The 57,671-nt window shown below is 49.3% G+C and carries 41 protein-coding genes (2 of these 41 cut by a window edge); 10 read left to right on the forward strand and 31 right to left on the reverse strand.

Features of this window, described 5'->3' with window-relative positions; translation table 11 throughout:
- Nucleotides 1–644 carry the final stretch of a leucine--tRNA ligase gene (gene leuS / locus ICL55_RS08225; RefSeq protein WP_188095931.1) on the forward strand. Its footprint begins 2,122 nt before the window's first position, so the window shows 644 of its 2,766 coding nt (coding positions 2,123–2,766); its start codon lies off the left edge, out of view; it ends in the stop codon at nucleotides 642–644.
- A gap of 136 nt (nucleotides 645–780) precedes the next feature.
- Here leuS and ICL55_RS08230 read toward each other — a convergent pair whose 3' ends face one another.
- The 4 genes from ICL55_RS08230 to ICL55_RS08245 are packed head-to-tail and all read right to left on the reverse strand — an operon-like array spanning nucleotide 781 to nucleotide 3,511.
- Nucleotides 781–1,032 (reverse strand): hypothetical protein, encoded by a 252-nt coding sequence (locus ICL55_RS08230; RefSeq protein ID WP_188095933.1) that lies wholly within the window; start codon nucleotides 1,030–1,032, stop codon nucleotides 781–783.
- A 21-nt stretch (nucleotides 1,033–1,053) separates the two neighbouring features.
- Nucleotides 1,054–1,320: a hypothetical protein gene (locus ICL55_RS08235; RefSeq protein WP_188095936.1), complete on the reverse strand. Its 267-nt coding sequence runs from the start codon at nucleotides 1,318–1,320 to the stop codon at nucleotides 1,054–1,056.
- Between the two features lie 9 nt (nucleotides 1,321–1,329).
- Nucleotides 1,330–2,736, reverse strand: a complete 1,407-nt coding sequence (locus tag ICL55_RS08240) for a radical SAM protein (RefSeq protein ID WP_188095938.1) — start codon at nucleotides 2,734–2,736, stop codon at nucleotides 1,330–1,332.
- Nucleotides 2,729–3,511, reverse strand: a complete 783-nt coding sequence (locus ICL55_RS08245; protein WP_188095940.1) for a prolipoprotein diacylglyceryl transferase family protein — start codon at nucleotides 3,509–3,511, stop codon at nucleotides 2,729–2,731. Before ICL55_RS08245 ends, ICL55_RS08240 begins: the two co-directional genes overlap by 8 nt.
- A gap of 44 nt (nucleotides 3,512–3,555) precedes the next feature.
- Between ICL55_RS08245 and ICL55_RS08250 the strand changes: the two genes are divergently transcribed.
- Nucleotides 3,556–4,245 carry a peptidoglycan DD-metalloendopeptidase family protein gene (locus tag ICL55_RS08250; protein WP_188095942.1) on the forward strand — a complete coding sequence of 230 codons (690 nt, stop codon included), beginning with the start codon at nucleotides 3,556–3,558 and terminating at the stop codon, nucleotides 4,243–4,245.
- 57 nt (nucleotides 4,246–4,302) lie between these two features.
- Here ICL55_RS08250 and ICL55_RS08255 read toward each other — a convergent pair whose 3' ends face one another.
- From ICL55_RS08255 to ICL55_RS08265, 3 genes are read right to left on the reverse strand one after another with little or no spacing between them, the layout of a single operon-like run.
- Entirely contained in the window at nucleotides 4,303–5,703 is a 1,401-nt protein-coding gene (locus ICL55_RS08255) for a RagB/SusD family nutrient uptake outer membrane protein (RefSeq protein WP_188095943.1), read from the reverse strand.
- 26 nt (nucleotides 5,704–5,729) lie between these two features.
- Nucleotides 5,730–9,299, reverse strand: coding sequence for a SusC/RagA family TonB-linked outer membrane protein (locus tag ICL55_RS08260; protein WP_188095945.1), 3,570 nt, complete (start codon nucleotides 9,297–9,299; stop codon nucleotides 5,730–5,732).
- A 28-nt stretch (nucleotides 9,300–9,327) separates the two neighbouring features.
- On the reverse strand, nucleotides 9,328–10,347 hold the full coding sequence (locus tag ICL55_RS08265; RefSeq protein ID WP_188095947.1) for a FecR family protein: 1,020 nt from the start codon (nucleotides 10,345–10,347) through the stop codon (nucleotides 9,328–9,330).
- Nucleotides 10,348–10,610: 263 nt separating this feature from the next.
- Here ICL55_RS08265 and ICL55_RS08270 point away from each other — a divergent pair, with 263 nt between their 5' ends.
- Both ICL55_RS08270 and ICL55_RS08275 read left to right on the forward strand, forming a co-directional pair.
- Complete coding sequence (locus ICL55_RS08270) at nucleotides 10,611–11,222, forward strand: RNA polymerase sigma factor (RefSeq protein ID WP_188095950.1); 612 nt, start codon at nucleotides 10,611–10,613, stop codon at nucleotides 11,220–11,222.
- Between the two features lie 54 nt (nucleotides 11,223–11,276).
- A complete protein-coding gene (locus ICL55_RS08275; RefSeq protein ID WP_188095952.1) occupies nucleotides 11,277–12,140 on the forward strand; it encodes an endonuclease/exonuclease/phosphatase family protein in 864 nt (287 codons plus the stop codon).
- A gap of 160 nt (nucleotides 12,141–12,300) precedes the next feature.
- On the opposite strand, the gene ICL55_RS08280 is transcribed toward ICL55_RS08275, so the two are convergent.
- The 3 genes from ICL55_RS08280 to ICL55_RS08290 all read right to left on the reverse strand — a co-directional run bounded on the left by ICL55_RS08280 (nucleotide 12,301) and on the right by ICL55_RS08290 (nucleotide 15,081).
- Nucleotides 12,301–13,056: a hypothetical protein gene (locus tag ICL55_RS08280; RefSeq protein ID WP_188095954.1), complete on the reverse strand. Its 756-nt coding sequence runs from the start codon at nucleotides 13,054–13,056 to the stop codon at nucleotides 12,301–12,303.
- Between the two features lie 212 nt (nucleotides 13,057–13,268).
- Nucleotides 13,269–14,573, reverse strand: coding sequence for a M28 family peptidase (locus ICL55_RS08285; protein ID WP_188095956.1), 1,305 nt, complete (start codon nucleotides 14,571–14,573; stop codon nucleotides 13,269–13,271).
- Nucleotides 14,574–14,733: 160 nt separating this feature from the next.
- Complete coding sequence (locus tag ICL55_RS08290) at nucleotides 14,734–15,081, reverse strand: G protein-coupled receptor family protein (protein ID WP_188095958.1); 348 nt, start codon at nucleotides 15,079–15,081, stop codon at nucleotides 14,734–14,736.
- Nucleotides 15,082–15,174: 93 nt separating this feature from the next.
- On the opposite strand from ICL55_RS08290, the gene ruvB reads away from it, so the two are divergent.
- Nucleotides 15,175–16,212, forward strand: a complete 1,038-nt coding sequence (ruvB, locus tag ICL55_RS08295) for a Holliday junction branch migration DNA helicase RuvB (RefSeq protein WP_281392479.1) — start codon at nucleotides 15,175–15,177, stop codon at nucleotides 16,210–16,212.
- Nucleotides 16,213–16,288: 76 nt separating this feature from the next.
- Here ruvB and ICL55_RS08300 read toward each other — a convergent pair whose 3' ends face one another.
- The 3 genes from ICL55_RS08300 to ICL55_RS08310 form a co-directional block, all read right to left on the reverse strand.
- Nucleotides 16,289–16,990, reverse strand: coding sequence for a response regulator transcription factor (locus ICL55_RS08300; protein ID WP_188095961.1), 702 nt, complete (start codon nucleotides 16,988–16,990; stop codon nucleotides 16,289–16,291).
- A 122-nt stretch (nucleotides 16,991–17,112) separates the two neighbouring features.
- Nucleotides 17,113–17,904, reverse strand: coding sequence for a DUF3108 domain-containing protein (locus ICL55_RS08305; RefSeq protein WP_188095963.1), 792 nt, complete (start codon nucleotides 17,902–17,904; stop codon nucleotides 17,113–17,115).
- A 9-nt stretch (nucleotides 17,905–17,913) separates the two neighbouring features.
- Nucleotides 17,914–18,903: a lysylphosphatidylglycerol synthase domain-containing protein gene (locus tag ICL55_RS08310; protein WP_281392529.1), complete on the reverse strand. Its 990-nt coding sequence runs from the start codon at nucleotides 18,901–18,903 to the stop codon at nucleotides 17,914–17,916.
- Between the two features lie 31 nt (nucleotides 18,904–18,934).
- Between ICL55_RS08310 and ruvC the strand changes: the two genes are divergently transcribed.
- Both ruvC and ICL55_RS08320 read left to right on the forward strand, forming a co-directional pair.
- Nucleotides 18,935–19,495 (forward strand): crossover junction endodeoxyribonuclease RuvC, encoded by a 561-nt coding sequence (gene ruvC, locus ICL55_RS08315; protein WP_188095968.1) that lies wholly within the window; start codon nucleotides 18,935–18,937, stop codon nucleotides 19,493–19,495.
- 176 nt (nucleotides 19,496–19,671) lie between these two features.
- On the forward strand, nucleotides 19,672–20,370 hold the full coding sequence (locus tag ICL55_RS08320) for a response regulator transcription factor (protein ID WP_078670371.1): 699 nt from the start codon (nucleotides 19,672–19,674) through the stop codon (nucleotides 20,368–20,370).
- 3 nt (nucleotides 20,371–20,373) lie between these two features.
- Here ICL55_RS08320 and ICL55_RS08325 read toward each other — a convergent pair whose 3' ends face one another.
- The 4 genes from ICL55_RS08325 to rsmA form a co-directional block, all read right to left on the reverse strand.
- Nucleotides 20,374–20,763, reverse strand: coding sequence for an HIT family protein (locus ICL55_RS08325; protein WP_168871323.1), 390 nt, complete (start codon nucleotides 20,761–20,763; stop codon nucleotides 20,374–20,376).
- Nucleotides 20,764–20,984: 221 nt separating this feature from the next.
- A complete protein-coding gene (gene greA, locus ICL55_RS08330; protein WP_246496200.1) occupies nucleotides 20,985–21,506 on the reverse strand; it encodes a transcription elongation factor GreA in 522 nt (173 codons plus the stop codon).
- A 134-nt stretch (nucleotides 21,507–21,640) separates the two neighbouring features.
- Nucleotides 21,641–22,570 (reverse strand): NAD(P)-dependent oxidoreductase, encoded by a 930-nt coding sequence (locus tag ICL55_RS08335; protein WP_188095970.1) that lies wholly within the window; start codon nucleotides 22,568–22,570, stop codon nucleotides 21,641–21,643.
- Nucleotides 22,567–23,319, reverse strand: a complete 753-nt coding sequence (rsmA, locus tag ICL55_RS08340; RefSeq protein ID WP_188095972.1) for a 16S rRNA (adenine(1518)-N(6)/adenine(1519)-N(6))-dimethyltransferase RsmA — start codon at nucleotides 23,317–23,319, stop codon at nucleotides 22,567–22,569. The genes ICL55_RS08335 and rsmA overlap by 4 nt, the downstream gene beginning before the upstream one ends.
- Before the next feature lie 226 nt (nucleotides 23,320–23,545).
- Here rsmA and pdxA point away from each other — a divergent pair, with 226 nt between their 5' ends.
- Nucleotides 23,546–24,631 (forward strand): 4-hydroxythreonine-4-phosphate dehydrogenase PdxA, encoded by a 1,086-nt coding sequence (gene pdxA, locus ICL55_RS08345; protein WP_246496201.1) that lies wholly within the window; start codon nucleotides 23,546–23,548, stop codon nucleotides 24,629–24,631.
- Between the two features lie 8 nt (nucleotides 24,632–24,639).
- On the opposite strand, the gene ICL55_RS08350 is transcribed toward pdxA, so the two are convergent.
- The 13 genes from ICL55_RS08350 to ICL55_RS08410 all read right to left on the reverse strand — a co-directional run bounded on the left by ICL55_RS08350 (nucleotide 24,640) and on the right by ICL55_RS08410 (nucleotide 54,297).
- Nucleotides 24,640–24,939 (reverse strand): winged helix-turn-helix domain-containing protein, encoded by a 300-nt coding sequence (locus ICL55_RS08350; protein ID WP_188095974.1) that lies wholly within the window; start codon nucleotides 24,937–24,939, stop codon nucleotides 24,640–24,642.
- A 185-nt stretch (nucleotides 24,940–25,124) separates the two neighbouring features.
- On the reverse strand, nucleotides 25,125–25,772 hold the full coding sequence (locus ICL55_RS08355; RefSeq protein ID WP_188095979.1) for a hypothetical protein: 648 nt from the start codon (nucleotides 25,770–25,772) through the stop codon (nucleotides 25,125–25,127).
- Nucleotides 25,773–25,783: 11 nt separating this feature from the next.
- Nucleotides 25,784–27,940 carry a TonB-dependent receptor gene (locus ICL55_RS08360; RefSeq protein WP_188095981.1) on the reverse strand — a complete coding sequence of 719 codons (2,157 nt, stop codon included), beginning with the start codon at nucleotides 27,938–27,940 and terminating at the stop codon, nucleotides 25,784–25,786.
- A 226-nt stretch (nucleotides 27,941–28,166) separates the two neighbouring features.
- Nucleotides 28,167–29,840 carry a tetratricopeptide repeat protein gene (locus ICL55_RS08365; RefSeq protein ID WP_188095983.1) on the reverse strand — a complete coding sequence of 558 codons (1,674 nt, stop codon included), beginning with the start codon at nucleotides 29,838–29,840 and terminating at the stop codon, nucleotides 28,167–28,169.
- 12 nt (nucleotides 29,841–29,852) lie between these two features.
- Nucleotides 29,853–30,854: a PorP/SprF family type IX secretion system membrane protein gene (locus ICL55_RS08370; RefSeq protein ID WP_188095985.1), complete on the reverse strand. Its 1,002-nt coding sequence runs from the start codon at nucleotides 30,852–30,854 to the stop codon at nucleotides 29,853–29,855.
- A gap of 26 nt (nucleotides 30,855–30,880) precedes the next feature.
- A complete protein-coding gene (locus tag ICL55_RS08375) occupies nucleotides 30,881–45,019 on the reverse strand; it encodes a T9SS type B sorting domain-containing protein (RefSeq protein ID WP_188095987.1) in 14,139 nt (4,712 codons plus the stop codon).
- A gap of 377 nt (nucleotides 45,020–45,396) precedes the next feature.
- Nucleotides 45,397–46,974: a F0F1 ATP synthase subunit alpha gene (gene atpA, locus ICL55_RS08380; RefSeq protein WP_188095989.1), complete on the reverse strand. Its 1,578-nt coding sequence runs from the start codon at nucleotides 46,972–46,974 to the stop codon at nucleotides 45,397–45,399.
- Between the two features lie 82 nt (nucleotides 46,975–47,056).
- Nucleotides 47,057–47,617 carry an ATP synthase F1 subunit delta gene (atpH, locus tag ICL55_RS08385; RefSeq protein ID WP_188095991.1) on the reverse strand — a complete coding sequence of 187 codons (561 nt, stop codon included), beginning with the start codon at nucleotides 47,615–47,617 and terminating at the stop codon, nucleotides 47,057–47,059.
- A gap of 61 nt (nucleotides 47,618–47,678) precedes the next feature.
- A complete protein-coding gene (atpF, locus tag ICL55_RS08390) occupies nucleotides 47,679–48,173 on the reverse strand; it encodes a F0F1 ATP synthase subunit B (protein ID WP_188095994.1) in 495 nt (164 codons plus the stop codon).
- Between the two features lie 152 nt (nucleotides 48,174–48,325).
- Complete coding sequence (atpE, locus tag ICL55_RS08395) at nucleotides 48,326–48,583, reverse strand: ATP synthase F0 subunit C (RefSeq protein ID WP_078670146.1); 258 nt, start codon at nucleotides 48,581–48,583, stop codon at nucleotides 48,326–48,328.
- 103 nt (nucleotides 48,584–48,686) lie between these two features.
- Entirely contained in the window at nucleotides 48,687–49,892 is a 1,206-nt protein-coding gene (atpB, locus tag ICL55_RS08400; RefSeq protein WP_188095996.1) for a F0F1 ATP synthase subunit A, read from the reverse strand.
- Nucleotides 49,893–50,136: 244 nt separating this feature from the next.
- Nucleotides 50,137–51,897, reverse strand: coding sequence for an ABC transporter ATP-binding protein (locus tag ICL55_RS08405; protein WP_188095998.1), 1,761 nt, complete (start codon nucleotides 51,895–51,897; stop codon nucleotides 50,137–50,139).
- A 198-nt stretch (nucleotides 51,898–52,095) separates the two neighbouring features.
- Nucleotides 52,096–54,297 carry a hypothetical protein gene (locus ICL55_RS08410; protein ID WP_188096000.1) on the reverse strand — a complete coding sequence of 734 codons (2,202 nt, stop codon included), beginning with the start codon at nucleotides 54,295–54,297 and terminating at the stop codon, nucleotides 52,096–52,098.
- A 266-nt stretch (nucleotides 54,298–54,563) separates the two neighbouring features.
- Between ICL55_RS08410 and ICL55_RS08415 the strand changes: the two genes are divergently transcribed.
- Nucleotides 54,564–55,247, forward strand: a complete 684-nt coding sequence (locus ICL55_RS08415; RefSeq protein ID WP_078670142.1) for a response regulator transcription factor — start codon at nucleotides 54,564–54,566, stop codon at nucleotides 55,245–55,247.
- Nucleotides 55,248–55,416: 169 nt separating this feature from the next.
- Nucleotides 55,417–56,475, forward strand: coding sequence for a sensor histidine kinase (locus tag ICL55_RS08420; RefSeq protein WP_188096002.1), 1,059 nt, complete (start codon nucleotides 55,417–55,419; stop codon nucleotides 56,473–56,475).
- Nucleotides 56,476–56,482: 7 nt separating this feature from the next.
- Here the strand turns inward: ICL55_RS08420 and ICL55_RS08425 are convergent, their stop codons facing one another.
- Nucleotides 56,483–57,671, reverse strand: the 3' portion of a protein-coding gene (locus ICL55_RS08425) for a porin (RefSeq protein ID WP_246496202.1). It continues 140 nt past the right edge of the window; 1,189 of the gene's 1,329 nt are visible here — the last part of the coding sequence; the start codon falls outside the window, past its right edge; its stop codon occupies nucleotides 56,483–56,485.

Consider the following 57,671-nt stretch of genomic DNA (forward strand, 5'->3'; position numbering starts at 1 on the left):
ATCTGGTAAATAAATTCGGCGCCGATACCTTCCGCATGTACGAGATGTTCCTCGGACCTGTAGAACAGTCCAAACCATGGGACACCAAAGGCATTGAAGGGGTACACCGTTTCCTGAAGAAGCTGTGGCGCCTGTTCGTTGATGAAAACAAAGGCCTCATCGTTACCAACGATGCCGCTACACCGGAAGAACTGAAAATATTGCACAAAACCATCAACAAAATTGATGGTGATACCAACAGTTTCTCTTATAATACCGCTGTCAGCCAGTTTATGATTTGCGTGAACGAACTGGCCACGATGAAATGCAACAAACGCGCGGTACTGGAGCCAGTGCTGATATTGCTCACTCCTTATGCACCACACTTCGCGGAAGAACTGTGGCATATGTTAGGCAATACCACCAGCATTTTGGACGCTGCCTATCCGGTGTATGACGAAAGCTATACCAAAGAAAGCACGTTCAACTACCCGATTGCGGTAAACGGTAAAACCCGTACTGAAATGGGCCTCCCGCTGGACGCAGACAACAGCACCCTCGAAAAAGAAGTGCTGGCCAGCGAAGTGGTACAGAAATGGCTCGATGGTAAACAACCGAAAAAAGTCATCATCGTAAAAGGCAGAATGATCAATGTGGTCATATAATATTTAGGGATTTTCTGATGTACGATTTTTTGATTTTCGTAGATAGATAAAAGCGAAGACCAAAGCGAGTTTTACCACGCGCTTTGGTCTTCGCTCTTTTATTTGCAAAATCAAAAAATCCTACATCCAAAAATCCTCAGATCAATATCCATCCGGTGATAAACGCCACCAGCATAATGATAAACCCTGATAATAACAATGCCAGCCCTTCTTCCCGGTCTTCCGATATGAGCAGCATCACGCCTACAATACCATAAGCCAATACCAGCAAACCCAGCAGTATGCCTGCCGGTTCCAGGTTATCTCCTCTGCCAATACCTAACGCAGTGAGAAAAATCAGCAGTGGTATTATTGTAAGGTAACCGGTTTTCCACCAGAAGTTGCGCATAAGCATCGTTTTTAAACATCGCTAATGAAGCCCTGCCATGATAAGTCCGCAGGTAGACAAACCCACCACCATAATAATACCGGCAGCCAATACCATGGCTTTACCTGCTTCTGCGCCAGCCTTGGAGAATATCGCCAGAATACAGCCTACGACCAGATACGAAGGTACCACCAATAACAGCAGCAAGCCTGCGCCCACAATCCCCTCATCACCCGTAATAGCCATCACTAAAGCAATTGATAGCGGTATACCCAACAACCACAACAGCTTTTGAACAAAAGGTTTCATATATAACGTTTATGACTGAACGGATGCTCTTTCTTCCTGTAATGTTTTCAAATATGCTTCTTTATCATCTCTATAAAACAGGTTCATGGTCTCAAACGGAATGATCCTGCCATCTTTATGTACAATATGCACACAGGATTTTTTGATAGCGCGTACATCAAAGTCATACGCATCAATAAACCGCATGATCACAATCCGGAAAAGATTGTTGTAATCCAGTCCGGGCGCCTGTACCTGTGGCAGGCAACACAATAAAGACTGCATATCACAGGCCGCCGCATCAGTGGAAATACCGGTACTGAAAATTTTCAGTACGTGCTGATGCAGTTTTTCATCCTGTTCATATACGATGGTGTTTTTACTATTGTTCAGCAGCACGGCCGGATCTACAAAACGGGTGAGCGGGAATACTTTCCCGTCTATTTTCAGCGCGTAGGCCATGGCCAGTGCATCCGGATTACAAGGCACCGGAATAATATCATGCGCATTGAAGATGGGTGACTGCTCCAGTATACGCTGACGTACTTCCGTCAGCGTTATACGGTCGGTAGCCGGATCAAAATCATCCGTACGACCCGCCACCTGTACCGGTTGAAAGGTAACCCCTCTCACACACGGTTGCTGCAGGGCATATTCAATGATACTACCCATTTCATCTTCATTGACACCACGTTGTAACGTTACCACCAGCGTAGTGCTGAGATTTACCTCATTCAGGTTTTCCAGCGCCTGTTTCCTGATATCGGTCAGATCTTTTCCCCGCATACGTTCCAGCGCTTCCGGCCGGAAAGAATCGAACTGCAGGTATACTTCGAAATCAGGCATATAGGTAGCCAGGCGGGCAGTAAATTCTTTATCTTTCGCAATCCGTACACCGTTGGTATTGATCATCAGATGGCGGATAGGCTTACGTTTGGCGATATCAAGTATTTCGAAGAACTGCGGATGAATTGTCGGTTCGCCGCCACTGAGCTGGATCACGTCGGGCTGCCCTTCGTTGGCCACCACAATGTCCAGCATCTGTTCTATCTCTTCCAGCGTGCGGTGCCGTCCGTAATGAGGCGAAGACATGGCATAACAGGTAGGACAGGTGAGGTTGCAACGATCGGTCACCTCTATCACGGAAAGGCAGGAATGCTGCTCATGGTCCTGGCAAAGCCCGCAGTCATACGGACAGCCATAATGTGTACGGGTATTGGTTTTGAGCGGTGCTTCCGATGGTTTGTTATAGTTGCGGGTGTTTTTATAATAGTCGATGTCTGTAGCGATGAGCACTTTTTCTCTTCCGTGTGTGGGACAGTTTTTCACCATAAACACCTTGTTATCTTCAAATATAACTTTCGCGTCTACACGTCGCAGACAGGTGCTACAGATACTTACCGTAAAGTCGTAGTACGTATAATTTTTCTCAGGCATATTGTTTCTCAATTAATCGTGATGGGAAAATAATAACGGGCGCGTAATAAATCAGTGCGGCCAGACAGGCCAGTTGTATGGAGCCAAGGCCAAAAGCGAACCGATAGCCTGGCTTGATAAAATCGAGTAAAAACCGAAACAATAAATATCCGATCATGAATAGTTGAAAGCGGGCGCCGCTAACCAGCGTGTAACGCCGGCTGATCATACGCAGGAGCTGCCATAGCAGCAACAGGAACACAATTTCATACAAAGCCACCGGGTGCCGTAGCAGGCCATCTCCCAAATTCATCCCCCAGGGCAAGGTAGTAGGCACACCGTAGGTTTCTTCATACACTCCCATGCTGAAACAGCCAATACGGCCGATGATCATGGCCAATATCAGCGGATAGGTAAACAGGTCGCCGGTCGACTGTCGTTCTCCTACCAGCTTTTTAATGGTTTCCACCCCTATCAATCCGCCTACCAGTCCACCTACAATGGTTTTATTCTGGTAGATATATAGCAACGCGTTATCTGCATGCAACAGCGCGGGCGGGTTCTCCAGTGCCCCCAGCAGACGGCTGCCCAGCAAAGCGCCGAAGGTAGCGCCAATAACAGCCCAGATGCGGTTGTTACTATCTACCCGATCGCCCTGGCGGCGCCGCAGGAAAAGGAAATACCGGAAACCGATGAACATACCCAGCGTTTCCGTTATCACATGCAACGGAAGATGAAGAGAAGCAACAGACACATAGACAGGATACACCACGGGGTAACTGATTATTTTATACACAAATTAATATTTATATTTAGATGTACAGTTTAAGCTGACAAAATATGTTACAGGAGGTATTAAAACAACATCTATCCACCTTCCAACCGGTGATCACGCTGCTTCATCCCGACGAACAGCTGCTGGTCATGGATTTTACGGCCAACAATACTACCCTCACCAAACCTGTCCTGAACAATATAGACCGGTTCTGCCGCTACATTACCCAAACCCTGGCCTCCGGCGGTTGCCGGCTGGGCATCGGTGGTTATAACGAACATCGCACCATCTATGCTGTCAGCCCTCATTTTGATGCCGGAGAAGAGCCACGCAGGCTGCATCTGGGCATCGATATATGGGGCCCTTCCGGCACGCCGGTGTCTGCACCGCTCAACGGCCACGTGCATAGTTTCCGTTTCAATGACCACTTCGGGGACTATGGCGCGACCATCATCCTGCAACATCAACTGGACGGTTATACGTTTCACACGCTATACGGGCACCTTAGTATCTCCAACCTGCAAGGCCTCTACGAAAAGATGCCCATCGCCGCCGGGCAACAGTTTGCCTGGTTCGGTACCCCTTCCGAAAATGGTGGCTGGCCTCCCCATCTGCATTTTCAGATCGTGACAGATATGATGCATTACCGTGGTGACTATCCCGGCGTATGCCGCTACAGTGAGCGCGACAAATACCTGCAAAATTGCCCGGACCCCGATCTTATCCTACAGCTAAACCGTAATACGCACGGATAAAAAAAGGCCGCCGGTAAATACCGGCGACCTGCTTTCGATGGTTGGTTTTAGTTTTTCCTATTTCGAGTTTTGCTGTAAAGACTTGTTGTAAGCCAGCGCTTTCACAGAAAAAGGCATGATCCACATGAGCGACTCCGGCTTGATGGAATAGGTATTCGTCCCCTCCATTTTAGTGATGGTAGCCTTATACTGTGGGTCATTATTGAAGCGGCGATAAGTAAGGTAAGGCAAACCCGTGCCCCGGTATTCACATAACAGGTCACGACGTATCAGGCGGATAGCTTCATCAGCCGTAGCAGCGGTTACATCGCTATAAACAGTCGGCAATATACGTTTGCGGCGAACGGTATTCAGTGCAGTCATCGCTTCGGCCACCTTACCGCCACGTGCCAGGCATTCTGCTTTCACATAATACATCTCCGGCGTCCGGATACCTCCTGCGTTCACATTATCCGTTCTTCTGTAAGCCCAGAGCGTTTCCCCATTAGCACCGGTGCTGCGGGGGGCCAGGTTCACCAACCGACGTACATCACCGTTGTCAAACTGTGCAGAATCTGCATAACGCACAGAAGAAGCATAAAAGCCCTGATTCTGCACAATGCTGCTACCGTAATGGAAAATGTAATTCTCCGGACTGGTAAATTCAAACTTCGGTACGGTAACAGAGGTCACCGGCTTATCAAATATCGCTTTGTTCTCATTGTAATATCCGATATAGTCAAACAGCGCACTGTTTTCAGCAAGGGCCTGATCAGCAAAAGCCGCTGCTTCGCTGTAGTGTTGCATGAACAGATGTACCCGGGAAAGAAAAGCATAACCAGCGCCTTTGCTGGCGTAGTAGCCATTCTCCGCTACTTTAGGCAGGTCCGGCAAGGCAGCATTCACATCTTTCAGGATAAAATCATAAATCTGCTGCACCGACAACTGTTTCGGCTGATCTTCCGTATCACCGCTGATATTAAACGGTACACCCGGATCAGTGGCGGCGGTAGCCGCATCATACATTTTAGCGTAGGAAGTAATCAGGTAGAAATACAACATACTGCGGCCGATACGTGCCTGCGCTACCAGCTGGGCCTTTTCCGCGGTGCTGCCGGTAGTGGCATTGGGCACATTGTTCACCAAAGTATTATAGATAAAAATACCACTGTACGCGCCGTTATATGCGGCATCGTCCACCACCAGCTCCGCACGGCTCTTATCTTCCTGCCAGTTGAAATTGATGGTAGTGAGATTGATCGCCACCTGTTGTTGCAATGGCGTATAAAATTCGTTGGCTACTACTGCCTGATTGGTATAGTCGAAAGTATGAGCAGCTTTGCTTTCCATCAAAGGTTTGTAATCTGCCAGTGTCTGCGGGATTTTCTCTCCCTTAGGCACTATTTCGAGGTATTTTTTACAGCCGGCAGCGCCTATCATCAGGCTTCCTCCCAAAACAAACGGCATGATCTTTTTCATATACATATCTTTTGTGCTGATGATCATTAAAGTGTGATGTTAAACCCTGCGTTATAACCAGGCATGACAGGCAGGTAACGGCCGCCCGTACGCAGGCTCCAGGCTTCGGGGTCTATGCCCTGGCCATTAAACCCAATATAGAAAAGGTTATCTGCCTGAAAACGTACACGAACATCCGCCACCTTCACCTTTTTAATCCACTGTTTGGGCAGGGAATAAGTCAGTGCCAGGTTACGTGCTTTGATGTACGAAGCACTCACCACGTTCTGGTCCCCAAAACGGTAATAAGCGCTGCGGAAATTGGCTTTCCGCGGATCGTATTCCCACGAAATACGTGGTACATTGGTGTACAATTCGTCTCCGGGTTGTTTCCATACTTTGTCGGCCACACCACTGATGACATCTGCACTGTTAGGCAAACCGCCAATAACAGTCGCCTCGCCACGCATCATATTACCCAGGTGGTAAACGAACATAAAGGACAACTGGAAGTTGCGCCAGTTGATATTATTAATCAATGCGCCGCTGAAAACAGGCACCAGCGAACCGCTGTACCGGGCAATATCAGGGTTGGTCACCGCTGCATTAACAGCCACACCATCCAGACCGTATATCATCGGTTCGCCATAATTATTCAGTCCTGCGTAAGGGTAGCTGTACAGGCTTTTATAGGGCTTTCCCAGTAAAAAATTGGAGCCCGCGTCCCCGTCGGAGATAAGCGCGGAAGCTGTACCGGGCTTGAGGTCTACGCGGGTGACTTTATTCTTGTTGAAAGCACCGTTGATCGTTACGTCCCAGCCAAAGTTGCGCTGACGGATGATCTGTCCTTTCAGCATGAGCTCAATGCCCTTGTTCTCCATAGCGCCGTTGTTCAGCGTAGCGGACGTAAAACCCAATGCAGGGTCGATCGTCACGGAGGTCAGCAGGTCGTCGCTTTTCTTTTGATACACATCGATGGCGCCGCTGAGGCGGTCCTTCAGGATGGCAAAGTCAACACCGAAGTTGGTAGTGGTAGTCCGCTCCCAGCGCAAATTGGGATTCGGCGGTGATTTGATAGAGCCTGTCTGGTTGTTGGTCTGTGTATTAAGCCCATAAGTTACCGTCATGAAAGGCCCCGCTTCTTTGGACACGTTACCATTGATACCATAAGATGCCCGCAGTTTCAGGAGATTGAGCCAGGAGATATCCTCCATGAATTTCTCTTTGCTCATGATCCAGCTGCCGCCGGCAGACCACAACGGACGGTACTGATAAGCAGGATTGGTACCGAAAAGATTAGAGAGATCGTACCGGATACTGCCACTCACCATGTATTTATCATTATAAGTATAGCTGGCATTTCCATAGAAGGAGAAATAACGGTTGATCACCTCCCCTTTTGTCAACAGGTCTTTATAGCTATACAACCTTCCCTGATGTCTGTTCAGGCCTGTCATACCCGTCATCAGTTCGGTAACATTGTTGATTGGCACATATTGTAAGGTGAGCGGATCATAGCCCCACATCGCCATAAAATCGCGGTTATTTTTTACCTCCCGGGTTTCTGAACCGGCGATGGCCACTATTTCATGTTTATCGAACGACTTGTTGAAGTTGATCTGATTGCGCAACGTATAGGCGCGCAGGTAATTATTGAAGGTACGGAAACCATTGCCCTGCGGGAACTTATTTGCCACATTACCTTTCGTGTCGAGGTAGGTGAAGCTATTCATTTTATCCCGCATGTAGTAGGATTCAGCGTTCAGGAACTGCTCAGATTTTCCGTTGTTCTTTTCATACTGGAACATGCCTTCATAAGTCAGCCAGGGGCGAATCTTAGCATTCAGCTTGCCGTAGGCCCGTGTTTTAATGTCGAGCTGACGTACCTGATTATAATTTTGTTCGTCCTGTAATACTTTGTCGGCAGAATAGAGATTGTACTTCTTGTAATCCGCTATTTCAGTCTCCTGCAGCCTGTTACGCAGCGGCAAGGGATTACCGTTCGCATCTACGATGGGCTCAAACGGCATTTGATCGTTGATCATTCCTGTGAGGCCTATTGCATCAGCGCCGGGACCTTTGGAATCGCCATAGTTGAGGTATACGCCAGCTTCGGCAGTCAGCCATTTGTTGACCGACAGTACATTGCGGAAATTCAGGCCCAGTGATTTATTGTTATCGTTCCGTTGATAGCCTTGTTCATTCCGGAAGGTGGCAGAAAAGTTGAAAGTGTTGCCGGCAGTACCTTTGGAAAGAGACAGGTTGTATTGCTGATTGGCAGCAGGGCGCAGCAGTTGTAGCAGCTGCTTATTGTAAAGGTTCATGCCACGCAGCTGGTTCATGCCGGCATCCGCTTGCTCGCGGGTAATTTTTCCTTCTGCCAGTTGCAGCATGATATCTACCGCCGGTGTCATGGCGCCTGCATAGTTACGCAGGCGGTTAGCTTCCTGTAGTGGGTTTGCCTTATAGGCAGGATCGTTATCAAAATAATTATAAGTGAGGTCTATCAACTCGCTGGCATCCGCTCTCCGCAAATAGGAAAGATCGTATTTCGGTTTTACGGCAAAATCGCCGGATAAGTTGATACGGGTGGTACCTGCTTTGGCTTTTTTAGTGGTGACCACGATAACGCCGTTGGCAGCGCGGGCGCCGTAGATAGAGGCGGCCGCCGCATCTTTCAGTACCGTAATGTTTTCAATGTCTTCCGGGTTGATGTTAGGAACAGACTCCCGCAACACGCCGGTACTGATATCATAGTAGGTATTTTCCACCGGGAATCCGTCAATTACGTATAGCGGTGCGCTATTGGCCATAAAGGTGCTGGTACCGCGGATGCTGATGCTACCGTTATAACTCACTACACCGGGCAATGTGCCTTCCAGTACCTGCGACAGGCTGGAGATACGGCGTTTTTCGAGATCAGCGGCTTTCACGGTGGAAAAGGCGCCGGTAGCTCTTTCTTTGGAAAGCGTCTGGTAGCCGGTCACCACTACTTCGTCCAGTGTTTTGCTTTGGAGATAGACGTTCATCGAAACCGCCAAACCGAGGGGCACTCTTTTACGTTCCATACCTGCGTAGGTAAAGATCAATGCTTTGGCGCTCATCGGCACAGCGATGATATAATAGCCGCTATTGTCCGTCACCGCCCACTTTTTGCCGCCTTCCAGCTGGATCGTTACACCGGGAAGGGGCGTATCTGACATATCTTTGACCAGGCCGCTGATGGTGCGTATTTCTTCATCAGGCGCAACAGGGCCGTAGACAAGGTTCTCCGCCTTTTTTGTTTTTTGCTGCCGGGACACAATGGTGTAATGGTTTTTATCTACATATAAAAACAATAACTCCGCCGGATACAGAATTCTTTTCAGCACCTCTTCCACCGGACGGGCTCTCAGCGCTTCTACCACTACATTGGTGGTTCTGTTTTTCAGCAGGTCGCCTTCATACATGAAGGTGGTGCCATAGATGGCTGTCACCCGCTCCAACGCATATTTTACCGGTATCGCCGCCGACGTCCGGACAACACGCTCGTCCTGTGCAAAAGCACAGACGCTGGTGAGTAACAGTACACATAGGTACAGGAAGCCACAAAGGCTTTGTCTGGTACAAATCCTCATTGATCTTGGTTTTTTAAAATTGATCTGTTTAATATCCGCGCTGACCGTTATCTTTCAGGTACAGCGTATCATTGTTCTTTTCAATTTTTACATTCAGTATTGCAGACAATTCAAACAATACATTATTTACATTATTCAGGGATAATGTCCCTTCCAGGGTACGGTTGGCAATGGATGTATCCTGCAGTATGATGGTGAAACCATAGGTGTCCTGCAGCGTGTGAATGATATCCCTGACGGTAGTCTGTTTCAGTAACATTTTGTATTCACGCCATGCCAGTGCGGTTTTGGCATCGGCGGTATTCTTCGCCAGCAGCTGTTCCCGGCGGTGATAGGTAGCTTTTTCATTTGGTTGTAATAACAATATTTGCCCGTTGTCCGGCGACGATACTTTTACTTTCCCCTGCCGGAGATATACTTCTGTGATTTCCCTTCGTTGTTTTACGTTAAAGACAGTACCCAGTACTTCCACGTCCACTTTGCCGGCATGCACTGTAAAATGCTGTGCAGCGGGCATCTCCGTGTGCTTTACCTCAAAGAGGGCTTCCCCTTCCAGCCATACTTCGCGTTTGCCATCTTTCCAGTTATGATAGGTGAGCGCCGAATGTGAATTGAGGATCACGACAGAGGCATCCGGCAGCTTCACGCGGACCTGTTGTCCATAGCCGCTTTCCACCCGATGCATGCCGGACGGCCGCATAAAGTACCAGGCAGTGAGGAGCATCAGCGGTAGCAGTACCGCCGCTGCCAGCCAGCGTTTCCGGCGAAAGCGTGTAATAGGCACCACCGGTGTTTCAGCAGCGAGATGTGCTTGTATCTGCGACCACACCTGCGCTTTGGCCGTATCTGCCGGCTTTATCCGTTTAAGGCACAGGATAGCCGTGAGCGTTTCCCGGGCCTCCTCCAACGCCGCGGCGTTAGGAGGCGCACTGTCCCGATAGGCCTCCCAGAAGGCTATCGCTTCCGGTGTGCCATGCTTCACCCATTCCAGAAAGAAGGCATCTTCCAGAAAGTCCGCTTTGGTAAATAAATGGTAGTTCTGCTCCAAATCAGTTCTTCGTTAGCACCACAGTAATCATCACAGGAGAGTCAGTAACAACTGTCCCGTGCTCATACAGAACACAAGGACGGCGCAAAACACCCCACTTTTTTTCAATTTTTTTATAATTTTTTAATTAAAACTTATAGAAGTACTGATTTCATTGATATTATATCGATATATAATTTCAATATTTATTTATGATCATATGAAAGCGTAACAACCTGGTACGGCTATACATTTTTTTGTACTTTTAGCCGATCAACCAGGAGATGGACCTTTTAACAGTATCTGACACTACACTCTGGACAGCCATACAACAAGGCGACGAACAGGCATTTGCACATTTATATGACCGTTATTTTGAACGGTTATATGAATATGGTATGCGCCTGCATCCCAACGAGGATATAGTGAAGGATGTGATACAGGAGCTGTTTATTAAACTATGGACGAACAAAGATAATCTCAGTACCACCGTAGATGCCCGTCCCTACTTGTTTGTAGCGCTGCGGGGCACCCTGTACAACCGGCTTCGTCCCCGGCGCAATGCAGTAATGGTAGCTTTCAATCAGCAGGAGCATGACTTCCATGCGCACTTCTCCACCGAGCACGCCTATATTAAAAAAGAGCAATTGCAGGCACAACAGCAGCAGCTGCTGCAAGCGCTCAATCAGCTCAATGCACGCCAGAAGGAAATATTATATCTCCGTTATTTCGAGGAACTGGATTATGAACAGATTGCTGCTATCATGGGCATCTCTGTAAAGGGCGCGTATAAGCTGGCAGCCCGTGCACTCCGGAATATGCGGGAATTGCTGGGCATCTCCACCGCTATCCTGCTGGCACAACTTGCCACACTGAAAACTGCCATCCATCCATAGGCACTTGACATAAAGCAATGCGATTGATATTTTTACCGGCTAAACAGATATGATATGAGAAACATATGGCTGACAGGCGTATTATGCCTGCTCATGGGCGCAGCGATGGCACAGGCGCCGCTGCAGGTAATGACCTTTAACATCCGGATGAACACCAGCAGCGACAGCCTCAATGCATGGCCTTATCGCAAAGAAAAAGTAGCATCGGAAGTGTTATTCCATCAGGTAAATACGTTGGGAGTACAGGAGGCGCTGTTCGACCAGATGGAGGACCTGCGCCGGTTGCTGCCCGGTTACAAATCCATCGGCGGTGGCCGCGATGACGGAAAGAACAAAGGGGAATTCTCCGCTATCTTTTACGATACCAGCAGACTGCAGTTGCTGAAAACCGCTACGTTCTGGTTGTCAGAAACACCGGACGTTCCCGGCAGCAAAGGATGGGACGCTGCCATCACACGTATTGTCACATGGGGGCAGTTCAGGGACAAACAAACCAAAAAAATATTCTATCATTTTAATACCCACTTTGATCACATGGGTAAGGTGGCAAGAAGAGAAAGTGCCCGTTTTCTGTTACAGCAGGTACATAACATTGCCGGTAGTACGCCAGCCATCATCACCGGTGACTTCAACGCTACGCCCGACGATGAACCAATACAGGTAGTGATGGACACTAAAAACCCGCTACACTTCACTGATAGCAAAAGTATCAGCACCACGCCCCATTACGGCCCTACCGGCACTTTTAACGGATGGCATGCTGCTGAAGTAGATGATCAGCCGATCGATTATATTTTCCTGAAAGGGAAATTTAAGGTATTGCAACACGCCTCCATATCCCAGACATGGGGCGGCCGCTTTGCTTCCGACCACTTCGCTGTACTGTCACGGGTAGTGCTCGCAGAGAGCACAAAGTGAGCAAAGGAGCAAAGAAAATAAGCAAGTAAAAAATAGAGAATAAGCAAGCAAATAAGTGAGCAAGGAACGAAGGTCAAAAAATGATCTTCGTTCCTTTGTTTTTTCTTAGCTCGCTGATATAAACTTTGCGTTCTTTGCTCACTTAGTTCCTTTGCGAGACTCAATTGTGGATATGATCAACGCTCATGCTGTTTTGCAGCGCGTCAACCACTTTGTTATGCAGGTTTCCATTGATGTCTACACTGATTTTAAGTTTTCCGTTGGTGAAAGAACCAGTGAAGTCACCCACCTGCAGTTTGGTCAGGATCAGGTCCATAGAGATTTTGAGAGAGCCTTTCCAGTCGATGTTTTTGTCTGTTACCACTACATCTTTTCCGTGAGCCTGTAATTCGATCACACCGGACAACAGGATTTCCATCGGGATTTTCTTACCATCCCATGTCAGGAATCCTATTAATCTAACAGCAGGATCTTTTTTGTCTCCTTCCACTCTGGCGTACACTTTCACCTGTTGGTAAGTGCCCAGCGGAATTCTGATGGCGCCCAGTTGAGCAGGGATCTGCTTGAGATCAATCTGACGATCTGTTTTTAATTTGAATTCCAGTTCATCTTTTCCGCGTTTGGCATCGAAGCGGATTTCCCGCAAGCGGGCAGTGGCGGTGTCCCACGTAATATCAAAACCACCGGAACTCTTAGCCATAGAAGCGTCGCCGGTAATGGCAGACAAACGGCCCGCAGCATCGGGTGTTAAGGTGTACGTTGGATTAACCGCAGCGATTTCGTAGTTGATAGATGTTGAGTCCTTCACGTTAGCAGTAGGTTGCTGGTCAGGCCCCGACATGTCTTTTGAACATGATGCGAGCATCATGGTCGCGATGCCAAGCGCACCGCAGAATTGTAGGATTCCGGTTTTCATATTGATATGGTTTTAAATGACTACTTGGGGAAATATTGGCCATAAAAATAAACAAGAAATCTGAAAAAAGTACTGATTAAGTATTAATTAAAAATAAAAAATCCGGTTGAGCTCACTCAACCGGATGAATATATGATGGGCCGTCCCTATTGAAAAGCAGCCATTATGCGTGTAGTCGTTGACGTTCTATTAATATATGCAAGAGGCCGTCTTTATTTGGTAACAGGTGTTATACGTGTAGGCGTTGACGTTCCATCCACAATGGTCCCTGAACTAACAGCGATCGCTTTAATAATGTCTGTAATATTTTTAATATCTAAGGTAGACACTTCATCTTTCACGGTATGATAAAACTGGTCTTTATCAATCTGCGTGGTAGATATCGTATGCGCAGGCACCCCTACTTTGGCCAGGTTGGCGTTGTCTGAACGATAGAACAGGTTCTGCTCCGGATAAGGATCGGGATAAAAACGGAATTCAGATCCTGCCAGGTTCTTTTGCAAAATAGGACCAAAATCCGATTTTTCAAATCCAGTGATAAACGCGCTGTTCTTACCAAATTTGGATTCCTTACCGATCATTTCGATGTTAAACATCGCTACCACTTTGGCAGGGTCTATATGTCCGGAAAAATAAGAAGACCCATAACCACCCATCTCTTCTGCGGTGAAAGCCACAAAAATCAACGAGCGGGCAGGATGTTTCTTCTTAAAGTAATTAGCCAGCATGATCACAGCGGTGGTACCGGATGCATCATCATCTGCTCCGTTGGCGATACTGTCGCCGGCTTCTGCGGGTAATATGCCCAGATGGTCGTAGTGACCGGAATAGATCACATATTCATCTGGTTTGGTGGCGCCTTTAATCATACCGGCCACATTGGTGAACTCCTGCGCATGGACACCGCGGGTCTGTTCTACGGACCAGTCATCCTGAGCTGTCAGCGGTTCTTTTTCCAGGACCAGTACCATCTGCCATTTAGCGGTATCTGCCGGCACTTCCTGCTCTTTTGCGTACATACGGCTGGAGATGGAACCTTCCAGATTAGCGATATAACCGCTCAGGGAAGGAGCCAGCCATACGATCATATTTTTTTGCAGGGATTTACGTTTGCCCAGCGCAGCACGCAATTCATCCGGGTTAGCGGCACGCACCTCTGTGCAGTTAGCGGTATCTCTGTGCAACTGTATATGCCGTGAAGGGCCTACTGCCACAACGGGCCAGTCTTTTGCAGCACCGTTCACCGTCATGTTGGTACTGGTGGTATGAAGTCCGTAGTAGCTAAAGCGTTGCAGATAGGATTGTTCACCGGGCAACGGCAGCAATCCTGCTTTTTTAAATTCATCGCTGATAAAGGCAGCGGCTTTATCAGACGCGGGTGTTCCGGACTGCCGGCCCTGCATATCGTCAGCAGCCAGCGTGTTGATGATACGGGCCACTTCTTTTTGTGGTATCTGTTGGCTGTAGCCGGTGGTGAACATACACCCCGCGGCCAATGATAAGATCAGTTTTTTCATGAGCGGTTTTGTCTGTTGTATTTCGTTCTGGTTGTTGTTTGGACAGTTGGATAGCTGTTGCCTTACCAACCTGTAAGATAATATCATCTGGTTTAATTGCCTGCAATGCTACCATTTTTCCGGCGGGATACATTAACATCTTTGTAGGATAGTGGTACAATCATGCCTGTCGATGCCAGGGACTTTTCAATATACGCTGCCGCAGCAACGCCGTATCTGTTGCCGGCAGGGCCGTGTCAAAATGGTACCTGCCCCGGCGCGCCTGTGAACTGTCATCGGCGTACAACAGCGTGCAGGCAAGCAGCGCGCGATGTTTATCAGCATCTAATACGGTAATGTCATACACTCTTTCCGTGTGGGAATATGCAGGCGGGTTGTTACTGGCCACCACACGATAGATCCAGTGGTCATATTTACGAAAAGTATTTTGTCCATGCAATGGCCGGCAACAAAACAATAACAGGCCTATACAGGCCACCAGGAGGGTAAGAGGGGGTTGTTGGCGCATAGTATAAACGGGATTGGTTGAAAATGAGGATAGCATGATGGGTTCACCATCTTCAATATACAGCAATCGGCTGGATATAATTTGGTATTTTTGATGAGTATTATGTCCAATCCGCATTTAAGACCAGAAGAAAATAAGCTCAGCGCCGCTGAGAAAGAGTTTGAGAACAGTATCAGGCCCCGGGAAATCGTGGATTTTTCGGGACAGGACCAGATCATCGAAAACCTGAAGATATTTATCAAAGCCGCTAAAATGCGGGGGGAAGCGCTGGACCATGTGTTGTTCCATGGCCCTCCGGGCCTGGGAAAAACCACCCTGTCACGCATTGTGGCCAATGAGCTGGGCGTAAATATCCGGGAAACTTCCGGGCCGGTCATTGAAAAACCCGGTGACCTGGCGGGGTTGCTGACCAATCTGGAGGATAAGGACGTGCTGTTCATCGACGAGATACACCGGCTGAGTACCGTGGTGGAAGAGTACCTGTATTCCGCCATGGAAGATTATCGTATAGACATCATGATTGATACCGGGCCCAATGCCCGTTCCATACAGCTCAACCTGCATCCTTTCACGCTGATCGGCGCCACTACCCGTTCGGGACTGCTCACCGCGCCCCTGTTGTCCCGTTTCGGCATCAAGTCGAGGATGGAATACTACAATGCCGCCACACTACAGAAAATCATCTGGCGTGCGGCGGGGTTGCTGGGCTCCAAAATTACGTCTGACGCAGCCGGAGAGATTGCCCGTCGCTCCCGCGGCACGCCTCGTATCGCCAACGGCTTACTGCGGCGGGTACGCGATTTTGCCATGGTGATCGGCAACGGCGTCATCGATCTGGAAATTGCGCAACTCAGTCTCAAAGCACTCAACGTAGACGAATACGGCCTAGACGAAATGGACAACCGCATCCTGCAGGTGATCATCGAGAACTTCAAAGGAGGTCCGGTAGGCATCACTACCATTGCCACCGCAGTGGGAGAAGAAGCCGGCACACTGGAAGAGGTATATGAGCCCTTCCTGATCCAGGAAGGTTTTATCAAACGTACCCCCCGCGGCCGTGAGGTAACAGAAAAGGCATATGTGCATTTGGGGAAGACGCCGTTTCGGGGAGGAGCCAACCTGCTATTCTAAAGAAGGATCATTATCCATAAAAAAGCGCACCCATGGAAACTCTCCATGGGTGCGCTTTTTTATAGGATCGTTACTGTTATTCTTTCACTACCAGCCTGAATCCGTTTCCGTGAATGTTCACGATTTCGATGTTCGGATCGTCTTTCAGGTATTTGCGCAGTTTGGCGATATACACGTCCATACTGCGGCCGTTGAAGTAGGTGTCGCTGCCCCATATCTTTTTCAGCGCCAGTTCTCTGGGCAGCAGGTCGTTTTTATGTTCGCAGAGCATGTGCAGCAGTTCGTTCTCTTTAGGGGAGAGCGTGTGGCTGTCGCCATTATGTGCGAGGGTACGTAAGCGGGAGTTGAAGGAGTACGAACCTACCTGGAATTCGTGTTGCTCCTCTTCCTTGCTGTTCAGTTCCTGATTGCGTTTCAGGATAGCCTTGATTTTGAGCAGCAGCAGTTCGCTGTCGAAGGGTTTGGCGATATAATCGTCAGCACCCAGTTTATAGCCCTGGATGATATCCTCCTTCATGGTTTTAGCGGAGAGGAAAAACAGCGGGATATCGGGGTCTACGTCCCGGATTTCTTCCGCCAGTTTAAAGCCGTCCATATTGGGCATCATAATGTCCAGCAGGCAGATATCGAATTTTTCGCGGCGGAAGGCAGCCAGTGCCAGAATACCGTCGCGGCATAATTCCACATCGTAGTCATTCAGTTCGAGGTAGTTTTTAAGTACCATGCCCAGGTTGGTGTCATCTTCCGCCAGTAATATTTTCGGTTTACGTTCTTCCATAATCATAAAGGGTTGATTATAACAAATATAAAGTTTTTCTACGGCACGAAAGGTCGTTAAAATTTGGACGGCGGCACCCCAAAGAATTGTTAAATCTATTCATTTTCAGGGCGGTAAATATTTTATCGTTGTTTTATCAACGATGTGAAGGGGTGCCGGAGGTTGCTGTAGTTCACCATGTCCACGATAATATTCCCTACGGAGATGGGGCTTTCCACCCGCAGGGGCACCTTATTGGCGTCATCGCTTACCCAGACCGTCATTTTCTCTCCACCTTCAAAGATGGTGCCTTTGATCAGCAGTGGTTTGAATTTGATGGCCCTGAATTTGCCGAAGCGGGTATTCACTTCTTCCTTGCCAAGGTACCGGATATAGATATTATACACCTGGTCGTCGAGGAACATGGCGAAGGGGATCTTGTCGCCCTCCTGGTATTTGGAGAAATCGATATTACGGGCGTAGTAGATAGAACTGATCACGTCCTGTACGCAGGGGGGCACGGTAAAGGTGCCGTTGGTGCTGACAGCCTGATGTGCCGCCTGGTTAAACACGACATTGTTATAGATTTTATATCCGCCTTCATTCACATTGCGAAGAAACTTCAGTGGCTGCATGGTAGCGGTATCCAGCCAGGTTTCGTATTTATCGCGTACTTTGAAGATCCAGTCATAAGCGCGGAAGGTGCGGCCGTCGCCGGTAATGTGATATACATCGCGGTTGGCAAAACGTTCCAGGGCAACTGTAAAGACGGCCTCGCCGGCGCCTACATACATTTTACCGAGGTTATACATCACTTTGAGGGTGACACTTTCTCCGACATTGAAACTGGAATTACGGATAGAACAGAAGTCATTTTGCGCGTGAGCGGGGGTTACACAGGCGAAGCATAAGAGAATAAGCAGAAGGTACCTCATTGCTGGAAGCTATTTGTCCTTAAAAATTTTTACACCGAGGAGCAGCACACTTCCTATCACTGCCGGCAAACAAAGGTTGATTAACCAGATACCTCCCGTGGCTGCTATAATAACGGCTGTATTGGTACTGAGCAGTCCGAGGAAATAAATGCTGACTTTCCCACGGATTCCAAGTTCTGCGATAGCGATGGTCGGCACCATGGCCATTACAAGGTAGATAACGCTATTGAGCAGGAAAGCCTGCCACCACAAAAACTCCAGTCCCAGCGCGTCCAACAAAATCAAATACTGTGCCGAGAAGACCACGTACCGGAGGGCTGAAAGCAGCAACAGATAACGCAAATCGCCCGCGGAATAGCGTACTATGATTTGTACAAAGACCTTTGCTTTTCGCAGGAACCTGACTTTTTCGAATACAGCCAGAATAATCTGTAGCCGAAAATATAACAATATCGTCAGCACACAAATTACTACAAGGATACCAAACACAATTTTCTCCCAGAAGTTCGGGGGGAAATAGCTATTTTCCTTTACCAGCGTAAAGTTGTTGAGATAATAGAGCATGCCTATTAACCCAAAAATAACAGTCACGATCAGCTGGCTGAAGCTCCCTACAATAGTGGCTGCTATGGCTTTGAGCTTATTGTGGTTCTTCAGGTACAGGATACGCCCACCGTATTCGCCTATACGATTAGGGGTATTGATAGAGAAGGAGACCCCCGAAAGGATCGCGCTGAAAGCTCTCAGGAAGGAGATCGGCTCCAGGGGGCGGACCAGCTTCTGCCACTTTTTGGCTTCCAGCCCCCAGTTGAAAAACATCAGTATCAGCACCAGCAATAATCCTATCCAGCCCTTCTCCTGCAGCGTTCTGCCCATGTGCGACAATGACTGTTCCAGGTTTTCGCGATGGACCAACTGATGGTAAATAGAGTAGCCCAGCCAGCCAAAAAGCACTGCTCCTAATAAGTAATTGAGAATTATTTTGGTACTTTTGTTCAGATATCAAGATTTTTGCAAAAATATACTGTGGTTGGCAAACAAGGCAAAAATAATTCTCGGCATTGACCCCGGCACCCTGGTTATGGGGTATGGACTGATCCACGTGGAAGGCAAAAAAGCCAGTCTGATACAAATGGATGTCCTGAAATTATCCCGGACGAAGGACCATTACGAACGCTTACAACTGATTCACGCCCGCGTAAATGAATTAATCCAGGAGTTCAAACCAACCAGCTTCGCCATTGAAGCCCCCTTCTTTGGGAAGAACGTACAAAGTATGCTAAAGCTTGGAAGAGCACAGGGCGTGGCCATTGCCACCGCTATGCATGCCGGTTTACCGGTGACAGAGTATTCGCCTAAGAAAGTAAAACAGTCGGTTACCGGTAATGGTAATGCTGATAAAGAGCAGGTGTGGCTGATGCTGCAACGTATCCTCAGTATCGGTGAACGGCCTGATTACTTCGATGCAACCGATGCCCTGGCCGTGGCAGTATGCCACTTCTATCAGGAAAGCAGCCCGCTCGCCGCTGTAAGCAAGGCTAAAGGATGGGAACAGTTTTTGCAAAAACACCCTGAAAGGATTTCGAGATAGCGGAAAAGGTTATTTCATAAATTCGTAAAATGTAGTTACTTTGTTTGAAATTGTTCATCCTGAATAAACGGCTAACCCGGCAAAGACCGGAAAATTAGCATCACTATGAAAAATGACCATCATTTGTTAAGCATGAATTGCGCAACAAGCTTTTTATTAATCAGCATCAGGCAAATATGAAAGCAAGAATCCTATTGGTGGAAGATGATGAATATATTGGTGCAGTTACAAAGAAGCGGTTGGAAGAAGCGGGCTACGATGTTGTGCACAGTATAGACGGCCAGGCCGCGTGGGAACAGTTCCAGTTACGCACTTTCGATATTTGTTTGCTCGACGTGGTAATGCCCAAAAAAGACGGCCTCACGCTGGCGCAACAGATCCGCACAGTCAATGACCACATTCCTATTCTCTTCCTGACTTCCAAAAACGAAAAAGAAGATCGTATCGCCGGCCTCCGGACCGGAGCTGATGACTATATCAGCAAACCATTCAGCATGCAGGAACTTATCCTGCGCATCGAAGTGTTCCTGAAAAGGACCAGAAGCCAGATCGCCAAAAGAAGCACCACCTTTGCGATCGGTAAACTGATGTTTGACTACGAAGACCTCCGCCTGTACAACGAAACCGGAGAGATCTCCATTTCCCTTACCCAGAAAGAAGCCGAACTGCTCAGATATCTGTGCGAAAACCCCAATAAAACACTGAAAAGGGAAGATATCCTTTCGCATGTATGGGGTAAAGACGACTACTTCCTGGGCCGGAGTATGGATGTTTTTGTGACCAAACTAAGAAAACATTTCAAGTCAGATCCACATGTGAAACTGGAAACACTACACGGTGTCGGATTCCGGTTCAATATCCCTGTGAAGTCATAAATACTACAGCTGCGCTACTATCTGTTCCTGGATCGCCTTAAACTCCTCCTCTGACAGTTTCAGCTTGCCGCGCGAAAAATTCATGTCTTGTACAGAATTAATCGGAATCAGGTGCATGTGCGCATGAGGCACTTCCAGTCCCACCACACTCACACCAACCCGGTTACAAGGCACCACCCGCTCAATAGCCTGCGCGATAGGCTTGGCAAATACCAGCCACTCCCTCAATAAATCATCCGATACGTCGAAAAACTTGTCCGTTTCTACTTTAGGAATCACCAACGTATGCCCCTTCATTAGCGGGAAAATGTCCAGAAAAGCGTAAAAATGCTCATTTTCCGCAATTTTGTAGCTAGGTATCTCTCCTTTGATAATTTTAGTGAAGATTGTCATATTTAATTATTTATGTATTTTATTATTTAATAATTTGATTTTGGGATGCTGGGTTTCCTGACGTTGGGATATCGGGTTTCATCCTCCAAAATAACAAAATACCGAAATCAAAAATTCACCCATCAAATAATCGGATAATTAAATAATCAAATAGCCTGCATGAAAAAGGGGCTGCATCGCTGCAACCCCTTCCATATGTTGATTCAGCCTGATGCAAATGATCACACTGAAATGCTGTCAATCTTGAATTTAATTACACCATTAGGCGCCTGTACTTCCGCAACATCACCTACCTGCTTGCCCAGCAGGCCTTTCCCGATTGGGGAAGTAACAGAAATCTTGCCCGCCTTAAGGTCTGCCTCCGTCTCGGAAACGAGTTGATAGGTAACAGTCTTCTTATTGGCCGTGTTGGTAATAGTAACCTTACATAAAATAGATACTTTGGATGTATCGATAGCGTCTGCACTTACAATGCGGGAAGTGGCAATCGCCGATTCCAGCGTCGCAATTTTAGCCTCGTGTATACCCTGCGCTTCTTTGGCGGCATCATATTCGGCATTTTCCTTCAAGTCCCCTTTTTCACGTGCCTCAGAAATAGCACGGGCAATCTCTGCACGGCCCTTCGTTTTAAGAATGGTGAGCTCGTTCATCATTTGATCCAGGGTCTCTTTCGTAACGTAGTTTATGCCAGACATAACCTGCTTGTTTTTATGGTTATAAGAAAAAAAAATCAACGCCTCCATTTGCACAGAAGCGTTGTTTACGGGTGTTATTGCAAATATAATAAATTCCGGATAAAGAAAAAAAAGCGCCCTCCCGAACTAAATTGACTGAAAATCAACAATTTAATTCAGGTACAAGATCCGACGGGCGGGATCTACAGGATATTTAGCTTCTCCAGCACGATGCGCGCCATCTTAATGCTCGCCTCGTGGGAATAACCAGCTATATGTGGTGTCACCACTACATTCCGGGCCTGCAGCAGCCAGTTGAGCTGCTCCTTTTCTTCCGGTGTATAGGTGCTCAGTTTTTCATTTTCCAGTACGTCAAGGCAGGCACCTCCAATAATGCCCTGCTGCAGCGCAGCGATCAGATCGGTATTGTTCACCAGCTTGCCTCTGGCCGTATTCATAAACCATACTGGTTTGTTGAACGACTGAAAGAAGGCCATATTGGCGATATGCAGCGTCTCTTCGGTCAACGGCAGATGCAGGCTTACCACATCGGCATTGGTGAAGATATCGGTGAGACTGGCTTCTTTTACATCGGCCGTCCCGAAACCTTTCTTGTATTTATCATAGGCCAGGATGTTTACATCAAAGCCTTTGAGTTTGCGCGCAAAGCTGCTGCCGGTATGGCCATAACCGATAATGCCCACGGTCCTGCCATTCAGCTCATACCCCCGGTTACCGTCCCGCTCCCAGATTCCCTGCTGCAATTCCAGGTTGCTGCGCAGGATATTGTTGACCAGACAAAGCAACATCCCCACAGCCTGTTCCCCCACAGCGTCCATGTTACCTTCCGGGCTGCTCACGCAATGAATGCCTTTGCTTTCGGCATAGGGCACGTCTATCAGTTCCATTCCGGAACCCAGCCGGCCTATCCATTGCAGCTGCCGGGCGTGGTCAATGATATGCTTATCTACCCGGATACGGGTGGTCACGATCAACCCTACACAATCCTGGATGGCATTATATACGCCATCATAAGAAATAGAAGGCTCATAAACAACTTCAAAGCCCTTGTTCTGCAACTGGTCCGTTAAATATGGATGTACTTTGGCGGTAATTAATACTTTTCTGCTCATATCATCTTATGGGATAATGCTGCAAATTCAGCAACAGTCAATTCTTCTGCCCTTTTGGTAAAAATCGGGTCCTGCAAAGTTTCCTTGTCAAACAAGGGTTTCAGCGGATTACGAAGCTGCTTGCGCCGCTGATTGAAAGCTGTTTTTACCAGCACGGTAAACTTCCGCTCGGAAGCAATATCTGCCGGTTGTTCCAGCCGCGTAAGCCGGATAACGGCCGACTTCACCTTGGGCGGCGGATTAAAACAGTTCTCATGCACCTCAAACAGATACTCCACTTTATAGAAAGCCTGCAACAGCACACTCAGGATACCATACTCCTTGCTCTTATGAGCAGAAGCGATACGAACGGCCACTTCCTTCTGGAACATCCCTACCGCCACATCTACATGCGACCGCCATTCCAGCAGCCGGAACATGATCTGTGTGGAAATATTGTACGGGAAATTACCGATGAGCCGGAACTGGCCTTCAAAAGGCAGGGCGGTGTCGAGAATACTTTCATTTATCAGCTTGCCCTGTATGGCAGGATAGGTCTTCTCCAGATATTGCACCTTCTCCCTGTCCAGCTCCACAGCCTTAAAATGAATGCCTGGCAACTGCAACAGGTATTTGGTGATGGCCCCGCCACCAGGACCCACTTCCAGCACTTGCTGGCCTTCGATTACAGGTAAGGACTCCACAATCTTCCTGCACATGTTCTCATCTGTGAGGAAATGCTGTCCCAGCGATTTTTTTAATGTATACATGCGTGGTGGCAAAGATACGCCCCTTCCCGCAAAGCAGCAAAGTTCACGCAAAGGTGCCAAGTTCACGCAAAGACGCAAAGTGAGCAAAGGAGCAAAGATTTTTTTGATTAAATAAGAAAGCGACGGAGCGGAGAGCAAATTTGCTCTCCGCTCCGTCGCTGGCCCGCTTATATGATCTTTGCGCTCTTAGCTCACTTTTCACCTTTGCGTGCAAAAAGAGCTATATTTGCCTTTCATTGGAGGCAATATCAGTATGAGTACACAGACCAACAAACCGGTTATCGGCATCACCATTGGTGATATCAACAGCATTGGCGCAGAAATCATCATCAAAACCTTTCTCGATGCAAGGATGATGGAGTTCTGCACGCCGGTGATCTTCGCATCTAATAAAACCATCAACTTCTACCGGAAGCTGATGAACGAAAACAACTTCAATTACCAGTCTATAAAGGATTTCACCCGTTTGAACCACAAACAGGTCAACGTTTACAACTGTTGGGAAGAAGAGGTGCAGATCACACCGGGCGTACTCAATGAAGCCGGTGGCAAATACGCTGCCCGCGCCCTCGAAGTAGCCATCCAATGCCTGAAAGACGGTTATGTACAGGGTCTGGTCACTGCCCCCATCCATAAAAACAATATACAAAGCCAGCAATTCAACTATACCGGTCATACACCTTACCTGAAAGCAGCCTTCAATGCAAAAGACGTACTGATGTTTATGACCGCCGACAATATGCGCGTTGGCCTCCTCACCGAGCACGTGCCCATTGCGGAAGTCCCCAAATATGTGACCAAGGAAAATATCCTGGCCAAGCTGCAACTGATGAAAGAAAGCCTGATAAAGGATTTTGGTATTGACAAACCCCGTATTGCGGTGCTGGGGCTCAATCCTCATGCGGGTGACGAAGGACTGATCGGAAGAGAAGAAATTGATCAGATCATCCCGGCTATCCGGCACGCCAAAGGCAATGGTCTCCTTTGCTTCGGCCCTTACAGCGCAGATGCGTTCTTCGCCCGGGAAATGTTTCAGCAATTTGATGGTGTACTGGCCATGTACCACGATCAGGGCCTGATACCCTTCAAATCCCTCGCCAGCGGCGAAGGTATTAACTATACAGCCGGCCTCAATATTGTCCGCACTTCACCGGACCATGGCACCGCCTTCGATATTGCCGGTAAAAACCTGGCGGATCCCAACTCCTTCAGACAAGCCATCTTCACTTGCCTCGATATCATTGAGCAACGGGAACGTTACGCGGAAAACACCCGCAACCCGCTGAAGAAAACAGAACTGGCATCTGAATAACACACCAGCTACTTCGATTTGCCCACTTTCAGGTAAGCCTGAATGGCATGCACATAATTTTCAAATGCTTTCCTGCCCGCAGGCGTGATCTTACATAACGTCTGCGGATAGTTGTCCTTAAACTGCTTGATCACTTCTATATAAGAAGCATCCCTCAATTTATTAATCTGCACACTCAGATTACCGGCAGTCGCATTCGTCTTCTCCTTCAACAGCGTAAACTCCGCTTCCTTTTCACTCAACAGCACATTCATGATCGCCAGCCGCAATTGTGAATGCAGCACCGGGTCCAGGTCCTTAAAGTCCATAGTATTTAGACATTTTAAAATTTAATCATTTAGTTATTGGATTTACGGATTTTGGAATTTTGTGATCTATGGATTTGCATTCGGAGATCATGTGATGTTGGTCATCTCCGCCAAATTCGAAAATCATAAAATTCCAAAATCCGTAAATCCAACAACTAAATTTTTAAATGTACAAATTTCAAAATTTACTGGGCTTTGGAGAGCAGTTCTTTTGCATAAGGCTCGCCCCAGTGAGGCGCAATAGCGCTTTCTGGTTTAAAGGCAGCATATTTCTGCAGCGCTGTTTCCAGCATTACTTTAGCTTTCGATTTGCTACCCCCAAACTGTTCTGGTGTAAACAACAGCGACTGCCCTAACAGCAGGTATACGCGTGGGTTTTCGGCGTTGTATGTTTTAGCCAGTTCAATCTGCTGACCCGCTTCCATGCCGTATTTCATGCCTCTGCTGGCCGGGTCCACCATCAGTCGCGCGGAAGCCACCAGTGAACGGATGCAGGCCACTTCAGAGCTCTTCGGATTTAATGTTTCGGCTTTGTCCAGATTGGCGGCGGCTTTGTCTGCCAGTTCATCAATCTTGCTTTTATCCTGTCCCACAAAGCAAGACATCACCTGACAGTAAGCAGCATAATAGTAGGGCAACCATTGTGTTTTTTCTGCTTCGGCGATGCGTTCAAAAGTATTGATTTTAGCTACAAGCGCATCAGGCTCAAAGCTGCGGCTGCTGTCCAGGTCAGCAACCTGTTTGGACATAGCATCCTGGTATTGCGCAGATTGCGCTACTGCGGCTGTTGCCAGCCCGCCAATCATAAAAAGGGAAAGGAGTAAACGTTTCATATGTGTGTGAATTATAAGTTATTAATAACGTCCTGTCTTCTGTCTATGCCGAAGTTCATAAACATACCCAGGAAAATAAACCGTGGTACACTGGGGGTAATCTCCCCACGGCGTAGCCCATCACTGGAATAACGATACCCGAATACCTGTTTATTGCCCGGGGCATTGCTCACGCTCAACACAAAAATGGTAAAGGCCTTGCGGATAGTCGTCAGGTAACTGGCGCTCACGCCCAGCGCATGATAGTCGATGGTCCTGTCCGACATAAACTGATCTGCCGGCAGATTCGGATTGTAGTAAGGTCGGCCGGTAGCGAAGGTATAGGTAAGCCCGAGATTAGTGCTCAGTTTCGGAAAAAAATGTTTGTACACCAGACTGGCGGTATGCGTAGCGGCAAAGTCAGGCTGCACTTCTTTCGGATAATTCAGGAAATCCCTTTTGGTGTCGAGGTAGGAATAGGAAATCCAGTAGTCCACATTCTTGATGCTCTTCCTGTCACGCCAGAATACTTCGATGCCTTTCGCATATCCTTTCCCGTTATTGTTATAGTCCGGTACTGTTTTTACCAGATCAGCATACTGCTTGTAAAAGAGCTCTGTCCGGAAAGTATAGTCAGATGCCACCCGCTGATAGCTGACAATGTAGTGGGTAGCTTTCATATAGCCGAGACCGTGGTCAAAGCGGATATATTGCGGCTCCGGCTTCTGGTAGTAGTCGCCGTAAGCTACGGAGAACTGGCTGTAATTATCCATTTTGTAGGCCAGCGACACGCGGGGGGCGACATTCATTTTTGCCAGTACGGACGTGTATTCTGCCCGGCCTCCTACTCTGCCGACGAAGCTGGGTGTGAAATAGATATCCCCTTCCGCAAAGGCTGCCGTATAGTTGTCGGCATAGTTGAAAGGTCGCTGGTTAAAGGAAAACTGCTCTGTGGCGTATTGATACTCGCCGCCAAAGCGGATAGCGGAGAACTGGCCGATGTTGCGGGTCAGCATTACGCGCGACTGGCTAAGCGACGAACGTACCCGGATATCCGCCGGCGTCTGGGCTTTACCCAGCGTGTCTGTTGTAATGTTATCGCGGTTATTGCTGAAAGAAGCACCGATATATATCCGCCAGTCTTTCCCGAGACTCTCGCGATAGGTCATGTTCGTATAGATGTTACCGTTGCGAACCTGATAGGACTCCCTGTCTCCCGGATATTCAATGCTGGGTGAACTAAAGCCCATTTTGCTCCAGTTGCCGTAACCGTAGAATTTCAGGAGTCCGGTAGATGACGTTTTCCTTCGGAAATTCAGGGAGGTACCGATGATCTCCGGCCCGAGATTAGGTGTTTGTTTGGGCTTCACCACCTGAAAATAAGGCGCCAGGTTGGTATAATCGCCTTCCACGCCCCAGGAAGATTTTTTATCCCTGGAAAGATTCTCTACGCCTGCGCTGGCACCGATCACCGACAGGCCCACGCTGGAAGAAGAGCGCTGGGGCAGGTCTGTGGACTCCAGCACCAATGCCGAAGAAAGCGCCTGACCATATTGCGCGGAATAACCACCGCTGCTGAAAGTAGTGCCTTTGAAGAGAAACGGCGAAAAGCGGCCCCGTCCCGGCACATCCGGCAGACTGGAAGAAAATGGATTACGTACCAGCATGCCGTCTATCAGGGTTTGTGTTTCATACCCTGTACCGCCGCGTACAAACAACCCTTCCCGGTCGTTGGTCTGTTGCGCTCCCGGCAGTGTTTTGATGGCATTAACGATGTCAGCGCCTGCGCCCGCCGTAGTCACAATGTCCAGCGGTTTGAGCACGGTGCCTTTTTTGTCATCGCTGGCTTCAAAACTGCCGGCGGAGATGGTAACCACCCGCAGCGCATTGGCAGCGTTCTTCAGGATAATAGACAGTTGCTCTCCATTCTCTGTATTGATTTTTATTTCCAGTGGCTGATATCCACTTAAGGTAGCGGCCAGTATGCGTTCTCCTGCTTCTGTTGTGGTAAAGGTAAAACTGCCGTCGGCTTTACTGGTAGCGCCATCGTAAGAGCCTTTGATATACACGTTCACACCCGGTAACGGATGTTTTTTGTTGTCTGTCACCTTCCCGCTGATCTTATGCTGTGCAAACAATATCGCAGGGGAAAAAAGTAAAAAAGATAGATAGAGGTTGATCCTGAACATATTTTTGGAGTTAGGAGAACCGAAGATAAACTAGTTTATCATGTAAACAAAATCATTTTAAAACAATTTTATAACTAACTGGCTAATAATCAATTGTCCACTAATCTTTTCAATAAAAAAACCTGCATAAAACCACACCAGGTAGTATTTATGCAGGCAAATGTGGACAATATATTGGGGTCTTTTGCATTCACATCACCGGAAGGTACGCGGTGGTCTGCCATCGCTACTTCTTCCTTTTCTTTTTAGGTGGATGACCATGTCCTTTTTTTTGCTTAACAGGACGATTCGGTGGTGTCTCTTTAACAACCGGTGTGGGGCAAATAGACTTGGTGATGGGCGTTGTTTCATTCATGTTTTTGGTATCAAACTCCACACTTTCCACATGGTCGGGGTAATGTACCCGGATAACATACTCCGCATCCGGCTCCAATTTAGCCGCTATCTGTCCGGACGGAGGCATCAACATGTAACACCAGCCCATGTCTCTTGTTTTGTTATACAAATAAACACAGGTAGCAGTACGTACGCAGATATCAACGGTGAAGGGTATACGTAACAGCGGTACCGGCAGCGGCTTCAGTTCAGGCAACGCCGGCGGCACGTTGAAACTGTAAATATCATCACCGCCTTTACCACCGGTCCTGTTGGACGAAATAAAGCCATCACGGCTGGTTTGCGGCACATAGTAAAAATCATCTGCACTGGAATTGAAAGGGGGCAGCAGGTTCACCGGTGTGGTCCACGTTGTTTTATTGCCGCTGGCAGCAAATACATCATAACCACCCAAACCGGCTTTGCCTTTACTGGCGTAATACAGCCTGTTGTCGGCACCCGTTACCGGAAAAGCATCATCATCGGCGGTATTGAGCTGTGCCCCGCAGTTTTGTGGTTTTCCCCAGGTATTATCGCTTTGTTTTTCACAGTACCAGATATCGGTGCCACCGCTACCACCGGGCATATCAGAGGCCACATACAGAATATTGCCGGCCTCATTGAGCGCGGCATGTCCTATCGAGTAGTCGTTGCTGTTATAGGGAAAGGCGACCGGTGGTTGCCATCTGTCCTGCTGTCGTACAAACACCAGCAACTTCAGTTGTCGGGTGCCATATACCGGTCTTTCTTTTTTATCGTAGGGCACACGGCGCGCCGGATCGGTTACGGTAACATAGGCCGTATCACCACCCGGCGTAAAACACACAGGCCCCACATGATAGGGGTAGTTATTGATAAAGGAAGAGAAATCTTTTACATAGCCGATACCAGCCTGTCCGTCCTCCGCTTCATACAACTTACCGTACCCGGCATTATTACGGCCGTAGCGACGACGCGTACCTTTGATATACCATACGTCTCTACGCACGCTGTCTGACACAAAAACCACGTGATTGCCATGCCAGGTGGTGCCCCAGTCGTTCTTGCCGGTGTTGACTCCTGTTTCATTTTTCAGATGCACCGCCGCTGGTATTCCCATCCACTTAGCTGCAGAATCACAACCGGCAATACGTGTTGCTACCCTTTGCTGATCAGGAAACTGGCTGTATTGTTGTCTGGCCTCTTCGTAGCGGCCCAGGCTTTTGAGCATGTCTGCATAATGCAGGCGGTCTTCCGGTGTGGCCGTATTATCCTGTATCAGCTGGGCATACCAGTAAGCCGCTTTTTCATATTGGTTATACAGCCGGTACGAAGTGGCCAGTCTCTCTTTTATCTCAGCTGCATGTTTACGCCCCTCCCGGGTACGCAGCAACCGTTCATATAATCCGGCTGCCTGGGCATATTCTTCTCTGCGGAAACGGATATCTGCTGTTTTACTGATAGATGGCTGCTCCTGCGCAACGGCCTGCAGGGTGCTACAAATCAGTACGCCTGTGGTAAAATAATTAATCAGTGTTTTTCTCATGCCTGCGTTATTTTAAAAGTACCTCGGGCTGCGGGTACGGGATTCGTATTTTTTGCTGTTGAAAAGGAAGCCTACGGAGATTTCATGTGATCCCTGCTGATAGCTGGCCATTTTGCTGACGGTAATATCGTAGGCATAACCAATTCGTAATTGAGGGGTGGCATAAAATTCTACCAAGATGCTGGCGGCGTCCAGCTGCTCCAGGTCTTTGGACAGCGCCGGTTTGCTCCACAGTTTTACGCCGGTGCGATAGGAACCTCCCACCCATAAGCGGTCTGCAATCAACAGGAAAGCATTGAGGTCCACATTGGTAGGTCCTTTAAAATCCTCCTTCACCATCAGCGATGGTTTTAGTTTCAGGTTCTCTGAGAGATTGAGCAGATAACCGGCGGTGAGGTACAGATGTTGTGTTTTCTTCAACGTGTTATAATTGTACCCGCCCCAGTAGTAGTTGATATTCGCGGAATAGAGGGAGAACAGGTCCATCACGGAAGCACCGATGTAGAATTTCGGTGTATAATAATACACGCCGAAACGCGCATCGGGTACTATTTTGGAGGTTTTCCCCAATGGTATCGCCTGGTCCAGGTCGTCCACATATTTTAACGCTGTACCATCTACGCTGTATTGGGTAATTCCTCCACCGATGCCGATACACAGGCGGCGGGTGTCTTCCGGGTCCAGCGGAATACGGTAAGAATAGAACCCATAAGCCGACAGGTTTTCCTGTGGCCCCAACTTGTCCAGCATCACCTGTGCGCCTACTCCCACCCTTTCATCTTTGGCGTTGGTCAAACCATCTATGGAGATGCCTGCCGTGGTGGGTGCTCCGGGGAAATCCACCCACTGGTGGCGGTAAATCGCATTCAGATACCAATCCTGCTTGTACCCTGCATAGGCAGGATTTACACTCAGGCCATTGAACACATACTGGCTGAACTGTACGTTTTGCTGTGCAGTGGCTGTCAGTAGCCCGATGCAGCCGCATACGAGTAATAATAATCTCTTTGTCATATGTGTGGACCGGTTTTTTTGTATGATTACCTCATCAATTCTATCCATCCTTTGTATGATCTTTCAGTGCCGTCTGCTGCCCTTAGCTTCAGCACATAGTAATAAGTGCCTTCGCTCAATCCATGGCCATCCCATTCGTTCTGATAGTTTTTGGATTGATATACCTGATTACCCCAACGGTTGTAAATAAAGAGCGATGAATTGGGGTAACGGGAAATACCGATGATAATAAAGCGATCGTTTCTGCCATCACCGTTAGGTGTGATCACATTGGGGATGAAGATATCATCGCCTGATACCGTCACAGGTTGTGTGACAGCGGTGTTATTAGACAGGTCCGGATCTTTTACCCTACTGGTTACGGTAGCTGTATTCACCACGGTGCCTTTGTTGTTGATACGGGCCGTCAGTTGCATGGTGGCCGTTTGTCCTGATGCCAGCGCCGGCACTTCCCATACCACGATTTTTGACACCGCATCATAATGGGTGACACCCGCACTGACGTCAATACCACCAATAAGATCAAGGTTACCGGTAAGTGTATCCCTCACCACGATAGTCTGTGCTGAATCCGGTCCCGCATTGGTGAGTGTTATCCTGAATACTGCCTTACCACCTGTTTGCAACGGCTCATTGTTCAGCAGCACTTTTTTCAACTGGAGGTCTGCCAGTTTCTGAATTTGCCGAAGCTCCACTTTTGTAACAACTGTTCCGCTCGTATTGTTGGCCGGATTGGTATCAATCGCTCCATCGGGGGGTATAATAGTGGCTGTATTGTTCAGCGTACCCGGTTGCGGCACCACGCCGCTGACGCCCAGCCTTACTTCGCTGCCGGCCGGGAATGTGCCGATGGTGGCTGTAACCGTGCGGTTGCTGACATTCACCTTCACATTTGCGGCGCCGCCGTTTACAGTGAGTACTGCCCCGCTGATATTGTCAATACCGGCAGGCAATATGTCGGTCAGCACGGCACCATCACCTGATGCCAGACCATTATTTCTGGCGGTCAGCACATAATGGATGGTATCGCCGGTGCTGGCAGTTGGCGGACCGGATTTATCAATGGTCAGATCGAGGTTTCGTTGTACCGTAGTGGTCGCAGATGCATTGAAGGTATTGCCTTCCGCGGTGGCAGTGGCGTTGTTGGTCAGCACCCCTGCAAAGACAGGGCTTATCTGTCCTTTTACGAGGATGTGCACCGTATTATCGCCGCCGGCAGGTATCGTAGCCGTGACATTGAGCGTATTGCCGGTACCGGTGTTGCCGCTGAGCACCTTCGCGCTACCGGTAACGGTAGTCGTCCAGTATACGCCCGTGATCGTGGCCGGCACAATGTCCTGTACCGTCACCTGACTCAGGTCGCTGACACCCGGATCGGAAAGGATAATGTCGTATTGGATACTGTCGCCCGCGGCAGCCGTCCGTGGGGCGACTTTCACCAGTCCTACGGTATTGGTCCTGATAATGCTGGTCAGTACCGTATCACTGGGTATCTGGCGGCCGTCTGCCGTTGTCAGCAGGGCGCTGTTGGCCACACCGCCGGCTGCCGCGTTGCTGGCTACGCGACCGTTGATGGTCACCTGAATGCTGTTACCCGCTCCGGCATCGATATTACCGGTAACATTTACATTATTGCCGCTGCCGGTAGCGCTGGCGGTCACGGTAGCATGACCGGTGGCCGCCGCCTGCCAGGTGACATTGGTAATGCCCGCCGGTACGATGTCCGTAATACGAATACCCCTGGCATTGGAGGGCCCCAGATTGGTGGCGGTAACTACATAGGTGATTGTTCCACCGGCATTCACGTTCTGTGGGCCTGTTTTGGTAATAGCCAGCATCGCCTGGTTGGTCACCACCGTTTGAACGGACGACGGGTATACCTGCCCGTTATTATCAGTTGTCAGCGCAGTATTGTCAATAGTACCGGTGAAATCCGGCGCAATCACGCCATTGATGATAACCTGGATACTGTTGCCCGCTCCTGCCGGCACATTGCCATTAAAGGAGAGCTGCTGCGTGGTGCCGGACACCGGCGTGCCGGCGGCCAGCGATGCAGTGCCCTGGGTGAGGATCTTCCAGGATACCTGTTCTATCTGCGCCGGGATGACGTCTGTGATGGAAGCGTTTACCAGGTCAGACGGACCGATATTACTGAGATTTAGCGTGTACACAATCGCGCTGCCCGCGGCTGCCTTTGCCGGGCCCGACTTCGTGAATACCACTCCCGGGTGCTGAATGAGCTGCGTTTGGACGCTATCCTGCGCTACTATGCCGGTGCTGTTGGATACCGTAGCGGTATTCTTCACGTCACCGGTCGCATTGGAAGCAATAGTGCCGGTAACGGTGACCAATACACTATGACCGGCGCCTGCCGGGATATCAGCCTTCACGTTGACATTGTTGCCTGTACCGGCGCTGCTACCAGCTATGACAACGCCACTGCCGGTTGCGGTCCACGTTACATTGCTGACAGCTGCCGGCACCACATCAGCGATGGTGATGCCCGTTGCATTGGAAGGCCCGTTGTTGGTGACCTGCAGTGTATAGATAATACCAGCACCCGCTGCCAGTGTATCCGGACCGGATTTGCTGATTTTCAGTGAAGTCTGTGAAGTCACCGTGGTGACTACCGGCGGAGTGGAAACGGTGTTACCGCCAAAGGTGTAGCTGGCCGTATTCGTGATGGTACCTGTCAGCGCCGGGTCTGTATCTCCTTCCACCGTAATAACAACGCGGTTGTCAGCGCCTGCTGGTACTCCGGCCGTGAGTGCCACGTTACCGGACCGGTTAGACACATTACCGCCTTGTATCACCGCTGTACCGAAGGCGGTAGCAGACCACACAGGGTTCACTAATTGTGGCGGCAGGATGTCACTTACCTGTATATTGGCAGCATCACTCGGGCCGCCATTGCTAAGCACCAGATTGTAACTGATATGTCCACCGGCAGCCACTGTAGCGGGACCAGATTTTGTCAGCTGTACCGATGCTTTGTTATACACGATCGTCATCACCCTGTTAGACGGCGTAGTGATATTGTTCAGTGTGGCCGTGGCTGTATTACCAATAGTATCCGTACCCGGGAAGGAAGCCTGCAATACGCCGCTAACGGTGATGTGTATAGCATTACCACTTCCCCGCGGAACATTGACCGTCAGCGTCACATTGCCGGTTTGATTTTGCAGGTTGCCTCCATTGATGGTAGCAGCCCCGGTAGTATTGGCAGACCAAACCGCCTGTTGCAACTGAACCGGCAATACATCTGCGATCTGAATATTTGCGGCGTCAGATGGACCATCGTTATACACATCGATGGTGTAAGCCATCATACTACCGGCGGCAGCAGAATCAGGACCGGCTTTCACCACACGCAGTTTGCTGAACTGTGTGAGTATGGTTTGTGCGGTATCTGTCACCGCCATACCGTTGGCCGGTGTGATGGCGGCCACGTTAGTGATGGTACCCGCAGTAGTTGCCGCATCTGTCTGCGCATTGATCATCACCATGATGGTACCGCCGGCAGGGATGTCTGCTTTAAAGTTCACATTACCGCTGCCATTGGTGATGTTACCGCCTGTAATCGCCGCGCCGTTGGCGGCAGTAGCGGTCCAGGTAGCATTTTGCACCGGCTGCGGCAGCACATCGCTGATAGTAGCGCCAACGGCGGTAGACGGGCCGTTATTGGCCACAGCGATGCTATAGGAAATATTACTACCGGCAGCAAGGGTAGCCGGACCGGATTTGGTAATCACCAGCCCCGGTGTATTGGTAATACGGGTATCTACCGTATTGCTCTGTATTGTTCCCGCAACGGCCCTGTTGCTGATAGTACCGTCGAATGTCGGATCTGTTGTTCCGTTGATGGTAACAGTGACGGTGCCTCCCGCAGGAATATCAGCTGTCAGGTCTACATTGCCGGTACCCGTGCCCGGATTGGTTATGGTAGCATTTGTAGCCACACCGTTCCAGGTCACATTGGTCACAGCAGCAGGCACCGTATCCCGGATAATCACCCCGGTAGCATTGGACGGTCCGTTATTGCGGACCTGCAACGTATAGGCGATAGCGTTACCAGCGACGGTATTAGCCGGACCGGATTTCACAATAGTAATACCGGTAGAAGCAGTTACCACGGTATTAACAGTGGCAATAGCCGGCAGCGGATCAGTCACACCAGCGGGTGGCATAGCGGTAGCAGTGTTGATCAGTGTTCCTGTAAAGGCAGGATCTACAATGCCTTTCACCTGTATAGTCACTTCACCATTGTAAGCAGGAATATTCGCATTCAGTGAGATATTGTTACCGATACCACTGCTGCTGGCTACTGTAGCGCCATTTGTTACGGTAGCGGTCCAGGTCACATCCCTGACAGTAGCGGGCACAACATCTTGTATCGTCGCGCCCATGGCATCAGCCGGACCGTTATTCGTTACAGTGAGCACATAATCAATCGTTTCGCCTGCAAACATGGCTGTTGGTCCTGCCTTGCTGATGCGCAGGTCCGTTGACCGGTTCACGGAAGTCACCACAGAACTGGTTTTAGTACCTCCTGCTTCCACTACTACGGTATTCGTAATCGTGGCAGCGGCAGTGGCTTTCACGGTGCCGTTCACCGTAATCGTGATCATACCGGAGCTGCTGCCACCCAGCGAGCCTGTCAGGTTGATGTTATTACCGGTGCCACTGGTCTGTGATACGCCCGCATTACCGGAAATAGCGGCTGTCCAGTTATTCACGGTAATATCAGCCGGCACTGCATCGGCAATGGTGATGCCTGTTGCATCGGAAAGCCCGGTATTAGTCAGTACAATCGTATACGTGATCGGATCATTCACATTCACCGATGCAGGACCAGATTTAGACAACAGTACACCAATATCTGTGGTGATGACGGTAGAGACACTGCTGCTGTTATTGGTGGGTATGGTTTCTGTGACATCTGCCGGCGGCGTTACCGTAGCGGTATTGCTGATAGTGCCGGTCGCAGAGGGATCTACCGTTCCGTTAATGGTCACCAGAATAGTATTGCCATTACCGGCTGCAATATCACCGACGAGGGTAATGGTATTGCCGATAATCACCGGTGCAGCGGCGGCGGCACTGCCGGTAGTGACGGCGGTAGCATTATTAATGATAATACTGGACGGTATCGCATCTACAATCACCGCACCGTTTACATCAGAAACTCCGCGGTTGGCGATTTGCAGTTGATAAGTGATATCCTGGCCTGCATTGATATTAGCCGGACCGGATTTCACTATTACCAGATCAGCCTGACGGCTTACAGCGGTGATAGCGGTAGCATTCACCGGCTGCGGGTTATCCACACCTGCCGGAGGAGTTACGGTCGCCGTATTGGTGACATTCGTACCGTTGGCGGTAGACGGATCTATTTTGCCTTTTACGGTGATGATAATGCTGCTGGTATCAGCTGCCATGTCTGCGGTGAGATCAATGTTGCCGCTACCGCTGCCGGTGGAAACCACGGTGTTCGGTCCTGTGGATACGGCCGTCCATACCGGCTGCAGAATAGCAGACGGAATCGCGTCATGGATAGCCACGCCCTTCAGATTGGAAGGACCGGCATTCTTCACCGTAATCAGATAAGTGATATTGGACCCGGCAGCCGCACTGCCCGGTGCGCTCTTCACGACACGCAGATTACCGCTACGGCCCACCGTTGTATTAACCGTAGAGGATACCGGTGGCTGTCCGTTGATGGCGGCTGTAGCTGTGTTAGACAGGCTGGTTCCGGTAAAATCAGGATTCAGTATGCCCGTTACCGTTATATCGATGCCATTACCGGTACCAACCGGAATATTGCCGGTAAACGACACATTACCAGTACCGCTGGCGGCGCTGACAGTAGCCGTACCGGTGGCGGTGGCCGTCCACGCCGCCTGCTGGATAGCCGGATCTATCACGTCGTTGATGGCTATATTCACCGCATCAGAAGGCCCATTATTGCCCAGATGGATGGTGTATTTTATCGGATCACCTGCAAATGCTTTGCCCGGGCCGTTCTTCACGAGGTCCAGTTGGGATTCGCTGAAAACAGTTGTCACGGCCGTATCACGGGCGGGTACTGGTTGATCCGGTGAAGATACCTGCGCAACGTTCACCAATGCCGGTCCTGTATAGTTAGCATCTACAATACCCTGCACCACCACCAATGCACTGCTCACCGGCGAGCCGGAAGGCATATCAGCCGTTACGGCAATCTGGTTGCCCGTACCGGTTTGACCGGCAGTAATCACCGTATTGCCCAGCCCTATTACATCCCAGGTAACATTATGGATAGCGGCAGGTACCGTATCACGGAACTCCACGCCGGTAGCGTTGGAAGGACCGTAGTTTCTAAAGCCTACCAGGTAAGCGATATGCGCCCCCGCAGCGATCTGGTCGGGACCGGCTTTTACCACCGCCAACGATACCTGTTTCACCACATGGGTGGTAGTCGTATTGGATGTTACCGGCGGTTGACCGGCAGCAGTAGCCTGCGCCACATTGGGGATATCTCCGGCAGAGGCAGGATCTACTGTACCGTGAATGGTAATAATGATCATATTACCAGCACCCGCCGGAAGTGTACCGTTAACAGGGATATTATTGCTACCTCCGCCGCTGCTGGTTTGCAGCGTAGCTTTACCTCTTGCTTCAGCTGACCAGCTGATGTTCTGTACCGATGCCGGTACAGCGTCGGTCACCGTCACAATGGCCGCATCTGATGGCCCGGGATTAGTAACGGTCACCGTAAAGGTAATATTACCGCCCGCGGCCAGGGTGTCCGGTGCGGTCTTTATTACCTGCAACATAGGCTTGTTCAGTACATTTGTGACCACCGTGTCACTCCACACAGTATCCTTCGCCTGCATGGCAACATATCCATTGTTGTATAACAAACCGATATACCCCGGCGCTACCGTTCCTGTAACATCAACGAATATATGATTACCCGTACCGGCAGGCAGATTGCCGGTCACCAGTATGTTATTGCCACTACCGGTATTGCCAGTCAGTACGGCGCCGTTTGCGGCTACGGAAGCCGTCCAGGTAACATTGCTGATCTGTGGAGGCACTACGTCCTGGATCTTCAGATTACGGGCATCAGACAGGCCGTAGTTGGTGGCCACCAAACGATAGCTGATCTGTTCTCCGGCATTGATCTGCGCAGGCCCCGTTTTGGTGAGCGATATCTGCGGGTTGTTGAGTACCATGGTAGACACCTCACTCTCTACAGACGGCTGCCCTGTTACACCTGCCGTCGCCACATTATTCAATGTCCCCGCTGCAGCCGGATTTACGGTACCCTGTATGGTCACCACCACTTTGCCGGTACCTGCCGGAATATTGGCGGTTACCTGCAACTGATTACTACCACCGGTAGCACCGCTGTTGATGACTGCTCCACCGGATGCTACTGACTGCCACTGTATATGTTGCAGGGTGGTGTCCATCATATCCGTGATATTCACGTTCTGCGCATCGGAAGGACCGGCATTGGTCACTGTGACCACATAGGTGATCTGGCCTCCGGCCGATATACTCGCCGGACCAGACTTACTGATCTGCAACTGTGGTTTATTGATCACCACGGTATTCACGGTATCAGAGTTCACCGGCGGCAGTCCACCTGCGGTACCACTGGCAACGTTGGTCAGCACACCGCTAAATGACGGTGAAACGGTTCCGGTAACTGTAATGGAAATCGTATGTTCGTTACCGGTAGGAATGTCGCCGGTTACCTGTATATTATTGCCGGTACCGGTACCACCGCCGGTAATAGCAGCACGGCCGGCAGCCGTTGCTGTCCAGCTTACATTCGTAAGCCCTGCCGGCACAGCATCTGTTATCACTGCACCCTGCGCGTCAGACAATCCATGATTACCCACCGTTACGGTATAAGTCAGCTGTTGTCCTGCAGCTACTGTATCCGGTGCGCTCTTGCTCAGGATCAGCGCAGGCACGTTCCGTACAGTAGTTACCACTACTTCTGAAACAGCGGTATGTCCACCACCGGCATCAACGGCCGCCTGGTTCCTGAATTGACCGGTAAAGGCAGGGTCTATCTTACCTGCAATCAATATCAACACATAGTTACTGTCTCCCGCAGGGACATCCGCCACTACATGGGCGATACGATTGGTGATATCTTTTGAGTTCACTTTGGCATTGCCAACTCCGGTGGCAGTAATAGAAGGATTCTGCACCGCTGCCGCGATGGTGTCTGCAAAGGCCACGTTGTAGGCATCAGACGGACCGGTATTGGTTAGTTTCAGTACATACAGCAGCGTGCCGCCAGCCGTAGCATTGGCAGGGCCCTGTTTGGTGATAACCAGGCCCGGTTGCTGCCCGATGGTGGTCACAACGTCATTGGAGTTCACCGGTTGTTGGCCGGGCACCCCAACGGTGGCCGTATTGACAATATTGCCGGTAGCACTGCTCAGCACTGTACCGGTAATGGTAATAGTCACTTCATTATTGGCGCCGGCAGGAATATTGGCATTCACACTCACGTTGTTACCCGTACCGGTAGCGCCGCTGTTCACAACGGCTGAACCGGAAGTCGTGGCTGTCCAGCTGATATTGCGGATAGAGTTAGGCCCCACAAGGTCGGTGATAGTGGCATTCATCGCATCAGACGGACCGGTATTGCCTACCGTAATCGTATATACGATCGCCGTACCGGCATTAACAGTAGCAGGACCGGATTTCTGAATCTGCAATCCTGGCTGCGTCAGCACAATTGTTTTGTTGGTAGCCCTCGCCGTATCAATGCCCGCCAGTGTTGCGGTGGCGGTATTCACCAATGTATCGGTGGCGGCGGCTTTCACAACGCCGCTTACCTGCACCTGAACAATGTTGCCTGCACCGGCAGGAACGTTCACGGTTGTCTGTACGGTGTTACCGTTTCCGGATACCGGTGCGCCACTCGCCATGGAAGCGGTACCCAGCGTGGTCACGTTCCAGATGACGTTCTGAATATTGGCTGGCACCAGATCCTGCAACACAATACCGCTGGCGTCAGACGGACCGGCGTTGGTCAGCCTGATCAGATAACTGATACTGTTGCCCGCTACCACGGTACCGGAAGCTGGTCCCGCTTTAGAGAGGGTAAGACCGGTTTGGTTGTTGATAACGGTATTAACGGTGTTAGAAGACACCGGTGTTTTGCCGGATGGGGTAACGGTGGCAGTATTGCTAAAGCTGCCGGTGGTGGCGGAGTTAATCAGTCCTTTGATAGTGACCAGTATGCTGTTACCATTGCCCGCCGGAATGCTGGCGGAGAAGTTCACATTACCGGTACCGGAAGTCTGGCTGGCAGTGGCATTACCTTGCACGGCCACCGTCCAGGAAGCGTTTTGTATGGCAGTTGGTAAAACATCCGCCACGGTAGCATTACTGAGGTCAGAAGGACCGCTGTTAGTGAGCTGCAACTGATAGGTAATACTATCGCCGGCCACTGCCTGCGCCGGGCCTGATTTAGACACCGTAATATTGTACCGCGGGTCGGCGTCGTCTGTATCGGTAGCGGTATTACGCGAAGGATTAATGTTCGTATAACCGGCAGGGATAGTAGCCGTTGCAGTATTCACCAGCGGGCCGGTGAAATTAGCCGGGATATTTAACGTCAACGTATATACGATACTGGATCCTGCCGAGAGATTTAACGGCTGATCTATAGCACCGTTACCAGAAGTGGCCGGTTGCGCGCCGTTAGGAGAAACAGCTGTCCAGGAGGCCACGGTAATGCCTGCCGGCAGCGGGTCCCGGAAGGCAGCCCCTGTCAGATCAGACGGCCCTTTGTTCACCACGGTGATCTTATACTGCGTAGTAGTGCCCGGCACATATAACGGCGTATTGTCTGTTTTGTCTACCGTTACTTCCACACTTCTGCCCACCGGTGTTATAACGGAGGCACTATCAACACCCGGATCAATATCTCCGGCTGGCGGTGTGAGGTACACCACATTACGCAGACTATTGCCACTAAATTTAGATTCTACGCTTCCGGTAACTGTCAGGACAACAGACTTTCCGGGAGGCATGGTAAGCCCGGACCATTGCTGGCTAACGGGATCATACGTTCCTTCAGCAGCGGAGAAAACAGCGCCCAGGAAGCCTGTGGGCAGGGAGTCCGCCACGGTAATGATTTCATTGGGTTGAATGGTAGAGGGACCGTTGTTGGTGATCGTAATCTTATAGGTCAATGGTTGCCCGGCCACCACACTGGATGGAGTGGCTGTTTTGGCCACCACCAGGTCTGTTACGGCTGCTGTTACCTGTATGGTCACCGTAGCAGTAGCGCAGGCGCCCTGATTATCACATACCTGATATACGTAGGTATCGGTGCCCGTAAAACCAGGATTGGGCGTATAGGTAAAAGTACCATCGGCACGTTGCACCACTTGTCCGTGAGCAGGCGGTGTCACCGGTGTAGTCGATACCGTTAGTGGCTGGTTTTCCGGATCGCTGTCGTTGGTCAGCACGTTGCCGCTCACCGGCACGTCCCGCGGCGTGGTATATTGATCGTTCACAGCCACCGGTGGGTTGTTGGGCACGATTCCGGTCACCGTGGAAGTATTATTGCTCTGGTCGGGATCGGGCGTATTCGCCGGGAAGGCCAGCACACCCATATTATCGATGACATCCCCTCCTTTGGCCGTTGCGGCAACGGTACCTTTGATGGTGACCACAATTTTGTTTCCCGCAGCAAAAGGGATGTCCGCTGTTATCTTTATTAAAGGCCCGCTGCCGGAGGTGGCGCTTAAAGCCACGCCCGCCCCGGTGGTTACAGCCGTCCATGACGGGTTACTCATCAACGATGGTAACACATCCTGTATGGAGGCACCGGTAACATCAGAAGGACCCAGGTTTTCTACCGTCAACGTATACACGAGCGGACTACCGGTTTTATAGGTATTACCGGCATCCGACTTAGTGATTTTCAGATCAGCCTGACGTCTGTAGGTAAGTACTACCGTATCCACAGAAGGAGGACAGTTACCATTCGTGATGGTCCAGGTGAGCGTAGCGCTGGTATTGGGCTGCAGCGTTACGTTCGTATTGGGATTATTATTGCTGGTCACGGTAGCAGCACCGCTCACAACTGCCCAGCTGCCGGTACCATTTACGGGCGCATTGGCGCTCATGGTAAAGAGGCCGTTGTTGTATTTGGTCTGATCCGGACCGGCGTTAGCGGTAGTAGGTGACGCGTTTACCGTGATTTGTACGGTATCGGCCGTAGTGGCGCAGGCGCCGTTGCGGATAGTCCACACCAGCTGATAAACGCCCGGTACCATGTTCTGCAATGCCGTATTGTTCTGACCAGGACTGACGATAGTAGCCGTGTTAGGACCAGCGATCTGTTTCCAGGTACCGATGCCCGGTGCCGCAGTATTGCCGGCCAGCGTAGTGGCGGTCACGTTACACAGCTGTTGATCAGGGCCTGCATTAGCTGCGGGGCCCGGTGTATTGATGGTCACCACCATCGTATCAGCCAGCGAAGGACAGGAGCCGCTACGGGTAGTCCACACGAAAACGTAGCTACCGGTTACCAACCCACTGACTGCCGTGTTATTTTTAGTGGTATCCGCAAAGCTGGCGGTATTAGGCCCGCTTAGCTGGCGCCAGCCTCCGGTGCCCACTACCGGTGCAGTAGCTGCCATCGTGGTGGTAGTGGCGCTGCATAGATTTTGGTCGGGCCCTGCCAGCGGAAGGCTGGGCGACGCATCTATGCGGAGCTGCATCGTGTCAGCGGAAGCAGCGCAGCTACCGTTGTTGATGGCCCATTCGAAAGTATACGTGCCCGTTACCAGGTTGCTGACACCCGTACTGCCCATATTAGGATTGGCGATGGTAGCGGTATTGGGGCCGGTCAACTGCCGCCAGGTGCCGGTACCGGTAATCGGATTGTTACCATTCAGCGTCGCGGATGTCACACTACACAATGCCTGATCTGTTCCTGCATTGGAAGGGGTGGGTTTGTTCCGCACAAAAGTGGTGTCACGCAGGATGTTGTTACATCCTCCGCCCGACGGAGCCGCATCGCACTCATGATTGGGATTGGTCGGTACGGCCACGGTGGGATCGGAAGCGTCTACGTCCAGATCTGTGGCCGAACGTAGCAGGCTGGCCTCAAAAATGGCCAGGTCCGCAGGCGCCTGGGTGGTCACCACCACTGAAAAGACGTAGGTAGCGGCGGCGCCGCTGCTAAGCGTTACCGAGTCAATATATCCGATGTTGGGGACGGAGCTGCCCACGCCGAAAGAACCGCCGCCGGCAGTAATGGTGCGGCTCACCAGCGAAATATTATTGATGGCGGTAGGTACGCTGAAACTGAACTTGCCGTTCACCGCAGAGTCGGGACCATTGTTGCGGATGTTGATCTGGATATTATAGGGTGTGTTCAGACATCCTTGTTTGTTCGGTGGCGATACAGACGATACCACCTGCAGGTCAATATTACGGCGGGTATCCACCTTGTCGGTAGCGGTATTATTTGCCGTGTTTGCCTCGAAGGCGTTGGCCACCGTGGCGGTATTGGTAATGCTGTCGGGCGCACTTACAGACACTTTCACCGGAATAGTGATAGACGGATAAGACGCACCGGCCGCCAGCGCATCCTGACGTGTAGCCGTTACCGTAGCACCTGTCATACTAATAGTCCATCCTGTTCCGGTGGGCGTTCCGGTAACTGTCAGGCCTGTGGGGATAACGTCTGTCACCGTTACCTGGCTTACATCCGGCTTGGCGTCGGTCCCGTTGTTGGCTATAGTCAGTACATAATTGCCGTTGAGCCCTTTCCGTAGGTTACCGTTATGTGTTTTGGTAATGGACAGGTCAGGTGCGATGATATTGGTGGAGACACTCGACGTGTCATTCGACGCATCAGGGTCGGTGATGCCCGTAGCGGAAGGCGTCACCCATACCTTATTGCTCAGCACTTTTCCCGGTGGCATAGAAGCCACCGTGCCCGTGACGGTAAAAGTGCTGGTACTGCTGGCCTGCATGTTCAGCGTGGCATTGGAGAAGTTGGTACTCGTATAGCCGGTGGCGGTATTGCCGGCAAAACCATCATTGGAAAAAGTAACGTTGGAAACATTGAATGCGCTGGCTGGTGAAAAGACGTCCTGTAGCGGCAATCCGCTGAGCGCGGAGGTGGTTTCATTGTAGACGGTGACCTTGTAGGTGAGCGCATCACCTACTTTGGCTACCGGTTTGTCTACCAGTTTCTGTATGCGGATGTTGCCTGGTGTGGTGATGATCAGGTTTCTTACTTCATGACGGTTATAAGCACCGCCGGTGGAAGCGGCGAAGCCGAGTTTCATCCGTGCAGGCGGCGGAGAAGTCAGGGTAATGGGCCCGAACAAGGTCTGCAGCGTTCCGCCCTGTACGTTGGTCGATTTTACAGTGAGGGTATATTGTCCGGTACCGGTGGGTAGTATTGTCACCTGTACGCGCCGGTAAAACTGTGCTGACGTTGGTCGTGTACTGGTCACCACGTCATAATCCAGGGAAGTACCAACGGAGCTGCTGCCGAGGTACGAATAGGTGGGTGAAGGACCGCGGGCAGAGATATAATCACGGTAAAGCGTTCCGCAGTTGGCTGATACCCCGCCTGATTTGCCTTCACTACAGTTAGCATAATTGCCATATTCATCGATGCCCACGCCGACGTAACCTCCAGCCAGACCGGTATTGCCGGTGGATGTGGACTGTGCATACCCCAGGCTTCCACCTCTGGAGCCCAGGCTGAAGGTCGAGGAGGTAATGTTGTCATCGAACAGGAATACCGAGAAGCCGTCGCCGCCGCCCAGACTGGGATTGGTGCGTCTCCACGCCACATACTCAAAGTCCATGAGTACGCCGAGCGTAGAGGGGAAACCAGCGTTCACGAAGGCATAGCCTACCTGATTGCCCACGTCTTCCGTGAGCCGCAGCCATCCCTGTCCCACAGGGTCGTCTACACCGGAAGTCAGTTTGGCGGCGCCTCCCAGGGTAACGTTGCCGGTAGAGCTGCTTTTAAAATTTTCTGTGATGGTAAATTGTGCGCGGGCGGTAAGGGAAAATAACAGGCAGGCACATACGAACTGCCAGGCATCCGGGCGGATACGGATTGTTCTTTTTACCACGCACAGGAACAAACGTAGACATACATCCATAGACTATACATTTAGACGGGTATCTCTGGCCGGGACACAAACAGTCATAGCTTCTCACATGCAACCAGTAACACTAACAGTAATAGAAAATCGGAATGAATAAGTCGTCTAAAGGGTGGTAAAGGTTATGAACGGGGTAAAAACGTCAATTCGATCTTGGTCAGTTTAATTGCGATTGTAACCAAATATAAAACGGTCGGATCAATTAATAAAAAAAATCTACGTTAAAAAAATCTCTAACAGACTGAAAATAAATAATATGTAAATATTATTTATATTATATTTTTAGTATACTCAGATCAGATATAACATAAAACAAGAAGCCTCCGCCGTATAACGGGCAGAGGCTTCTTTATAAAAAGGATTAAAGTACCGGACTAGATGAAACGAGGTTTCAGTTCGTTAGCCAGGGTAACCATTTTCTTGATACCGTCTTCTGGCAGGTTACCTTTCTTGAACTCATTCAGTACGTCAGCCAGACGAACCTGCATTTCATTCAGGAAGGCTTCTTCGAACGCGCGTACCTGTTTAACGGGAACGTCACGCAGCAGACCGTTGGTACCCAGGTAGATCATCGCTACTTGTTTTTCTACCGGCAGCGGGCTAAACTGAGCTTGTTTCAGGATTTCCACGTTACGGGCACCTTTGTCGATAACTGCTTTGGTTGCAGCGTCCAGGTCACCACCGAATTTGGAGAAGGCCTCCATTTCGCGGTATTGAGCCTGATCGAGTTTCAGGGTACCAGATACTTTCTTCATGGATTTGATCTGTGCGTTACCACCTACGCGGCTTACAGAGATACCTACGTTGATCGCAGGACGTACACCGGCGTTGAACAGGTTACCTTCCAGGAAGATCTGCCCATCGGTGATGGAGATTACGTTGGTTGGGATGTAAGCAGATACGTCAGATGCCTGTGTTTCGATGATCGGCAATGCTGTCAGGGAACCACCACCTTTTACCAGGTGTTTGATGGAATCAGGCAGGTCGTTCATGTTTTTCGCGATCTCATCGTTGTTGATGATTTTCGCAGCACGCTCGAGCAGACGGCTGTGCAGGTAGAATACGTCACCAGGATAAGCTTCACGGCCGGGAGGACGTTTCAGCAGCAGGGACACCTCACGGTAAGCAACCGCCTGTTTGGACAGATCATCATATACGATCAGGGCAGGACGACCGCTGTCACGGAAGAACTCACCGATAGCAGCACCAGCGAACGGAGCGTAGAACTGCAGCGGAGCAGGCTCAGAAGCAGAAGCAGCAACGATCACCGTGTAAGCCATAGCGCCGGCTTCCTGTAATGTTTTCATTACACCCGCAACGGTAGATGCTTTCTGACCTACTGCTACGTATATGCAATACACAGGTTTACCTGCGTCATAAAATTCTTTCTGGTTGATGATGGTATCGATACAGATAGCTGTTTTACCAGTCTGACGGTCACCGATCACCAGCTCACGCTGGCCACGGCCGATAGGAATCATCGCATCGATCGCTTTGATACCTGTCTGCAGTGGTTCTTTTACCGGCTCACGGAACAATACACCAGGCGCTTTACGTTCCAGTGGCATTTCGTACAGTTCACCAGTGATAGGGCCTTTACCATCGATAGGTTCGCCCAGTGTATTTACCACACGGCCTACCAGACCTTCGCCCACGTTGATGGAAGCGATCTTACTGGTACGACGTACTTTATCACCTTCTTTGATATCCTGAGACTCACCCATCAATACCACACCTACGTTATCTTCTTCCAGGTTCAATGCAATCGCTTTTACACCATTGCCAAATTCAACCAGTTCACCATAACGCACATTTCCCAAACCGTAGATGCGGGCGATACCGTCACCCACCGACAATACTGTACCTACCTCTTCGAGATCGGCAGAAGCATTGAAGTTGCTTAACTGCTGGCGTAATATCGCCGAAATTTCATCAGGTTTAATATCAACCATAATTATGCTTTTAAAAAAAGTCGTTAAAAAAGTTAGTATAACGACAACAGCTTTGCGTGTACGCAGCGGCTGCTGTTTTCATTTAGCGTATCGCGGATACGTAAATATTCTGACTGAATTGTTTTTTAATATCGTGCAGGTCGCGTGCTACGGAAGCATCGAACAGTTTGTCGTTGGCTTCGAGTACAAAACCACCGATCAGGTCTGCATTCACGGCGGTTTCCAGCTGTACCTGTTGTGGTATTTCGCTGGCCACTTTCTGACGGATCGTGTCCAGGGTAGCGTTGTCCAACGCCACCGCTGTCGTGATCTTCACCATGCTGATATTTTTAATAACGTTGTACTGGCGGGTGTATTCCACTGCAATTTCAGGCAGGAAAGATTCACGCGCCTTGTTGATCAGCAGGTTGACAAAAGCCAGCGTAGTAGCGCTTACACGGCCATCCAGAATGGCAGCCATGATTTTCTGCTTTTTATCAGCCTTGATGATCGGGCTTCTCAGCAAACTCACCACATCGCGGTTGGACTTCACCAGTTGCTGCAGGAACAGCATGTCGGTCTGTACCGCTTCCAGCTGGCCCTTTTCCTGAACCAGGTCAATCAATGATTTCGCATACCTTGATGCTAAACGGGGATTCTGCATATATGCTTATAACTTTTAGCCGTCAGCCTCCGGCGATTGCCGAAGGCCAACAGTTAATATCTTAATTCAATTTAATTTCTCCGGCCAGTTGTTTCACGTAAGATTCCTGTGCTGATTTATCAGACAGTTCTCTTCTCAGCACTTTCTCAGCCACTTCAACCACGAGGCTGCCCACCTGGTTTTTCACATCCGTTAACGCAGCCATTTTCTGGTTTTCAATAGCGGTGTAAGCTTCAGAGATGATTTTTTTAGCTTCAGCCTGTGCCTGCGCTTTCGCTTCACTGATGATAGCGTCTTTCGCGTCTTTTGCTTCTTTCAGAATTTTGCTTCTTTCAGCTTTAGCTTCAGCCAGTACATGCTCATGCTCAGCTTTCATTTGTGCCATTTCTTCTTTCACTCTTTCAGCAGAAGCAATAGAGTCTGCGATAGAACCTTCCCTTTCTTTCAAAGTAGCGAGGATCGGAGTCCAGGCAAATTTTTTCAGGATCAGGAATACGATGATGAAGATGACGAATGAAATTGCAAACAAACCTAACGCAGGGAGCAACAGATCCATGTTATTTGAATTTTATTATTTTTTATTTTGATATTTAGACATTTACTGATTTCAGCAATTGAGAGATCAATAAATCCCCAAATAATAAAATGCCGAAATGAAAGATTACTGCATCCATTGCCCTGTGCGCCGGATGCAGTAAAAAGTTTGGCTTACAGAACTACCGCCAGCAGACCAGCGATTACACCGAAGAGGGCAACACCCTCAACCAGCGCAGCAGCCAGGATCATGTTTGCACGGATGTCGTTAGCAGCTTCTGGTTGACGAGCGATAGACTCCAGAGCGCTCTTACCAATGTTACCTACACCGATACCAGCAGCGATAGCAGCGATACCAGCACCAACAGCACCACCAGCTTTAGCTAAACCAGATGCAGCAGCAGCCTGCAATAAAACAGTCAAAAGTGCCATAATGAATATGTATTTGATTTAAAAAATTACGAATTATGGATTACGAATGACGGATTACCGATTACTTCCATTCGTAATTCGTAATCCGTCATTCGTAATTTATTTAGTGGTGGTCGTCATGTCCACCTTCCATGGCCTGGCCAATGAATACAGCTGTCAGGTTGGCAAAAATGAACGCCTGAATAAAGGCTACCAGCAGCTCCAGCATCATCATCACGATGTTGAAGACAATGGTCAATGGCAGGAAGCCATAACCAGCTACTTTATTCAGAGAACCAAATATGAACACCAGGGAAATAATACTCAGGATGATAATGTGACCTGCCAGAATATTGGCGAACAACCTGATCATCAGGGAAACAGGCTTGGTAAATACACCAATCAGCTCTACCGGAGCCAGGATAACCTTTACACCAAAAGGCACAGGAGGATTAAAGATGTGACCCCAGAAATGTTTGTTGGTAGCCAGCATAGTCGCTACAAAGCTGATAATAGCCAGTGCAGCAGTTACCGCGATATTACCGGTTACGTTGGCAGAACCTGGCAACAGGCCCAACAGGTTGTTGATCAGAATAAAGAAGAAGATAGTCAGAATAAACGGAACGTACTTTTCGCCTTTTTTACCAGGAATGTTTGGTTTCACCACCTCGTCACGCATGAAGATGATTACTGGCTCTACCAGGCTCTGTAAGCCTTTAGGCGCTTTCTTGGAACCACGTACACGGTAGGCTTTCGCTACATTCAGCATCAGCACAACCAGTAAAATAGCTGCAATCAGCATGGAAGTAACGTTCTTCGTCATAGAGAAGTCGTAGATCGTTTCACCGGTAGGCATATCGTTCGCATCTACGGCAGTGATTCTGCCTTCCATCACTTTTCCGGGATCTACGCCCATTGCACGGAGTTTATCCGCGTCCAGGCCCTTTTCATGCAGATAGTGCGCATTTACGATACGATAACCCTCATACGCCTCATGACCATGATGGAAATGAGAAGCAGAAAATACAGAAAGTCCACGTGCAGGGCTGTAAACAATAACCGGCAGCGGAATAGTCACATGCGTTTCACCAATGCTGAAAAAGTGCCAGTCATAGGCGTCCTTTACGTGACCGAGAATTACTTCCTTAGCATCAAATTTTTTAGGTTCTGCTGCTTCCCCGTCATGAGCAGGCTGTTCAGCTGCATGCTCTTCTGTTGCATGTTCTGAACCTTCTGCAGGCGCTGCATAGGAAAAATTACCAAAACCGTGAAGGCCTAAAACCATCACAAGTGCTACCACTCTGTGTTTGAACTTATTGAAAGAAATCACCGTTTTCTGAAATTTTGCGCAAAGATAAACGTTTTTATGTCAAAAATTCAGCGACTATGGAAAAAATGATGGAGATAATGTAAATATATTGATACCCAGCACTTTAAATAGCTTCCAAAACATGCCGCTTCTCAAGAAAAGAACATAAAAAATGGCAGATCTTTTAGCGATCTGCCATATATATTTTTTTATTATTTATGCGACATGTCAGCCACTGCGTCAACACCGCAGCAACCGATACCTGCTACACCTTATTCGCATTAAATTGCATACTGTGGAGCTTGTAATAAAAGCCCTCCAGTTTCAGCAACTCCTCATGGGTACCCATCTCCTTGATCTCCCCCTTGTCCAACACGATAATTTTATCCGCTTTACTGATGGTGGACAACCGATGCGCAATGATCACAGCGGTCCGGTCTGCTATCAGCTTGTCGATAGCCTCCTGGATCATCATCTCAGATTCAGTATCTACGGAAGAGGTAGCTTCATCCAGAATGAGAATAGCCGGATTGTACAACAACGCCCGCACAAAGGAAATCAGCTGACGTTGCCCCAGCGACAACGTACTCCCCCGCTCCATCACCTGGTAATCATACCCACCGGGCAACTGCATAATGAAATCGTGTATCCCGATCAGCCTGGAAGCCTCCTCTACCTGCTCCCGGGTAATAGCCTTGTTATGCAGGGTTATGTTATCGTAAATGGAGCCGGAAAACAGGAACACGTCCTGCAACACCACCCCTATCCTGCTGCGCAGCGCCTCCAGCGAATAAGCCGGCAACTCAATATCATCGATCTTAATGCTGCCCTTCTGGATTTCGTACAACCGGTTCAGAATGCTGATGATGGTCGTCTTGCCGGAACCGGTATGCCCCACAATCGCCACCGTATCACCAGGATTAGCATGGAAGGTAACATCCTTCAACACATAACGGTCGTCTACATAAGCAAAAGACACATGATCAAAAGTGATAGCGCCTTTCATCTGCTCTCCCTTTTCATGGCCCCTGTCCGGAATATAATCCTGGTTGTCCAGTATCTTGAACACCCGCTCACTGGCCACCATGCCCATCTGAAGTGTGTTGAACTTATCGGCCAGCATACGCAGCGGACGGAACAGCATATTCAGGTACATAATGAAGGCGATCATCACCCCCTGTGTCACCTCATAATTCAACACTTTATTGGAACCCCACCATACCATCAGGCCCAGCGAAATGGCCAGAATGATTTCCACCACCGGGAAAAACACGGAATACGCAAAAATGGCGTCGATATTCGCCTTGCGGTGTTCTTTGTTGATCTGTTTGAACCGGGCGTGTTCCCGCTTCTCTGAGGTAAAAGCCTGTACCACCACCATACCGGTCAGATGCTCCTGCACAAAGGCATTGAGCGCTGATACGGCATTACGTACCCGGTAAAATGACTTGTTCACACTTTCCTTAAAAACATAAGTGGCAAAAATCAATATCGGGAAGGGTGACAGGCTCACCAACGTCAAACGCCAGTCTTCGATGAACATCACCACCAGGATCGCCAGGATGGTCAGCAGGTCCGAAACGATGGAAATGATCCCCTCTGAGAACACATCATTGATGGCTTCAATGTCGTTCACGGTACGGGTGGTCAGTGTCCCGATCGGGGTTTTGTCAAAAAACGCGAGGTTCAGGTGAACGATCTTCTTGTATACCGCTACCCGCAGGTCTTTTACCACCGACTGTCCCAGCCAGTTGGTCAGATACGAAAAGTAAAACCGCACCACTGTTTCCACCGCCAGCAAAGCGATTTGTACAATGGTGACTGTCACCAGCATCTGCAACAGCTGGTTAGCGATATATTTATCAACGGTAACCTGAATCAGATAGGGCCTTAGCGGGGAAATTACTGCGAAGATCACGGTCATCACCATAGACAGGTATAATGCCCGCTTGTAAGGCGCCGCAAATGTGAAGATGCGTCGTAATAAACTGAAATCAAATACTTTCTTTACGGCCAGATTTTCCAAAGGAATTACGTTTAAGCTAAACTATATAACAAACCTAGCACATTTCTCGCAAAGGCGCAAAGCAGCAAAGCGCGCAAAGAAGATATAAGCAGGCAGAGAAAGCAAAAGAGCGAAGATCAAAAACTGATCTTCGCTCTTTTGCTTTCTATTTAATCTTAAAATCGTTGCGTGCTTTGCCGCTTTGCGTCTTTGCGAGCATTACTTTTTCTCATCTTTCATGATCTGGCGGTAAGCCTTAATGAAGATGGCGCCCAGGTTTTTATGTGGTGGCACATAATCACTGAACAGTTCGCGGTTACGGGCATCCGGTGCAAATTTTTTAGCCAGCTGTGCCCACATTACTACCCAGTCCACATTTTTACCGGCGCGTACCACATCTTCCAGGCTATGGATGATAGGCTCGTTCACAAAACGGGTACCTACCTGTTTGGAGGAAATGATGTGCGCTTCAGGGGATTTCTCCAGTACAGTGGCGAGGTTGTGATATCCGCCGCAGGAGCCCAGTACCACGATCTTGGCAGAACTTTGCAGGTTGTCCAGCGTGGTGTTGATATGGTAACTGTGCCCACGGTGAATAAATACCGTTGGATGGATATCGTTTTCATCGAGGTATTCTGACAGTCGCTGAATGGCTTCTTTATCTCCCGGCTCATCTATCGGCAGATTGGCGTAGATGGTAGTGGGCTTGCCTTTCAGCGATGTGATGGTTACCCAGTATTTGTTCTTCACCGCTCTCCATTCGGAAGACGGGAAGTTGGTCATAAAGCTGGCGTAAGACTCCTGTCCGTCTTTATCACCGTAGAAAAACACCTGCTGGTATACGCGGCCGCTATCGTTCTGCAGGGTATTGAAACCAACGTAGTTAATTGGAGGCAGTGACAGTTCAGCAGCGATATCAGAGGCTTTGGAAGAATCATTTTCCCCTTTGGCAGACTCTGTTTCAAACAGGCTGGTGAGCAGCTGATAGATCACCGTGCCTCTTCTGTCGTTATGTTTTTTTACGTAAGCCAGGTTTTTCTTCACCTCTGCACGGAGGAAGTTGAGCAGTTTCTCATCGCGGATGCTGCCAAAGGAATTGGCCACGTCCACCGCATCTTCCAGGTCTTCGGTTTTCTCCAGGTTCTGCACATATTTCTGCATCAGGTAGTTGGAGTTTTCCGGCGCCATGGATTTCAGGAAGTTGTCCAGGGTGTTGAAACCGGCAGCCATCGCGATGAATTTTTTGAAGCGGTCGAAATTGACCATCATCAGTAAACTATCGCCGCGTGGAGGTTTCATACGTGCCATCATCTGGTCGTACAAACCGGCGTTGTTATGATTGGTATAGCTGGAAGTATACAGCTCTTCCTGACCGTTGATGATCAGGTAGTACAGTTCTTCCGGCGTAAAGTCTTTTACAATGCGGAAACGTACGTTGGCCGGATCTTCGTGCAGGTCGTTCACTTCGCGGATATACAGCAGTGATTTGGCCTGCATATTTTCCATCATGGCTTTCATCCCGAAAGGATTGCGGCCTTCAGCCTTCATTTTCTGCAGCGCCACCATGGATTTCACCATCTGTTTGTAGTACTGGTAGTCGTTGTCTACGATTTTCTCCAGTTTTTCCACGGAGATGGAACCGTCCATCAGCTGATCAATGAAAGGCAGGATTTTAGTGCTTTGAGGCGACTGGCCGATACGGACGATCAGCTGCACCACGGGGTCCTGGTTTCTTTTGATCACATTGGCCATGGGCGTATAGGACGTAGCGTAGGTAAGTACCTGATTGGGATATTTACGGGCTACTGCCGCTATGATGGAGTCTGTTCCCGGAAAGTCCAGATAGCCCTGTAACTTAGGCATCACTGTTTCCAGGTTATTGAATGCGTATTTGGAGAATACTTCACCTCTGGCGTCTTTATAGCCCTGGTTATCGTGAAAGATTTCGATAATACGTTCGGAGCCGCCAAAAGAGAGGTTTTTGATATAGGGCGCGATGCTTTTCCCTTTGATATCAGCCCGCATCATATCGCGGTAAGCGGTAATCATGGCCGGTGCTTCTTCCGGTTCAATGATGCCGCGGGCTCTTTTCTGGTTATAATCTTTCAGGACGGAATAAAGACCAGTGAGGTATTTTACTTTAAGACGATGGTCCAGCGCGGAATCGCGCTCTATGTCCATCTGCATGTTGTCTACATCTTTCATGATGGCGTTGGTGACCTGAAGATTGATCGTCTGATCTTCAGATACCTTCACAAAATCATCTGCCTTACCATCGAATTTGGAGGCTGCAGCTTGTTCTTTATCAATGTTGTCATGGATCCCCTGCCTGTTGATAGGTATCTGTACGTGACCGTTTTGCGCGTGCACCCAGCTGCTTTGAGAAGCAACGAGCATTAACAGAAGTAGAATTTTTCTCATTGTAGATGTACTTTTCACTTCGACCAGATAGCAAATTTACAACCAAATTATGAGAGCGCCACGCTTTTCATTCCTAACCCATCAGAACCAGAAAAATACGGATGATAAAATAACAGCATATCACAGCATAGGGGAATTCTGTGTAACTTGCTGTTTGTCACTCTGAATAAGAGTGGTATTGAATTAACAATTTCATAATGTTAATTTTCCATTAATCACGGAACCGGCTTTATAATTTTGTGCCGTCTTTTAAAAAGCAAATTTTTATGGTAGACCAAGCGGTTGCAGGAAAAATACTGGTAGTAGATGATGAGTTGGACATACTGGAGATTATCAGCTACAATCTCAAGACGGCAGGTTACGAAACCGTAACAGCCAAAGACGGCAGCGAGGCTATACAGAAAGCGAAAATATTCCGGCCGGACCTCATTATGCTCGATATCATGATGCCCAACAAAAACGGTATCGATACCTGTCGCGAACTTAGAAAAATCCCAGACTTCAAAGACACCATGGTGCTGTTCCTCACAGCCCTGAACGATGAAAAATCTGAAATTGACGGTTTAAACATGGGTGCCGACGACTACATCGCCAAGCCTATCAAACCTAAATTACTGGTAAGCCGTATCAATGCGCTGTTCCGTCGTCTGCACAAAGCAGAAGAAACAACCGTGCAACTGGGCGATCTCATTATTGACCGGGAGAAATTCACTGTTACCTATAAAGGCCAGGACATCATTCTTGCTAAAAAGGAATTTGAACTGTTGCAGTTGCTCGCCTCCAAACCAGGCCGTGTATTCCTTCGCAACGAAATTCTGAATCAGGTATGGGGCACGGAAGTAATCGTGGGCGACCGTACTATCGATGTGCATATCCGTAAAATACGGCAGAAAATAGGCATCGACCTGATCACCACTGTGAAAGGAGTAGGATATAAATTTGAAATGTAAGCAAGGAAAATCTCCTTCCCCCTGATTTATTACTGACGGAAACCACATTTCCTGCACCAGAACTATTGTTACCCGTTGATGTTTTTCGTTGACGGCGAATGGCTTTTTTATGGCGAGAAAGAAATTTAAAGTAATTTCCCATTATTATACTAATTACTCACTCTGGAGTATGTTTAAAGCTAAAAACCTGTCCCCGCAAAAACTGGCGGGGTTTACTGCCCTTATCCTGTCGGCCATCATAGCGCTGGGGAGCCTGCTGGTGGATGGTAACTGGCAAGTAATGCTGGGAGCCTTTGTCCTCACCTTCCTGGTGTCTTACTATCTTTATCTGTATACCCTGCAGAACTTCATCTACCGGAAAATCAAACTCATTTATAAGTTTATCTACCAGACAAAAGCTTCTAAAAGAGAAGAATTCTTCCAAAAAAATATCCTTCCCCTGAAAACCATCGAAGAAGTAAGTGAAGATGTGGAAAAATGGGCCAGCCAGAAAAAAGAAGAACTGGACAACCTGCGCCGCAACGAAGCTTTCCGCAAGGAATTCCTGCTTAATCTCTCCCATGAACTAAAAACGCCCATCTTCGCGGTGCAAGGATATATCCACACCCTGCTGGATGGCGCCCTGGAAGATCCTGCGGTGAATAAAATGTTCCTGAAAAACGCGACTAAAAATATTGACCGTCTTTGCCGCCTCATCGATGACCTCGATGAGATATCCAAACTGGAAAGCGGTGAGATGACCATCAACGCGGAAACCTTTGTGATCCAGGACCTGGTGAAAGACGTATTTGACACGCTCTCCCTGAAAGCCAATACCAAAGGCATCAAATTCAACATCAAAAAAGGTTGCGAAGCACCGATGCCGGTGGTAGCCGACAAAGAGAAAATCCGCCAGGTGCTCATCAATCTGGTCGACAACTCCATCAAATACGGCAAACCTGATGGCCATACAGTGGCCAGCATCTACAATATGGATGGCAAACGTGTGCTGGTAGAAATATCAGACGATGGTATCGGTATGGCGGAAGAACACCTGCCCCGTGTGTTTGAACGTTTCTATCGTACCGACCGTGCCCGCAGCCGCGACATCGGCGGTACCGGTCTGGGCCTCGCCATCGTGAAGCACATCGTGGAAGCCCACGATCAGTCCATCACCGTGCGCAGCAAACCGGAAATAGGCAGCACATTCGGCTTCACCATGGAAGCCGGTAAAGAATCAATGCTGTAAGCGGATACTAAAACCGGTATTGCATCCGGCAGGTAAGTACATTGTCTTTAATATCTGTGGTGTAGCCAGACAGACTGGTGCTTTCATTTTCCACCCAGTCATAATACACCATGAATTTCAGGTGTTCGTTGGCGTAGTATAAATATCCCAGTCCCAACGTATTATAGCGGATATCCGCTGCCGTGAGGTTGGAGCCGGGCGCGCCAATCTCTTTCCCACTCACGTCCCTGTTGGGATCATACCAATCATATTTCACAACGGCCTGATGTTTTTCACTGCCGAGGTTCTGAATAAAATACAGGTAAGCACCGTCAAAGTTTCTGATATACAATGGCAGCTTACGTCCCTGCGCGTCCACCGGAATGACACCAGGCGTTTCAGTAGTGCCTGCTGTAGCGGTTTGTGAGCCGCGAATATATTCCGCCCGGAATTGGGTATATCCTCTTTTAGGCCCGTTAGGAATTCTCAGTTGCACATCTGCGCCGTAATAGTGACGGGGCGCAATCCGGCCCACATTCAGGGCATTGGAGTCCAGTACAAATGCCTTCTGCCCGTTTACAGTATTCATCCGGTAAATGGAAGGAGTGAATTGTTGCATGCCACCATACAAGACAGACACACCTCCCGACAATATCCATTTGTTGCCTTTGAAGCGGTAAGGCTTCCAGGCAATGCGGGCGATAAGATCCTTATGACTGTCAAAATCTGAGGTAGCGGTAAGACCCTGTCCATTGAACAAGCCCACGTCCACTTTCAGGTATCGCAGGGGATGATCTTTGCGGCGGGGCTCAAAGGACACCATGGCGCCCAGGTCTCGCTCCGTTTTCATCAGGATCTGCGACATTCTTCCACGCTCCGGCGTTTCACGGTCTGCCGATGAAAGGTTCACTTCATATCCGAAAGGCCGCGCAAACATACCACCGACCAACGAAAAGAGATTGAACTTTGTATCAAATACCCGCCCGTAAAAATCGCGGATAAATACGCCCCGCTCGGACCCGTCAAACTGAAATGCGAACTGCACCACCGGCATATCCTCATGGTTATAACGCTCATAGTCGACCCGAATGCGGCCACGGCGCAGTGAAAACCGGTTATTGACAGCATCGGGGAAGTCGCCGCCGGCATAGCTGCTGATACCTTTGGACTGCGCCAGCTGGAACTGCGGCTGAATATAGCCACTGAAGCGCAATGCG

Origin of the sequence: Chitinophaga varians (assembly GCF_014529945.1) — a bacterium.
Taxonomy (GTDB): Bacteria; Bacteroidota; Bacteroidia; order Chitinophagales; family Chitinophagaceae; genus Chitinophaga; species Chitinophaga varians.

Excerpts from the sequence above, each read along its gene's own strand:
- ICL55_RS08285 (WP_188095956.1), bottom strand. The coding sequence starts at position 14,573 with ATGAAAAAACTGATCTTATCATTGGCCGCGGGGTGTATGTTCACCACC.
- ICL55_RS08270 (WP_188095950.1), top strand. The coding sequence starts at position 10,611 with ATGGACCTTTTAACAGTATCTGACACTACACTCTGGACAGCCATACAA.
- ICL55_RS08230 (WP_188095933.1), bottom strand. The coding sequence starts at position 1,032 with ATGCGCAACTTCTGGTGGAAAACCGGTTACCTTACAATAATACCACTG.
- ICL55_RS08240 (WP_188095938.1), bottom strand. The coding sequence starts at position 2,736 with ATGCCTGAGAAAAATTATACGTACTACGACTTTACGGTAAGTATCTGT.
- ICL55_RS08275 (WP_188095952.1), top strand. The coding sequence starts at position 11,277 with ATGAGAAACATATGGCTGACAGGCGTATTATGCCTGCTCATGGGCGCA.
- ICL55_RS08280 (WP_188095954.1), bottom strand. The coding sequence starts at position 13,056 with ATGAAAACCGGAATCCTACAATTCTGCGGTGCGCTTGGCATCGCGACC.
- atpF (WP_188095994.1), bottom strand. The coding sequence starts at position 48,173 with ATGGATCTGTTGCTCCCTGCGTTAGGTTTGTTTGCAATTTCATTCGTC.
- ICL55_RS08300 (WP_188095961.1), bottom strand. The coding sequence starts at position 16,990 with ATGGAAGAACGTAAACCGAAAATATTACTGGCGGAAGATGACACCAAC.
- atpA (WP_188095989.1), bottom strand. The coding sequence starts at position 46,974 with ATGGTTGATATTAAACCTGATGAAATTTCGGCGATATTACGCCAGCAG.
- ICL55_RS08350 (WP_188095974.1), bottom strand. The coding sequence starts at position 24,939 with ATGGACTTTAAGGACCTGGACCCGGTGCTGCATTCACAATTGCGGCTG.
- ICL55_RS08260 (WP_188095945.1), bottom strand. The coding sequence starts at position 9,299 with ATGAGGATTTGTACCAGACAAAGCCTTTGTGGCTTCCTGTACCTATGT.
- ICL55_RS08255 (WP_188095943.1), bottom strand. The coding sequence starts at position 5,703 with ATGAAAAAGATCATGCCGTTTGTTTTGGGAGGAAGCCTGATGATAGGC.
- ICL55_RS08355 (WP_188095979.1), bottom strand. The coding sequence starts at position 25,772 with ATGAAACGTTTACTCCTTTCCCTTTTTATGATTGGCGGGCTGGCAACA.
- ICL55_RS08325 (WP_168871323.1), bottom strand. The coding sequence starts at position 20,763 with ATGACAATCTTCACTAAAATTATCAAAGGAGAGATACCTAGCTACAAA.
- ICL55_RS08360 (WP_188095981.1), bottom strand. The coding sequence starts at position 27,940 with ATGTTCAGGATCAACCTCTATCTATCTTTTTTACTTTTTTCCCCTGCG.
- ICL55_RS08290 (WP_188095958.1), bottom strand. The coding sequence starts at position 15,081 with ATGCGCCAACAACCCCCTCTTACCCTCCTGGTGGCCTGTATAGGCCTG.
- ICL55_RS08235 (WP_188095936.1), bottom strand. The coding sequence starts at position 1,320 with ATGAAACCTTTTGTTCAAAAGCTGTTGTGGTTGTTGGGTATACCGCTA.
- greA (WP_246496200.1), bottom strand. The coding sequence starts at position 21,506 with ATGGAGGCGTTGATTTTTTTTTCTTATAACCATAAAAACAAGCAGGTT.
- ICL55_RS08335 (WP_188095970.1), bottom strand. The coding sequence starts at position 22,570 with ATGAGCAGAAAAGTATTAATTACCGCCAAAGTACATCCATATTTAACG.
- rsmA (WP_188095972.1), bottom strand. The coding sequence starts at position 23,319 with ATGTATACATTAAAAAAATCGCTGGGACAGCATTTCCTCACAGATGAG.
- atpE (WP_078670146.1), bottom strand. The coding sequence starts at position 48,583 with ATGGCACTTTTGACTGTTTTATTGCAGGCTGCTGCTGCATCTGGTTTA.
- ICL55_RS08420 (WP_188096002.1), top strand. The coding sequence starts at position 55,417 with ATGTTTAAAGCTAAAAACCTGTCCCCGCAAAAACTGGCGGGGTTTACT.
- ICL55_RS08375 (WP_188095987.1), bottom strand. The coding sequence starts at position 45,019 with ATGGATGTATGTCTACGTTTGTTCCTGTGCGTGGTAAAAAGAACAATC.
- atpH (WP_188095991.1), bottom strand. The coding sequence starts at position 47,617 with ATGCAGAATCCCCGTTTAGCATCAAGGTATGCGAAATCATTGATTGAC.
- ruvB (WP_281392479.1), top strand. The coding sequence starts at position 15,175 with ATGAGTATTATGTCCAATCCGCATTTAAGACCAGAAGAAAATAAGCTC.
- ICL55_RS08305 (WP_188095963.1), bottom strand. The coding sequence starts at position 17,904 with ATGAGGTACCTTCTGCTTATTCTCTTATGCTTCGCCTGTGTAACCCCC.
- ICL55_RS08410 (WP_188096000.1), bottom strand. The coding sequence starts at position 54,297 with ATGAGAAAAATTCTACTTCTGTTAATGCTCGTTGCTTCTCAAAGCAGC.
- ICL55_RS08365 (WP_188095983.1), bottom strand. The coding sequence starts at position 29,840 with ATGAGAAAAACACTGATTAATTATTTTACCACAGGCGTACTGATTTGT.
- ICL55_RS08320 (WP_078670371.1), top strand. The coding sequence starts at position 19,672 with ATGAAAGCAAGAATCCTATTGGTGGAAGATGATGAATATATTGGTGCA.
- ICL55_RS08370 (WP_188095985.1), bottom strand. The coding sequence starts at position 30,854 with ATGACAAAGAGATTATTATTACTCGTATGCGGCTGCATCGGGCTACTG.
- ICL55_RS08415 (WP_078670142.1), top strand. The coding sequence starts at position 54,564 with ATGGTAGACCAAGCGGTTGCAGGAAAAATACTGGTAGTAGATGATGAG.
- ICL55_RS08250 (WP_188095942.1), top strand. The coding sequence starts at position 3,556 with ATGTTACAGGAGGTATTAAAACAACATCTATCCACCTTCCAACCGGTG.